51 protein-coding genes and 3 pseudogenes (1 of these 54 only partly in view) are annotated in these 57671 nt (G+C 37.8%); 21 read left to right on the top strand and 33 right to left on the bottom strand.

The features are described 5' to 3' along the window. On the bottom strand, window positions 1-407 hold the 5' portion of the coding sequence (gene purU / locus ACQ86H_RS29040) for a formyltetrahydrofolate deformylase (protein ID WP_431293314.1). Its footprint begins 403 nt before the window's first position; the window shows 407 of its 810 coding nt (coding positions 1-407); it begins with the start codon at window positions 405-407; the stop codon falls past the left edge of the window. A 117-nt stretch (window positions 408-524) separates the two neighbouring features. On the opposite strand from purU, the gene ACQ86H_RS29035 reads away from it, so the two are divergent. Then, the gene (locus ACQ86H_RS29035; protein ID WP_431293313.1) at window positions 525-1838 is read left to right on the top strand and encodes a DNA recombination protein RmuC; all 1314 of its coding nucleotides are present in this window, start codon (window positions 525-527) and stop codon (window positions 1836-1838) included. 435 nt (window positions 1839-2273) lie between these two features. Here ACQ86H_RS29035 and thiL read toward each other — a convergent pair whose 3' ends face one another. From thiL to nadA, 3 genes are all read right to left on the bottom strand, one after another. Further along, the gene (gene thiL, locus ACQ86H_RS29030) at window positions 2274-3314 is read right to left on the bottom strand and encodes a thiamine-phosphate kinase (RefSeq protein ID WP_431293312.1); all 1041 of its coding nucleotides are present in this window, start codon (window positions 3312-3314) and stop codon (window positions 2274-2276) included. A gap of 122 nt (window positions 3315-3436) precedes the next feature. Further along, on the bottom strand, window positions 3437-4675 hold the full coding sequence (locus ACQ86H_RS29025) for a dicarboxylate/amino acid:cation symporter (RefSeq protein ID WP_431293311.1): 1239 nt from the start codon (window positions 4673-4675) through the stop codon (window positions 3437-3439). A 53-nt stretch (window positions 4676-4728) separates the two neighbouring features. Next, complete coding sequence (gene nadA / locus ACQ86H_RS29020; RefSeq protein WP_138819280.1) at window positions 4729-5727, bottom strand: quinolinate synthase NadA; 999 nt, start codon at window positions 5725-5727, stop codon at window positions 4729-4731. A gap of 450 nt (window positions 5728-6177) precedes the next feature. Between nadA and nadB the strand changes: the two genes are divergently transcribed. Then, on the top strand, window positions 6178-7764 hold the full coding sequence (gene nadB, locus ACQ86H_RS29015; RefSeq protein ID WP_431293310.1) for an L-aspartate oxidase: 1587 nt from the start codon (window positions 6178-6180) through the stop codon (window positions 7762-7764). 100 nt (window positions 7765-7864) lie between these two features. Next, window positions 7865-8377, top strand: a complete 513-nt coding sequence (locus ACQ86H_RS29010; RefSeq protein ID WP_138819282.1) for a gamma carbonic anhydrase family protein — start codon at window positions 7865-7867, stop codon at window positions 8375-8377. A gap of 85 nt (window positions 8378-8462) precedes the next feature. Here ACQ86H_RS29010 and ACQ86H_RS29005 read toward each other — a convergent pair whose 3' ends face one another. From ACQ86H_RS29005 to ACQ86H_RS28980, 6 genes are all read right to left on the bottom strand, one after another. Then, window positions 8463-10103 carry an Ig-like domain-containing protein gene (locus tag ACQ86H_RS29005; RefSeq protein ID WP_431293309.1) on the bottom strand — a complete coding sequence of 547 codons (1641 nt, stop codon included), beginning with the start codon at window positions 10101-10103 and terminating at the stop codon, window positions 8463-8465. A 121-nt stretch (window positions 10104-10224) separates the two neighbouring features. After that, window positions 10225-12087 carry a tRNA uridine-5-carboxymethylaminomethyl(34) synthesis enzyme MnmG gene (gene mnmG, locus ACQ86H_RS29000; RefSeq protein ID WP_431293308.1) on the bottom strand — a complete coding sequence of 621 codons (1863 nt, stop codon included), beginning with the start codon at window positions 12085-12087 and terminating at the stop codon, window positions 10225-10227. 186 nt (window positions 12088-12273) lie between these two features. After that, a complete protein-coding gene (gene abc-f, locus ACQ86H_RS28995; protein ID WP_431293307.1) occupies window positions 12274-14136 on the bottom strand; it encodes a ribosomal protection-like ABC-F family protein in 1863 nt (620 codons plus the stop codon). 618 nt (window positions 14137-14754) lie between these two features. After that, window positions 14755-15192: an rRNA maturation RNase YbeY gene (gene ybeY, locus ACQ86H_RS28990; RefSeq protein ID WP_431293306.1), complete on the bottom strand. Its 438-nt coding sequence runs from the start codon at window positions 15190-15192 to the stop codon at window positions 14755-14757. Between the two features lie 154 nt (window positions 15193-15346). Continuing rightward, window positions 15347-16222, bottom strand: coding sequence for a hypothetical protein (locus ACQ86H_RS28985; RefSeq protein WP_431293305.1), 876 nt, complete (start codon window positions 16220-16222; stop codon window positions 15347-15349). Continuing rightward, on the bottom strand, window positions 16219-18417 hold the full coding sequence (locus tag ACQ86H_RS28980; protein ID WP_431293304.1) for a DUF4175 family protein: 2199 nt from the start codon (window positions 18415-18417) through the stop codon (window positions 16219-16221). Before ACQ86H_RS28980 ends, ACQ86H_RS28985 begins: the two co-directional genes overlap by 4 nt. A 641-nt stretch (window positions 18418-19058) precedes the next feature. Between ACQ86H_RS28980 and ACQ86H_RS28975 the strand changes: the two genes are divergently transcribed. The 3 genes and pseudogenes from ACQ86H_RS28975 (at window position 19059) to ACQ86H_RS28965 (ending at window position 23107) form a co-directional block, all read left to right on the top strand. Then, on the top strand, window positions 19059-20531 hold the full coding sequence (locus ACQ86H_RS28975) for a glycerophosphodiester phosphodiesterase family protein (RefSeq protein WP_431293303.1): 1473 nt from the start codon (window positions 19059-19061) through the stop codon (window positions 20529-20531). A 265-nt stretch (window positions 20532-20796) separates the two neighbouring features. After that, window positions 20797-22211: pseudogene (locus ACQ86H_RS28970) on the top strand (alkaline phosphatase family protein). Further along, entirely contained in the window at window positions 22184-23107 is a 924-nt protein-coding gene (locus tag ACQ86H_RS28965; RefSeq protein WP_431293302.1) for a phospholipase domain-containing protein, read from the top strand. The pseudogene ACQ86H_RS28970 and the gene ACQ86H_RS28965 overlap by 28 nt, the downstream one beginning before the upstream one ends. 83 nt (window positions 23108-23190) lie before the next feature. Here ACQ86H_RS28965 and ACQ86H_RS28960 read toward each other — a convergent pair whose 3' ends face one another. The 5 genes from ACQ86H_RS28960 to ACQ86H_RS28940 form a co-directional block, all read right to left on the bottom strand. Further along, complete coding sequence (locus tag ACQ86H_RS28960) at window positions 23191-23760, bottom strand: DUF2911 domain-containing protein (RefSeq protein WP_431293301.1); 570 nt, start codon at window positions 23758-23760, stop codon at window positions 23191-23193. 132 nt (window positions 23761-23892) lie between these two features. Continuing rightward, the gene (locus ACQ86H_RS28955; protein WP_431293300.1) at window positions 23893-24078 is read right to left on the bottom strand and encodes a hypothetical protein; all 186 of its coding nucleotides are present in this window, start codon (window positions 24076-24078) and stop codon (window positions 23893-23895) included. A gap of 315 nt (window positions 24079-24393) precedes the next feature. After that, on the bottom strand, window positions 24394-24603 hold the full coding sequence (locus tag ACQ86H_RS28950; protein WP_431293299.1) for a hypothetical protein: 210 nt from the start codon (window positions 24601-24603) through the stop codon (window positions 24394-24396). An 834-nt stretch (window positions 24604-25437) separates the two neighbouring features. Next, a complete protein-coding gene (locus tag ACQ86H_RS28945) occupies window positions 25438-26217 on the bottom strand; it encodes a hypothetical protein (protein ID WP_431293298.1) in 780 nt (259 codons plus the stop codon). 18 nt (window positions 26218-26235) lie between these two features. Further along, a complete protein-coding gene (locus tag ACQ86H_RS28940) occupies window positions 26236-27147 on the bottom strand; it encodes a hypothetical protein (protein WP_431293297.1) in 912 nt (303 codons plus the stop codon). Window positions 27148-27405: 258 nt separating this feature from the next. On the opposite strand from ACQ86H_RS28940, the gene ACQ86H_RS28935 reads away from it, so the two are divergent. From ACQ86H_RS28935 to ACQ86H_RS28900, 8 genes and pseudogenes are all read left to right on the top strand, one after another. Then, a complete protein-coding gene (locus tag ACQ86H_RS28935) occupies window positions 27406-27918 on the top strand; it encodes a TetR/AcrR family transcriptional regulator (protein WP_431293296.1) in 513 nt (170 codons plus the stop codon). A gap of 109 nt (window positions 27919-28027) precedes the next feature. After that, the gene (locus ACQ86H_RS28930) at window positions 28028-29347 is read left to right on the top strand and encodes a TolC family protein (RefSeq protein ID WP_431293295.1); all 1320 of its coding nucleotides are present in this window, start codon (window positions 28028-28030) and stop codon (window positions 29345-29347) included. 34 nt (window positions 29348-29381) lie between these two features. Next, window positions 29382-29576, top strand: a pseudogene (locus tag ACQ86H_RS28925) (HlyD family secretion protein); the annotation flags it as partial. 6 nt (window positions 29577-29582) lie between these two features. After that, complete coding sequence (locus ACQ86H_RS28920; RefSeq protein ID WP_431293294.1) at window positions 29583-30392, top strand: HlyD family secretion protein; 810 nt, start codon at window positions 29583-29585, stop codon at window positions 30390-30392. A gap of 8 nt (window positions 30393-30400) precedes the next feature. Then, on the top strand, window positions 30401-31948 hold the full coding sequence (locus ACQ86H_RS28915; protein WP_138819298.1) for a DHA2 family efflux MFS transporter permease subunit: 1548 nt from the start codon (window positions 30401-30403) through the stop codon (window positions 31946-31948). Window positions 31949-32562: 614 nt separating this feature from the next. Continuing rightward, window positions 32563-33057: a phosphoenolpyruvate carboxylase gene (locus ACQ86H_RS28910; protein WP_431293293.1), complete on the top strand. Its 495-nt coding sequence runs from the start codon at window positions 32563-32565 to the stop codon at window positions 33055-33057. After that, complete coding sequence (locus tag ACQ86H_RS28905) at window positions 33009-34793, top strand: phosphoenolpyruvate carboxylase (RefSeq protein ID WP_431293292.1); 1785 nt, start codon at window positions 33009-33011, stop codon at window positions 34791-34793. Before ACQ86H_RS28910 ends, ACQ86H_RS28905 begins: the two co-directional genes overlap by 49 nt. A gap of 329 nt (window positions 34794-35122) precedes the next feature. Next, on the top strand, window positions 35123-36376 hold the full coding sequence (locus ACQ86H_RS28900) for an IS1380 family transposase (protein WP_431293291.1): 1254 nt from the start codon (window positions 35123-35125) through the stop codon (window positions 36374-36376). 596 nt (window positions 36377-36972) lie between these two features. Here ACQ86H_RS28900 and ACQ86H_RS28895 read toward each other — a convergent pair. The 6 genes from ACQ86H_RS28895 to ACQ86H_RS28870 all read right to left on the bottom strand — a co-directional run bounded on the left by ACQ86H_RS28895 (window position 36973) and on the right by ACQ86H_RS28870 (window position 42231). After that, window positions 36973-37221 carry a DUF6952 family protein gene (locus tag ACQ86H_RS28895; RefSeq protein WP_138819300.1) on the bottom strand — a complete coding sequence of 83 codons (249 nt, stop codon included), beginning with the start codon at window positions 37219-37221 and terminating at the stop codon, window positions 36973-36975. Next, window positions 37221-37529 (bottom strand): thioredoxin family protein, encoded by a 309-nt coding sequence (locus tag ACQ86H_RS28890; protein ID WP_025141703.1) that lies wholly within the window; start codon window positions 37527-37529, stop codon window positions 37221-37223. The genes ACQ86H_RS28895 and ACQ86H_RS28890 overlap by 1 nt, the downstream gene beginning before the upstream one ends. A 14-nt stretch (window positions 37530-37543) precedes the next feature. Further along, window positions 37544-38176, bottom strand: coding sequence for a peroxiredoxin (locus tag ACQ86H_RS28885; RefSeq protein WP_039479644.1), 633 nt, complete (start codon window positions 38174-38176; stop codon window positions 37544-37546). A 328-nt stretch (window positions 38177-38504) separates the two neighbouring features. Continuing rightward, window positions 38505-40889, bottom strand: a complete 2385-nt coding sequence (locus ACQ86H_RS28880) for a prolyl oligopeptidase family serine peptidase (protein ID WP_431293290.1) — start codon at window positions 40887-40889, stop codon at window positions 38505-38507. A gap of 158 nt (window positions 40890-41047) precedes the next feature. Beyond that, window positions 41048-41923: a hypothetical protein gene (locus ACQ86H_RS28875; RefSeq protein WP_431293289.1), complete on the bottom strand. Its 876-nt coding sequence runs from the start codon at window positions 41921-41923 to the stop codon at window positions 41048-41050. Window positions 41924-41925: 2 nt separating this feature from the next. Beyond that, window positions 41926-42231 carry a hypothetical protein gene (locus ACQ86H_RS28870; RefSeq protein ID WP_431293288.1) on the bottom strand — a complete coding sequence of 102 codons (306 nt, stop codon included), beginning with the start codon at window positions 42229-42231 and terminating at the stop codon, window positions 41926-41928. Window positions 42232-42364: 133 nt separating this feature from the next. Between ACQ86H_RS28870 and ACQ86H_RS28865 the strand changes: the two genes are divergently transcribed. From ACQ86H_RS28865 to ACQ86H_RS28855, 3 genes and pseudogenes are all read left to right on the top strand, one after another. Beyond that, window positions 42365-43762, top strand: a complete 1398-nt coding sequence (locus ACQ86H_RS28865; protein WP_138819302.1) for an aldehyde dehydrogenase family protein — start codon at window positions 42365-42367, stop codon at window positions 43760-43762. A gap of 135 nt (window positions 43763-43897) precedes the next feature. Further along, entirely contained in the window at window positions 43898-44422 is a 525-nt protein-coding gene (locus tag ACQ86H_RS28860; RefSeq protein ID WP_431293287.1) for a YfiT family bacillithiol transferase, read from the top strand. Window positions 44423-44551: 129 nt separating this feature from the next. Beyond that, a pseudogene (locus ACQ86H_RS28855) lies at window positions 44552-44896 on the top strand (DUF6265 family protein); the annotation flags it as partial. Between the two features lie 102 nt (window positions 44897-44998). Here ACQ86H_RS28855 and ACQ86H_RS28850 read toward each other — a convergent pair. The 8 genes from ACQ86H_RS28850 to ACQ86H_RS28815 all read right to left on the bottom strand — a co-directional run bounded on the left by ACQ86H_RS28850 (window position 44999) and on the right by ACQ86H_RS28815 (window position 50687). Further along, window positions 44999-45685 carry a heavy-metal-associated domain-containing protein gene (locus ACQ86H_RS28850; protein WP_431293286.1) on the bottom strand — a complete coding sequence of 229 codons (687 nt, stop codon included), beginning with the start codon at window positions 45683-45685 and terminating at the stop codon, window positions 44999-45001. Window positions 45686-45994: 309 nt separating this feature from the next. Beyond that, on the bottom strand, window positions 45995-46819 hold the full coding sequence (gene ygiD, locus ACQ86H_RS28845; protein ID WP_431293285.1) for a 4,5-DOPA dioxygenase extradiol: 825 nt from the start codon (window positions 46817-46819) through the stop codon (window positions 45995-45997). 97 nt (window positions 46820-46916) lie between these two features. Beyond that, on the bottom strand, window positions 46917-47489 hold the full coding sequence (locus tag ACQ86H_RS28840; protein ID WP_025141714.1) for a YceI family protein: 573 nt from the start codon (window positions 47487-47489) through the stop codon (window positions 46917-46919). A 260-nt stretch (window positions 47490-47749) separates the two neighbouring features. Further along, on the bottom strand, window positions 47750-48310 hold the full coding sequence (locus tag ACQ86H_RS28835; RefSeq protein ID WP_138819307.1) for an AraC family transcriptional regulator: 561 nt from the start codon (window positions 48308-48310) through the stop codon (window positions 47750-47752). Continuing rightward, a complete protein-coding gene (locus tag ACQ86H_RS28830) occupies window positions 48310-48813 on the bottom strand; it encodes a DUF3347 domain-containing protein (protein WP_138819308.1) in 504 nt (167 codons plus the stop codon). The genes ACQ86H_RS28835 and ACQ86H_RS28830 overlap by 1 nt, the downstream gene beginning before the upstream one ends. 14 nt (window positions 48814-48827) lie before the next feature. After that, window positions 48828-49640: a hypothetical protein gene (locus ACQ86H_RS28825; protein ID WP_138819309.1), complete on the bottom strand. Its 813-nt coding sequence runs from the start codon at window positions 49638-49640 to the stop codon at window positions 48828-48830. A gap of 1 nt (window position 49641) precedes the next feature. Then, window positions 49642-50178 (bottom strand): heavy-metal-associated domain-containing protein, encoded by a 537-nt coding sequence (locus ACQ86H_RS28820; protein WP_138819310.1) that lies wholly within the window; start codon window positions 50176-50178, stop codon window positions 49642-49644. Window positions 50179-50285: 107 nt separating this feature from the next. After that, window positions 50286-50687, bottom strand: coding sequence for an HYC_CC_PP family protein (locus ACQ86H_RS28815; RefSeq protein ID WP_138819311.1), 402 nt, complete (start codon window positions 50685-50687; stop codon window positions 50286-50288). Between the two features lie 94 nt (window positions 50688-50781). Between ACQ86H_RS28815 and ACQ86H_RS28810 the strand changes: the two genes are divergently transcribed. From ACQ86H_RS28810 to ACQ86H_RS28795, 4 genes are all read left to right on the top strand, one after another. Then, entirely contained in the window at window positions 50782-51480 is a 699-nt protein-coding gene (locus ACQ86H_RS28810; protein WP_431293284.1) for a peptidylprolyl isomerase, read from the top strand. Window positions 51481-51693: 213 nt separating this feature from the next. Continuing rightward, on the top strand, window positions 51694-52461 hold the full coding sequence (locus ACQ86H_RS28805) for an exodeoxyribonuclease III (protein ID WP_138819313.1): 768 nt from the start codon (window positions 51694-51696) through the stop codon (window positions 52459-52461). A gap of 86 nt (window positions 52462-52547) precedes the next feature. After that, a complete protein-coding gene (gene hutI / locus ACQ86H_RS28800) occupies window positions 52548-53714 on the top strand; it encodes an imidazolonepropionase (RefSeq protein WP_431293283.1) in 1167 nt (388 codons plus the stop codon). A 66-nt stretch (window positions 53715-53780) separates the two neighbouring features. Then, a complete protein-coding gene (locus tag ACQ86H_RS28795; RefSeq protein WP_138819315.1) occupies window positions 53781-54752 on the top strand; it encodes a formimidoylglutamase in 972 nt (323 codons plus the stop codon). A 233-nt stretch (window positions 54753-54985) separates the two neighbouring features. Here the strand turns inward: ACQ86H_RS28795 and ACQ86H_RS28790 are convergent, their stop codons facing one another. The 4 genes from ACQ86H_RS28790 to efp (ACQ86H_RS28775) all read right to left on the bottom strand — a co-directional run bounded on the left by ACQ86H_RS28790 (window position 54986) and on the right by efp (ACQ86H_RS28775) (window position 57256). Then, entirely contained in the window at window positions 54986-55144 is a 159-nt protein-coding gene (locus ACQ86H_RS28790; protein WP_168202533.1) for a hypothetical protein, read from the bottom strand. A 10-nt stretch (window positions 55145-55154) separates the two neighbouring features. After that, window positions 55155-55403: a 5-formyltetrahydrofolate cyclo-ligase gene (locus ACQ86H_RS28785; RefSeq protein WP_431293282.1), complete on the bottom strand. Its 249-nt coding sequence runs from the start codon at window positions 55401-55403 to the stop codon at window positions 55155-55157. Between the two features lie 607 nt (window positions 55404-56010). Next, entirely contained in the window at window positions 56011-56571 is a 561-nt protein-coding gene (gene efp, locus ACQ86H_RS28780; protein WP_138819317.1) for an elongation factor P, read from the bottom strand. Window positions 56572-56695: 124 nt separating this feature from the next. Continuing rightward, window positions 56696-57256 (bottom strand): elongation factor P, encoded by a 561-nt coding sequence (efp, locus tag ACQ86H_RS28775; RefSeq protein WP_138819318.1) that lies wholly within the window; start codon window positions 57254-57256, stop codon window positions 56696-56698. Window positions 57257-57671 lie beyond the last annotated feature (415 nt).

Below are 57671 nucleotides of genomic sequence, written 5' to 3'. Positions count from 1 at the left end.
ACGTAAAAATAAGGGATGCCCAGTTTTTCAGTAAAATCCCTTAAACTCTCATAATTACCAATGACACATTGAACATTGGCACCTAAAGTTTTAAATTGGTTTTTGATCAGTATTTCCGCCAAACAGTGATACTCTTTAGTTACTAAAACAGCAATTTGCTTCTCCTGTTCTGCAATTAAATTTACCTCAGCGGCATTTGGAAGATTTTCTAAAAGTTTTTCCTTTAATTTTTCCACATCTTCTAAATTTCCCGTACAGGCAATTCTTGTAAAAAATGCTTTATTGGCTTCATCAACGAACTCACGCATAGCAATAATATTGAGTTGATGTGCAGCCAGCACACGGGTAATATTGGTTACCAAACCCACCTGATCGGGGCAGGAAATAAGGACTGTTAATGCGTTCATTTATAAAATACTAATGTCCAATTATAGAAAAATTTTACGTTTTTATCTTGTTCAAGATGACTAATTTTTTTGGTATATCTATTTTAAATCTCCACTTTTACTAAAATTTTTATCATTATGGAGACTATCGGCATCGCTTTACTAATTGTTATTTTAATTGTTCTGGTCATTTTATTGTTAAAGAAACCTCAAGCTGCGTTATCTATTGTATCAGTAGAAGATTTTGAGCGGATGAAAGGCGAAAATGAAACTTTAAAAATCAGTTTAGCAAAAGCCGATGAACGTGTTTCTAACTTATCGGTAGAAAAAGAACATATTACAGTACTTCTTAAACAGGAGCAGCAACGTTTGATTGATGAACTACAGGCCGAACGCGACCGCCTGGCAGATGCCAACCGTGAGCTCGAAAGCACAAGATCATTCTACCTGGCTGAAAAAGAAAAATTGGCCGAACAAAAATTAAGTTATGAGCAGTCGCAACAAAAGCTGAATAAAGATTTCGAATTGATTGCTAATAAAATCCTGGAAGAAAAATCCACCAAATTTATTGAGCAAAACCGTACCAACCTGGATATCATCCTCAATCCTCTGAAAGAAAATATCAAAGCTTTTGAAGATAAGGTAGAAAAGGTTTACAAAGCCGAATCGGACGAAAGAAATATATTGAAAGGTGTAATTTCAGAACTTCAGATTCAAAGCAAACTCATCCAGGAAGATGCCAATAATTTAACCAAAGCCTTAAAAGGCGACAGTAAAAAGCAAGGAAACTGGGGAGAGATCATTCTGGAAAAGGTACTGGAGCGCTCTGGTTTAGTTAGGGATCAGGAATACCGCATTCAAGCCTCACATACTTCAGCAGAAGGTAGCCGATACCAGCCCGATGTGGTGATCGACCTCCCGGATGATAAACACCTTGTTGTTGATGCTAAGGTAAGTTTGGTCGCTTATGAACGATCTGTATCAGCAGATACAGACGAAGAGCGTGAAGGCTATATAAAACAGCACCTGACCTCCATTAAGAATCACATTCAGGAACTATCATCAAAAAACTATCAGGATTTATATAAAATCAATTCTCCTGATTTTGTTTTATTATTTATTCCCATTGAATCTTCTTTTAGCATTGCAGTACAAAAAGATGCAGAACTCTTCAATTTTGCCTGGGACAGGAGGGTGGTTATTGTAAGTCCATCAACTTTGCTGGCTACTTTACGCACCATTGCCAGTATGTGGAAACAGGAACGTCAAAACCGCAACGTAATGGAAATTGCCCGTTTAAGCGGCAGCATGTACGATAAATTTGTGGGATTTGTTGCCGATATGGAAAATATCGGTAAATACATTAAAAACGGACAAGATGCTTACGATAAAGCCATTAATAAATTATCGGTAGGTGCCGGAAACTTGACCAATACTTCAGAAAAAGATTAAAAAACTCGGTGCAAAGGCTACTAAACAGATTGATACGAAGTACTTAGATTTAAATGAAACGCATGATTTATAGCTTTGATAGTTACAAAACGGAACTCCAGATTTTTAGGAAATTTATAGTTAAAAAAATAAAAGTCAAAACTTGCAAAGTTAGCTATTTTTTCTGAAAGCCTTAGGGCGATTTTTTCATTATTTTTTTTCAGTGAATAGAATAGGTTTTATTTTGCCTAGAAACAATATATATGGCTTTAAAACAAAAAAATCGATATCGCTGAGAACGTTTTATATTTTCTTAGCAATATCAGCTACAAAGTAAAATCGTCATTTCGACTGGAACGCAGTGGAATGGAGAGATCTATCTAGACAGATTTAGCTTCGCTGAGCACTACGTGGTTCTCTACTTCGTTGCACTCCGCTCGAAATGACGACCTATTTTTATTTCTTAAAAGCATTCCAGCCCTGGGCTTTCAGCTCGTGTACTTTTTCTGATTTAGAAACCATTTTGCAACCCGAATTTTTATCGGTAACATGACCAATTACAGTGATATCTACATCATGTTTCAGCTTTTTATAATCTTCCTGACTAATGGTAAACAACAATTCATAATCTTCGCCACCACTTAAAGCACAAACCGTAGGATCTAGACCTAATTCGCGGGCAGTTTCATAAGTCATTGGATCTAAAGGAATTTTCTCTTCATAAATCGTGATCCCTTTATCAGATTGTTCTGCCAGGTGCAAAATTTCGGAAGCTAAACCATCTGAAACATCGATCATAGAAGTTGGTTTTATATTCATTTCATCTAGAAGTGCAACAATATCCATCCTGGCTTCAGGTTTCAATTGTCTTTCGATGATATAATCTTTACCTTCTAAATCTGGTTGTATCTGTGGATTTTCCAGATAGATTAATTTCTCTCTTTCTAAAATTTGCAGCCCTAAATAAGCACCACCCAAATCACCAGAAACACAAAGCAGATCATTTTCCTGAGCACCATTTCTGTAGACCACTTTATCAGCATCAGCATAACCAATACTGGTAATACTGATCACTAAGCCCTGTTTACTTGAGGAAGTATCGCCACCGATTAAATCAATGTTATATTTATTGCAGGCCAGCTCAATGCCCTTATAAATTTCTTCTACAGCTTCAAGCGGAAATTTACTTGATAAACCCAGCGAAACCGTAATCTGACTGGCTTTTCCATTCATCGCATAAATATCACTCAGGTTCACTTGAACCGCTTTATAACCCAGATGCATTAAAGGCACATAAGCCAAATCGAAGTGGATTCCTTCCAATAATAAGTCGGTCGAAATCAAAGTCTGTTTTCCTTTTGCATCCAAAACGGCTGCATCATCGCCCACACCTTTTACCGAATAATCGTTTTTAATTTTAAAATTAGTAGTCAGGTGTTTAATTAACCCAAATTCGCCTAATTCATTAATATCTGTACGCTCTTTATTTTCAAACATATACAATAGTTAGAGGCGAAGCCTCATATTTTTATTTTTTAAAATCAATTGTCATTCTGAGCATAGCGAAGAATCTTTAGCTGCGCTAGCTGGTGTTTCATAGCTTGCAGATCCTTCCTGCGTCAGGATGACAAATCCTTACTTTCCATCCAGTTTTTACCCTCAGTAAATCTGGCAATCAACATGGCCGCAACATTATCACCGGTGGCATTTAACAAAGTTGCCATGGGATCAACTAACGTTCCGATAATCATGGCAGGTGGCAAAGCTTCTGGTGGCAATTGATAAGCCGAAATCATTAATAACTCCCCAATATATCCTCCATTCGGTATTCCACCTTCTACTATACTCACCAAAACCGTAATACCCAAGGCTAAAATAATGGTATCCACATGTACCAAATCTTTACCAAAAATGGCAAAAACAACGGCAATTTTTATAATGGAGCTAATGCTCGACCCATCCTTATGCAAAGTTGATCCCAAGGGAATCGTCACATTGGTGATGTAAGCTGGTACCCCCATTTTTGTAGTCCCCTCTAAATTTGCCGGAATAGTGGCAATGCTGCTACAGGTTCCAATAGAGGTTAAAGATGGTACTATATTATTTTTCCAAAACACTTTTATGGCTTTAAATCCGCCGGCAATGAAAGCGTATAAAGTAAAAAAAACGATAAAATAAAATGCCCCAACACCATAATACAAACCTAAAGCTTTTGCATAAGTCCCAAAAAGCTGTGGACCAAATACCCCAACCTGATAGGCAAAATAGGCACCTAAACCTATCGGACCAAGTTTCATGATCAAAATGATAAGTTTTTTCATCACTTCATTACCAGAAACAAGGAATTTTTTAAAGCCTTCACCTTCTTTTTCCGCATATAAAGTAGAAAATCCCACCAAAACTGAAAAAATAATCAGCGCCAGCATATTTTTCCTGCTTCCAATCTCAAAAAACTCACCAACCGTTAAAAGTTGAGTCATCTGTTCGCCAAATGATTGAATTTTTTCAGGTTCTGTCGGTATTGTTGCATTTCCCAATTGCTGATGGATCGGAAAAATCGAAGTAGCTGCCAATGTTAAAATTGCAGAAATCAATACCGTTGCAAGGAAAACCAAAACCATTACCGTTAATAATCTCCCCAGTTTTTTAGTCCGGTCTATATTTGCAATGGCTGATGAAACTGCAAAAAATACCAATGGAATAACCGCGGTAAACAATAAGTTCAAAAATATATCACCCAGGGGTTTAATACTTTCAACACTTTTCCCAAAAATTAAACCCACTATGCTTCCAACAGTAATGCCTGCCAAAAGCCATAATAAGCCTGAATAATTTTTAAGGATGTTGTTTTTTTCCATAAATAATTTAATAAACCTTACAAGTTTTAAAAACCTGTAAGGTTTGATAGATTTTACAATCCCAGCTCCGCAGAGATATCAAGCATCCGTTGAATAGGTTTACGCGCCTGTTCAATAATATGCTCAGGAACAGTTACTTCAGGCAGACCATTTTTAATACATAAATATAGTTTTTCTAAAGTATTTCTTTTCATATACGGACAATCGTTACAGGCACAGCTGTTATTTGGCGGTGCCGGAATAAACGTTTTTGTCGGATTTGCCTTTTCCATCTGGTGGATAATTCCACTTTCGGTAGCCACAATAAATTCTGTAGCCGGATTGGTGATGGTGTACTTTAGCAAACCGGTGGTAGAGCCAATGTAATCAGCCATTTTTAAAACCACTTCTTCACATTCCGGGTGTGCAATAAATTTGGCATTAGGGTGGCGTTCCTTCAGTTTTGTAATTTTCTCCTGAGAAAAAATTTCGTGTACCATGCATGCACCATTCCATAACACCAAATCCCTACCTGTTTTTTTCGCCACGTAAGCACCTAAGTTACGATCCGGACCAAAAATTATTTTTTGATCTTTTGGTAAACTCTCTACAATCTGCACCGCATTGGTACTTGTACAAACAATATCACTTAAAGCTTTTAATTCAGCCGTGCAGTTTACGTAGGTGATTACCAGGTGATCAGGATATTTTTCCTTAAACTTTCTAAATAAATGCGGCGGACAACTATCTGCTAATGAACATCCTGCTTTTACATCAGGCAATAAAACGGTTTTATTGGGCGATAAAATCTTTGCCGTTTCAGCCATAAAATGTACGCCGGCAAATACGATTACATCAGCATCTGTTTTTGCAGCTTCCTGTGATAAGCCTAAACTATCTCCAATATAATCTGCAATATCCTGTATGTCAGGTTCTTGGTAATAATGTGCAAGGATAATGGCATTCTTTTCCTTTTTTAATTTCTCAATCTCTGCGAAAAGATCGAGCGTAGGATCAATTTCTTCTTCTGCGAAACCTTTTTTGTTGATTTCTTCTAAGACATCTATGTTCATTTTAAAATTTTCCTTTTTTGAATTTTGACGTTGGTCAAAGATAAAGCTTTCCACGTCTCAATAATTAATAAGTTATTTTAAATAAATAAATCTTGTTTGTTTATTAGTGTGTTAATAATGTTGGCAAGTTGATAAAATTCTTTCTTTTATATAAGTTGTTAATCGTTTACTAACATTTAGATTACATTTTTATAATATCATAAGTTTGATTTTCAGGGTTATCGAAAATCAGTTCAATTTTTATCAATACTGGAATGTTAATTGTTTATAAGTGGGTAAAAAGTTAATTACTTGTACAAAGCTGCTTAAAAATTGCGCAAAAGATTGTGGCAAATTGTGTTTTTAGAGTAGCTTTAAACATTCAAATTTATTTGTTAGGGTAATTTAGACACAGAGTTAACATTTATCAACTAGTTGTTAACATCGTGGATAAAGTAAATGTTTTTATTAATGAGGAAAGTAGATTTTCTGGTAATCGGTTCAGGTATAGCGGGTTTGAGTTTTGCACTTAAAGCTGCAAAGTTTGGTAAGGTTTTAATTGTGACAAAGTCGAACGAAGACGAATCGAATACAAAATACGCTCAGGGTGGCGTTGCAGTTGTGGTGGATAAAGGTGATTCTTTTGAAAAACATATTGAAGATACGCTGATTGCGGGCGATGGATTATGCGACGAAAAAATTGTGGAAATCGTTGTAAAAGAGGGGCCTCAGCGCATCCAGGAGATCATTGACTATGGTATAAATTTCGATAAAGACAACTCCGGTTTCTATGATTTAGCAAAGGAAGGGGGACACTCCGAACACCGCGTTTTGCACTATAAAGATATCACCGGATATGAGATTGAAAGGGTATTGCTAAATGAAATTCATGAGAATAACAACATAGAGATATTAACACATTACTTTGCGTTGGAGTTAATTACCCAGCATCACCTGGGTGAATTTGTGGATAAACGTACCGAAGATATTAACTGTTATGGGGTATATGCCTTTAACACAGAGCTTAACGATGTGGAAAAGATTGTGGCAAATGTGACTGTGATGGCTTCAGGTGGTGCCGGTCACGTGTACTCGGCCACAACAAATCCGGTTATTGCAACAGGTGATGGTATGGCGATGGTTTACCGTGCTAAAGGAAAAGTAAGGAATATGGAGTTTATACAGTTCCATCCAACGGCTTTATATCATCCCGGAGAGTATCCATCGTTTTTAATTTCTGAAGCTGTGAGGGGTTTTGGTGGAGTTTTAAGGCGTAAGAATGGTGAAGAATTTATGCAGGAGTATGATGAGCGTAAATCGTTGGCACCACGTGATATTGTAGCACGTGCAGTAGATAATGAAATGAAAAAATCAGGGGATGACTTTGTGTATCTGGACATTACCATGCGTAGTAAAGCAGATATATTAAAGCATTTTCCTAATATATATGCAAAGTGTTTATCCATAGGGATTGATATGACGAAAGATTATATACCGGTTACGCCAGCATCACACTATATGTGTGGTGGTATCCTGGTTGATGAATATGGTCGTTCTTCAATCAAAAATCTATATGCCTGTGGAGAATGTTCTTCAACTGGCTTGCATGGTGCTAACCGTTTGGCTTCCAATTCTTTACTTGAAGCTACCGTTTTTGCACACCGCATTTATCAGGATGCCATTGAGAACTTCAAGAATAATGTGATTCCCGATCATATTCCGGAGTGGGACTCTAAAGGTGTTACTCAAAGCAATGAAGATGTATTGGTAACACATAACCTGAGAGAGTTACAAAAAGTTATGGGCGATTATGTAGGCATTGTACGTTCTGATTTCCGTTTGGAAAGGGCACATCGCCGTTTATTTTTAATTTACCAGGAAACAGAAGAATTTTATAAAAAGAATAAAGTTTCGGTTAAACTTTGCGAACTACGGAATGTAATTCAAACGGCTTACCTGGTAATAAAATCTGCGATGCAAAGAAAGGAGAGTAGGGGATTACACTATACTACCGATTATCCTGAACATGCTAAAGAACTGGTAGATACTGTTTTTTAGTAAAATATCGTCATGCTGAATTTAGTTCAGCATCTAACATGCTATATAAATAATACTTTAAAGACCCTGAAATAAATTCAGGGTGACGTAAAATAATATTATGCCTTTAATACTACCCGTAAAAAATAAATATCCAGAAATAGGAAAAGATAATTTCATTGCCGAAAACGCCACCATTGTTGGTGATGTAGTGATTGGTGATAAATGTTCAGTATGGTTTAATGCTGTGATTAGAGGCGATGTAAATGCCATTACGATAGGAAATGAATCAAACATCCAGGATGGAGCAGTAATTCATGCTACCTATTTAAAAGCATCAACACACATCGGTAACCGGGTGTCTGTAGGGCATAATGCCATTGTACATGGTTGCACTGTACAGGATAATGTTTTAATCGGTATGGGCGCTATAGTAATGGATCATGCCATTATAGAAGAGTATTGCATTATTGCAGCTGGTTCAGTGGTGTTGGAGAATACGATCTGCGAAACAGGTTATTTATATGCCGGTACACCTGCAAAAAAAATAAAGCCCATTACTGAAGAGCAAAGGGCTTTATTAAATAAGTTGCCTGATAATTATATTATGTATTCGGGTTGGTTCACCACTTAGGTCTTCATTTCGACTGAAGTGAAACGGAATGGAGAAATCTGTCTTGAAATAGATCTCTCCGTTCCAGTCGAGATGACGGATTTTGCTAAGGAGTTGGAGGTGGTATGACCAATGGATCTTCCCGTTCCCAGTTGGGTTTTAAATCCATTAAAGCTTTTAAATACCAAACTTTTTCGGGTTGGTAACCGCCTTTAACACTTCCTGTATCCCATATTCCGTTTTTATTATCGTCATATACTACCCTGAGCATATATTTTCCGGCAGGATATTTTGAAAATAAAATCTTTGAATTTTTGCTTACTGGGTACGATTTAATAACGTCTTTTTTCTCGTTGAGAAATTGTACAATGTAATTTTTTGCAGTATCTGGTACGGTTACATTTAAAGCCAGAGTAGTGTAGGCATCAGAACTCTCCAGTGTAAATTTCTTAGATACATCTTTATTTTTTGCATTAAATATAGCTGTAAATGCACCTGCGCCTAATTTTAGGTCGTAAGTTCTTTTATTCTTCCATGGGTATTTGAGGTAGTATTTTTGTTGATCTACACTGTCTTTTACCAGTTCGAAATTGGTCCGTTTTACAGAATCCTCCAATAGGGTGATCTTTGATGGATCAGCACCTGTTATTGGAAATGGGAAAGTCAGGGTTAATTGCTGAAACGGATTTAATTTACCTCCAGACAAGTTATCTGCTATGGTCACATCACGGGTATAAGTATCTTTTTTACCACGGGTGAAATTTAAAGTCTGTAATACTTTACCTTGATCCTGAATGGCTACTTTAACCGAATCGAAACTCAGGTCCTTTAGCCATATTTTAGCAGTATCATTATTCTTGGTAAAGTGGACATACTTTCCAATATCAACTGCCGGTGGATCCATAACTGTAATTTTAGGGCTTTTAAGCTGCTGATTGAAGATAATTGATATACTTCCATCATTATTCAGTTTTCGGTCTAAAACACGAAATTCTGGGGCTAATTCCTTAAAAATTTGAAGGTTAATGTTATCCAGATTTTTATCGATCATCACAGGTTCTTTAATAAAACCCACTTCGTCTGAAATTTGCTGATAAATTTTATCACCACCGCCACTGCTTTCCTTAATCGCGTAAACTTTATAGGTACCTTTTCGTAAGTTGTTTAATTTGTAGGTTCCGGCGCTATCAGTAGTGGTATATATAGATGGACGTCTCTTTCCAAAAATGGTATCTCTTTCTAAGGGAAGAATAAATACGGTGGCATCTTTTTCTGGTTCATCGCTCAGTGAATTTATGACCTTACCACTGATGGATAAAGAGTCGATGTCTGGACCGGTTGAAAAAACGTATGATAAATTTTTAACTACATTACCTTCATTTACATCAGCTATGGATTTGCCAAAGTTTAAAGTATAGGTTGTATTTTTTTCCAAAGAATCCTGAAGTGCAATTTCCAATCTTTTTTGACGCTTCTTTAGAACGGGAAGTTTTTCCTGATCAGGAGAAATTGAAAACTCTTTAAACTCATCTTTAATATTAAAATATTCATCAAACTCAATAATGATTTTTTTAGCATTGAAATTCCTCGTTTGATTTTTTGGCGTCATGCTTAAAACTTTTGGTGGCTTGGTATCTTTTGGTCCACCTTGCGGTGTCTGGATACTCGCACAGCCAAAAAATAGGAGGGCGGTTACCAGAACCGCGAGATTTTTAAGGTTAAAATACTGATCTTTTAAATTTGGCATATTTTAAACGTTCTGACGAATTTTTAAACTTTTTGGAACTCTAACATTAAAAAATCTTTTTATTGCTTTGTATCGATTTATTTAAAGTCTATTTTTATTTATTTAAAATACTGATAATCAATTACTTATTAATATAAACCATTAAAACTGATATATCTGAAGGTGATACACCTGAAATCCTTGATGCTTGCCCTAAGGTACGTGGTTTGATCTTAAATAATTTTTCCCGTGCCTCTTTTGAAATGGAAACAATTTTATTATAGTCGAAATCTGGTTTGATTTCTTTGTCTTCCATTTTTAGCATTTTGGCTACAATTTCATTTTCTTTCTCAAAATAGCTTTCATATTTAATTTTGATTTCAGCCTGTTCTATGGTTTCGTTATCCAAATTTTTGGTAGCCTCTGCCAATGGCTTACTTACTTTAATCAGATCCTGTAAACCAACATGAGGTCTTCCTACCAAACTATGGATTTTTACATTTTGATTTAAAGTGCTCGATCCTAAACTCTCAAGCATTGGATTTGCATCACTCATTTCTATGCCCTGGTTCCTGGTAAATTTTACCAAAGAATCAGCATTTGCTATTTTCTGATTTACTTTTTCTAAACGCTCATCTGAAATTAAGCCGAGTTCGTGGCCGATAGGAGATAGGCGAATATCTGCATTATCTTGTCTTAATAATAAACGATGTTCAGCTCTTGAAGTAAACATGCGGTAAGGTTCTTCAGTTCCTTTAGTAACCAAATCGTCAATTAAAACACCTATATAACTTTCTGATCTTTTCATGATCAATTCATGTTTATCGTGAATTTTTTGGTGGGCATTAATACCGGCCATGAAACCCTGACAAGCTGCTTCTTCGTAACCCGTAGTTCCGTTAATTTGTCCTGCCAAAAATAAATTGCTGATCAATTTAGTTTCCAGGGTTAATGATAATTGGGTAGGTGGGAAGAAATCGTATTCAATGGCATATCCTGGCCTGAACATTTTTGCCTGTTCAAAGCCTGGTATTAATCTTAATGCCTTAAATTGTACATCCTCAGGAAGCGAAGTAGAAAAACCATTTACATAAATTTCGCAAGTATTCCAGCCTTCAGGTTCGACAAAAATCTGATGGCGATCGCGTTCAGCAAAACGATTAATTTTATCCTCTATAGATGGACAATATCTAGGACCTAAACCTTTAATACGACCTGTAAACATTGGAGATTTTTCGAATCCTTCTTTTAAAGTTTCGTGTACTTCACTGTTTGTGTAGGTAATCCAGCAACAGCGTTGATCGGTGGTAACTAGGGTGTCTGTGAACGAAAATTTACTTCTATTTTCATCTCCCCACTGCTCTTCCATCTTAGAATAATCTAAACTTCTGCCATCAACACGTGGGGGAGTACCTGTTTTCATTCTGCCGGATTCCATTCCGAGCTCTACTAATTGCTCCGTAATTCCTGTAGAAGATCGCTCTGCAGTTCTGCCTCCACCGAATTTCTTTTCTCCAATATGAATAATTCCATTAAGGAAGGTTCCGTTGGTTAATACCACAGCTGTACTTTCTATCTCTATACCTAAAGATGTTTTTACGCCATACGTCGTATTGTCTTTAACCAATAATCCTACTACACTATCTTGCCAAATATCTACATTTGGGGTGTTTTCTAGGGCTAACCTCCATTCTTCAGCAAAGCGCATCCTGTCTATCTGAGCCCTGGGACTCCACATAGCAGGACCCTTTGATTTATTTAGCATCCTGAACTGGATCGTAGATTTATCTGATATAATTCCAGAATATCCACCCAAGGCATCAACCTCACGAACAATTTGTCCTTTAGCTACACCACCCATTGCAGGGTTACAACTCATTTGGGCAATAGTGCCCATGTTCATTGTGATCAGTAAAACAGATGATCCTAAGTTGGCAGCGGCAGCGGCAGCTTCGCAGCCTGCATGACCAGCACCAACAACAATCAAATCGTATTTTGAAAACATTTTATTATATATTTCTTAATGTTCCACGTGGAACAATTTTATTTATTAATTTTATAATCAATATAAACGTGTATATGTTGACTATTTAATATAATGTATCTCCCTATGCCAGGGTGACAAGTCTAATTATTTTTCAATGTTCCACGTGAAACATAACGTGGAAAATAGGATAGAATTGTTTTAAATTTATTCTGAAAGCTCTAACCAACGCATGGTGTATTCATCCAGTTCAATTTGTATATTTTCAATCTCACTTGAAATTTCCTTAATTTTAACATAGTCGCTAGCATCTATATTATTTAGGGCTTTGGTAAGATTTGCAATTTTAGTTTCTGCTTCTACCATACCTCTTTCACTATCTTCTAATTCTTTCTGTTCTTTGAAACTTAATTTTTTTGCAGCTTTAACTGGAAATTGATCCATAACAGGGGCTGAGGTTTTCTTGGTTTCTGTTTTCGCTTTTGGCTGTTCTAAACTTAGGCGGTATTCTGAATAGTTACCATTGTAAATTTTAACAACACCTTCGCCTTCCATGATAAACAGTTGATCACTCATTTTATCGAGCAAGTACCTGTCGTGAGAAACCAACATTAAAATACCGGGAAAATTTTCTAAAAATTCTTCCAGCACATTTAGCGTATCGATATCCAGATCATTTGTAGGCTCATCCAAAATCAAAAAGTTTGGATTTTGCATCAACACTTTCATCAGGTTCAAACGTTTCTTCTCACCACCACTTAATTTCTCGACCATACCATGTTGTTTTTTTGGTGGAAAGAGAAATAAGGTTAATAGGGCAGAAGCAGTAATCACAGAACCATCAGCCATTTTGATATATTCGGCATCTGACTTTACAATGTCAATTACCCTTTCTTTTGGATCGAAAGTTAAACCACCTTGTTTGTAATAACCAAAAACTGTTGTTTCACCGGTATCAACTGTTCCGGCATCTGGTTTAAGCTGACTGGTAATTATATTTAAAAGGGTAGATTTTCCGGTTCCATTTTTTCCTGCTAAACCAATTCTGTCGCCTTTTTTAAAAGTATAACTAAAATCATTAATGATAGGACGGCCATCAAATGCTTTTGCAATATGTTCTACTTCAATAATTTTCCCACCCTGGCGAGACATCTTCATTTGAAGGCTAATACTCTGATTGTCAGACTTTTTCTTTGTTTTTTCCTCTAAATCATAAAAAGCATTGATTCTGGCGTTAGATTTAGTTCCACGAGCTTGTGGCATGCGACGCATCCACTCCAATTCTTTCTTTAATAGCTGTTGGTTCTTGTGTTGAACCGTTGCATCTAAGGCTTCCCTTTCCGATTTCTTTTCTAAGTAATAAGCGTAGTTTCCATTATAATTGAAAATTTTACCTCTGTCTAGTTCTACAATCGTATTGCATACGTTATCTAAAAAGTACCTGTCGTGGGTAACCAACAGAATCGTTTTTTGTCCGGTGGTTAATAATTTTTCAAGCCACTCGATGGTGTCAATATCCAGATGGTTGGTAGGTTCATCAAGTACTAAAATTTCCGGATCTTCAATCAAAAGTTTGGCCAGGGCTAAACGTTTCTTTTGTCCGCCGGATAGAGTAGCGATTTTCTGCTGAAGATGAGTGATGCCCATTCTATTTAAAATGGTCTTGATTTCATGCTCGTATTCCCAGGCGTTATGCTCGCTTAACTCTTCATATAAACGGTTAAGTATTTTCTCATCAGGATTGGGATCTTCAATTAGTTCCTCATATTCCTTAATCAACTGTTGTTGTTTATTCTCCAAAGAAAAAATATGGTCACTAATGGAATAACCTTCGGTAAACTGGGGTTCCTGATCTAAAAAACCAATTTTAACAGATTTATTTTTTACAATTTTACCTTCAAGCGGAGGGAACCTTTCTGCCAGTAATTTCAAAAGTGTACTCTTACCCGCACCATTAATACCAACCAACGCAACGCGCTGACCAGAGTTAATACCCAAGGTTAAATTCTTAAACAGCCATTCGTCATGATAACCATGTCCTAAGCCTTCTGCCGCAATTAGTGTGCTCAATTTTTTTGTATTTCGGATTTATAAAGGGAAATTAGTGCAAAGGTAAGGATAAAATACTTGCAACGGCATATTCAAATTGCAAAGGACTTCTGTATCAGGTAAAAATGTCAGAAACTTGATTGATGATAGCCAGGGATGTGCAGATTAGCACGGAATCTTTTATTGGTTTTGTCATCCTGAGCGGAGTCGAAGGATAAAAACAAAACAGCGGTTGGACTCGCTCCACCGCTGCTTCAATCATTAACTAAAACTAAACTTTATCTTGTGTAATGTCGAGAATATAAATTCCAGGCCATTATGTATTTGTTGTTTTCTGAATATAAGACTGCGGTTGACGGAAAATGTTGCAGGGAATTCAGGTGTATTATACCAGTACAGACTAATTGTCGACGAACGCCCTTAACTGTTAGACGAACGCCAGGAAAAATAATAAGGAATGGAATATTATTTACTGGACTAGCAAAGTGGACATCCTATTATCATTCTTAATTCTTAATGCAAGAATCTGCTATCAATGGATGCAAACTCAAATAAGAAGGTATAGAATGAAATTGCTGTGATAATCATTAAAAATCTTCACTACGCTCAGAATGACATCATGGGAAGGAAAAAGGTAGACTAAACTAATCCAAATTCAGTTCTATATCGTAAATGTTCATCTTCTTTTCGAGTCATCAGGGTTTTGGCGGCTTTTCCTTTGTCTTTGTATCCTAATAGATGTAGGGTTCCGTGGATCATGATCCTGCAAACCTCATCAAATTCTGAAGTTTTAAAGGTTTTTGCATTTTCTTTAACACGTTCTATGCTGATGAAAATATCGCTTACAATTTGTTTTTCTTCCTCAGAATTATCGAAAGTAATGATATCGGTGTAAGTATCGTGATTTAAGTACTGCTGGTTAATGCCCAAGAGGTATTCGTCACTACAGAAAATGAAATTGAGTTCCTGCAATTTAAAGCCTTCTTTCTCGATGGTTGCTTTAATCCACTTTTTGATTTTTAGTTTTTGAGGAAGGTTATAGCTAACTGATTCTGTGAAAAAGGAAATTGCAGGCATTGTTTTTTGGTTTATGGCTGCAAATTTAAGAATATAATTTCGTCATTTCGAGCGAAGTGCAACGAAGTCGAGAACCACGTAGTGCTCAGCGAAGCTAAATCTGCCTGTATTAGATCTCTCCATTCGCTGCGCTCAGTCGAGATGACGAGTGGATTTATTGGCTTATATTCAACGATTTCAAATACTCAGTAATTTTATTTTTGTAATAATAATTTAAACTAGGTGGCATTTTCTGCAACATGCCATGACCGTTTTGTTGCTGTTTTTTAAACTGATCGACCATTTTTTGATAGGATGGAGGAAACTCCTTTGCGGCTTTACTTTCGCGTTTTGAATCTTCTTCCTGGTCGCGTTCTGCTTTTTCTGCTTCTAATAGTTTTGTTAATAGGTCTTTCTGTCTGTTTAAAGTTTCCTGTTGTAAACGTTTGTTAACCAAATCGCTCTCGGTTTGTTTCATTTCCTTAATGGCTTCGTTCAGGTTACCCATTTTACCGGTTCCATCCTTATTTTCTTCGCGGTTGATTTTTTCCAATGCCTGGCGGATCATTTGCTGTTGTTGTGCCATTTTACCAAATTCCTGGCTCATTTGTCCTTTACCAACTGTACCTTGATTACCTCCCGATTTTTGCATTTGCTCCTTTGCTTTCTGCATACTTTTATTCAGCTGGTCCTGCATCTGTGAAAGCTGTTTCATACCCCGCTTTTGTTTTTTTCCACTACCACCTTTACCATTTTTCTGCATGTTTTGCAGCTGACTTAAGGCTTCGCTTAACATCAGGGTGAGGTTATTGATAGAAGTCATAGTAAATTGTTGGAAGCGATTAGCCTCAGATGTTCTTCTATCACCCAAATTTTCCAAACTTTTATCCAGGTTGAAGTTAATCTTATTCATCTCCTCGTTAACTGTTGATTCTATCTGCGGAACACGTTTACTTAGGCTGTATAAGCTATCAGCGATAGTTTTAAGGTTATCTTTAATGCTGCGTTGTTTTTGAACGTTACTGGTGTATGATGGATCGGTAGCGTTCATTTTTTTAATGCCAGCATTACTTTTTCCTGATCAAATGAGGTTGTCAATAGATTTTCTAATAAACGGCGCAATTCTTTAGCATTCAGGTTGTTTTCCATTTCTTCACCCTGTTGTTGCATATCACTCATTTTTTTAGATAACTTTTCCATCTGCTCGCCTGCTTTTTGCTGTTTCTGGCTTGCGTTTTTAGAATCTTTTTTATCTAAGGCATCTTTACTATCCTGTTGCTCTTTTTGTATATCCTGAACATCTTTTTCAGCGTTTTCGAAGGGATTTGGTCTTTCTAATGACTTATTTTTTTCTTCCAGGTTTTTAAGATCGTCTTTCAGGTCTTTCATCTCTTTGTTAAGCGCATCCTGTTTTTGCTTTAGAGATTCGTTGTCCTGTTTTTTATTTTTTGTTTGTTCTGCAAGCTCTTTTTGTTCTTTGGCAAGCTCATTTAACCGATTAATGTCCGTTTGCAGATTTTGTTCAAATTCTAACTGTTTATAGAGTTCTAAAATCCTGTCGAGTTCATTTTTAAGGGTTTTATTATCCAATTGCATTTTGGAAAGCTCATTCTGTGTTTGATCTTTATTTTTCTCATTCATCAGGTTCTGTAGCTTTTGCAAAAGCTCTCTGGTTTTTTCATCCAGCACATTATCAAACAGGTCTTTGATCTGCTTTTGTTTTTCTAAAAGTTCCCCGGTTTGTTTTTGGTCTTCCTGTTGCTGGATATTTTTATCATTTTGCTCTTTAATTTCCTTTACGGCTTCATCAAGCTGTTTTTGTTTATTCAACAGGGCTTCAATCTGTTTTTTATCTTCGAAAGAGATTTGTTTTTTATCAATCAGACTTTCAGCCACCTTTTTACTCTCTTTTTCAATGGTATTGGCCAAACGGATAGCTGATTGTACCTTCTGTTTCAAAGCCTGGTTACTGGCATTTACCTGCTCGGCTGTTTCTTTTTTGGTAGGCTGTTTAAAGGTTTTAATTTCCGACCGGGTAACTTTTGCACCATTAACCCCATCATTATCGGCCACTTCGAAATAATACTCAATCTCCTGACCAGGTTTGGCAGAAGCAGTTTTTAAATCCCAGAAATAGAAGAAAGTATTCTCTGTGACATTGCTTTTAATGGCGATATTTTTGGCAAATGAACTAACAATCCGGTTGTTTTCTTTGATGTTGTATTTAAAGCTTAAACGGCTAAACCCATAATCATCGGTAACCTGCCCGCTAAAATACAGGGCTTTGTTACTTACTGAATCTGGTTTTTCTTCTACAGTAATGCCTGGAACCTGATCTTTAACCACGGTAATCTGGTGTGATAAAGAATCCCGAAGCGTAACGTATTGATTTTTAGGAGTGATGCTATATTTAGAATTGTTTTTGATGGTGGCATTAAAAGCAGATTCGTTATCCTCCACTTTTAAATTGTTTTCGATACCATTCAGGATAAACAAAATTGAACTGCTTTGTCCAGTTTTAAAGTTCCAGGTAACCCTGGTACCTTCTGGTAGGAGCATATCGCCCACATTGGCTACCTGTTCAGTTTTTTTGCCAAGGTAAGCAGGAAAATTTAATGTTGCTGTTGCATTCAACAGTTCAGGACGGGGTTTAACAGTAAGGGTAAATCCAGAAGAACTGAAGCCACCACCTTTAAAAACCAGTTTTTTATCGCTTTGAATGTTTTTTATACTGTAATTAAATTTGCTGATGTTCTCTTTTTGCAGTTTGTAAGTATTTTTTCCGTCTTCTACATAAATTTCAGCAGGAAGTTCATCACCAGATAGTTTTAGGTTTATCGTTATATCATCACCTTGTGTTACGGTTAAATTTTTATTTAAAACTGCAAAACTGAATGGTGCCTTTGGTGCAATATATTCATCGTATTTAAAAAAACTGTTGGTGCCCTCACGTAAAATTGCAGGAGCGATAATGGCGATGAATAAAATGATAGAAAGTGGGATAAAAAGATATTTTAGATACTTTTTATTGTCATTAATGCTTACCGCAGTATAAAAAGGAACGGGTTTAAGTTCCAATATTTTTTGATCGATACTGGCTATAATGAGGTGATTATTGTTGGGCTGGTTTTCTGATAGGCGGTGAAGCTGCAGGGTGTTGAGCAATTTGTCTTTAATATCGGAAAAGTGGTTTCCGATGATAACCGATGCTTCGTCAAAAGTAAGGCGTTTACCTAGTTTTAACATAGCAAGCAATGGCTTTATGATGAGAAAACCTACCAGTAATAAGCCGATGAGCAGGTAAGTAAAAAATACAAAGGTTTTAAAACCTGCGGTTGGATTGAGGTAATACAGGCTTAAAAAACAATTAAATATAGGGCGAGAAGTATAGCAGCTGCATAAATGCTGCCACGCAAAATTTTATTAAGGTAAAATTTTCGGATAAACTCATCGATCTTCCGTAATAATTCGTTGTAGTTATTGCTCACCATATCACCGTAAATGTAAAAATTGTTCCAGTCAATTGAAAGGAAAGTATATTTAGGTAACGTGTTTATTTCAAATAGTTTATCTGTTTTCCGATGATGGAGATGTTATTTTTTATTCTTTGGAAAACAGCGGGAAGTGTTTCATAGCTGTTTTCAGTCCTGCTTTTTGCTGCAACAAAAGCAGAAAAAGCTTTTGGTTTCCGCTTCAATCGGGTTTATTTAACAAATTATAAAGCCAATGGCCAGGTGCACACACCGTATTTATCTGTGTACTCTGTGGTTGAAAATATTAATTTAAAAATCTTTATCTTGTTTTTATTAATACAAAGGTTACATAGATTTTAAACGAGTGTTCTCATAAAAATCTACTTTTGATTTTTTGTATAATCATACTAAAACATGAAACGAGTACTTATTTCTGCACTGATGTTGTTCATTTTTACTGCTTCTTTTGCTCAAAAATTTAACTGGAATAAAAACCAGGTAATTGCACACCGTGGCGCCTGGAAGAAAAATAATTTTCCTCAAAATTCCATTGCTTCTTTAAACGAAGCCGTAAAACTGGGCTGTTATGGCTCAGAATTCGATGTATGGATGACGGCTGACGGTGTTTTGGTAATTAACCACGATCCGGAATTTCAGGGTTTAACCATCGAGAAAGTCAGTTATAATGAACTATTGACCAAAACCATGAGCAATGGTGAAAAAATCCCAACGCTTGAAGCTTATCTATTAGAAGGCAAAAAGCAGAAAAGCACCAAACTGATTTTGGAGATCAAACCATCGCTCATCAGCAAAGAGCGCGGTATTGATGTCACCAATAGATCTGTAGAAATGGTGCAGAAGTTAAAAGTTACCGATTGGGTTGAATACATCAGTTTTGATTACGATTACTGCAAACGCGTTTTAGCTTTGCTACCAAAAGCAAAAGTGGCGTATTTAAGGGGCGAAATCAGTGCTGAGCAGATGAAAGCCGATAAATTAACAGGTGTTGATTATCATTATAGCGTTTACCAAAAAGATAACTGGATCGAAAATGCACAAATACTGGGTTTAACCGTGAATGCATGGACTGTAAATGCAGCACCCGAGATGCAGTGGCTTTTAGCCCATAAGGTAGATTACATTACAACTAATGAGCCTGAACTGCTTTTCGAAGAGATTAAAAAAACTCCGGTTACTCAGGGCTGGAAACTAAAATGGGCAGATGAATTTGATGATGCCGGATTGCCTTTAAGCAAAAACTGGAGTTATGATGTTGGCGGAAAAGGCTGGGGAAATAACGAACTTCAATATTATACTGATGCCGATAGCGCAAATGCGGTTGTTAAAAAAGGAAACCTGAATATTATTGCAATAAAGGCAGATAAAGAGGCAAACCATTATACCTCGGCCAGGTTGGTCACCAAAAACAAATTCGATTTTAAATATGGCAGGGTAGAAGTACGTGCCATGTTACCAAAAGGAAGGGGTTTGTGGCCTGCAATATGGGCTTTGCCAACCGATTCGAAATATGGTAACTGGCCAAAAAGCGGGGAAATTGATATTATGGAACATGTAGGCTACGATCCTGATAGCGTGCATGGAACGGTACATACCGAAAAATTTAACCACGTTATCAAAACGCAGGTAGGTAAAGCTTTAAAAGTAAATAATCCTTATACCGAATACCATGTTTATGCCATAGAATGGTTTGCCGATCGCATCGACTTCTTTATCGACGATCAAAAATACCTCACTTTTAACAATACCAAAAAGGGATCAGGCGATTGGCCGTTTGATCAGAATTTCCACGTGATTTTAAATGTAGCTGTGGGTGGCGGCTGGGGCGGAAAAAAGGAGTGGATGATGCTATTTTTCCGGCAACCATGAAAGTGGATTATGTGAGGGTGTTTCAGAAGTGATGGAAGAGGTGAGATGGATGAGGGAAGATGGTTTTAGTTCAAGAATTCATTGCTGGATTGTTAAATTGTTGGCATAGTTAGCTTGGACTAATGACTTCTAACTAAAATTTAACTGTCAACTGAAAAATGGTAACTGAAAACTATAACTAGCGGTATCTAAGCTATATTGTATAATTTATGGACTCACGTAGAGAATTTTTAAAAAAGCGGCCTTGTTTGCCGGGGCCACGGGTATGGCCAACACTTTGCCCAGTTCGTTGCTAAAAGCCATGTCGATTAACCCAGAGTCGGGCAGCACCTTTTACGATGCAGAGCATATTGTTTTTTTGATGCAGGAAAACAGGTCGTTCGATCACATGTTTGGTAAAATGAAAGGCGTTCGTGGCTTTAATGATCCGCATCCGCATATCCAGACGGATGGTAACAAAGTTTGGCTGCAAAAAGATGGTCAGGGTTATACTTATGCCCCCTTTCATGTCGACATTAACAAAACCAAAATTACCTGGCAGGGTGGTTTGCCACACTCATGGAGCGATCAGGTTGCTGCGCGTAATGGTGGCCGTTATGATAAATGGCTTCCCGTAAAAACCCCGATGACTTTGGCTTATTACGATCGGAACGATATTCCTTTTTATTACGCCATGGCCGATGCTTTTACCATCTGTGATCAGCATTTTTGCTCGTCGTTAACCGGAACAACACCAAACCGACTATTCTTTTTTACCGGAACCATACGGGGAGAGAAAAGCGCAAACACTGTGGCAGTGGTGAATAACGATCAGGCCGAATCTCAGAACAATGTATTTGTAGACTGGCCAACTTTTCAGGAAACGTTGGAAGATAATGGTATCGACTGGCGCATTTACCAGAACGAACTTTGGACATCAAAACTTCCAGAAGGTGAGGTAGACGATTGGTTGGGGAATTATGGCGATAATCCTGTTGAATACATCAGCAGGCACAACGTTAAATTATCAGCTTATTTTAGAAAAAACGGCGATAATACCGTTAAACCTCCATTATCAGCTAAAGAAGTTCAGGCGAAATACGATAAATTATCGCAAAAGGAAAAAAACCTGATCGATAAAGCCTTTACCACTAATATTTCACAAAAAGATTACCTCGAACTCGAGCCTTTTACCTTTAAAAACGATCAGGGGCAATCAGAAACCATCAATATTCCAAAAGGAGATATCTTTCACCAGTTTAGAAAAGATGTAGACAGTGGAAAACTACCAACCGTTTCCTGGTTAGTGGCACCACAGCGTTTTTCAGACCATACCAGTTCGCCTTTATATGGAACTTGGTACGTAAGTGAGGCTTTGGATATCTTAACCCAAAACCCAGAGGTTTGGAAAAAACAATCTTCGTTTTAACCTACGATGAAAATGATGGTTATTTCGATCACCAGCCGCCTTTTGTAGTTCCGAATCCTGATGATCCGGGGAGTGGGAAAGTATCTGCCGGAATCAACTATGCAACAGATTTCGAGGCCAGGAAAGGGAGTCCGATTGGTTTGGGTTACCGTGTGCCTTTGATTATTGCCTCGCCATGGAGCAAAGGCGGTTTTGTAAACTCGCAGGTTTTTGATCATACCTCTTCCTTAATGTTTATGGAAAAATGGCTGGCAAAAAAACGGGTAAAGTGATTAAAAGCAATAACATCAGCGATTGGCGAAGAAATATTTCCGGCGATTTAACTTCCGTATTCAGACCCTTTAATGGTGAAGAAATTAAGTCTCCTGAGCCCTTAAAACGTGATGTAGTAGTAACCAATATCGGTAATGCCAAAAACAAACCCGCACAGGTAGGCCCAACGGCACTAAATAAAACAGAGATAGCTAAAATCAATAAATTCGAGTCCTTTTCACGTGAAACATCAATCCATGCGCCTAAACAGGAAAACGGAACCAAACCTGCCTGTGCATTGCCTTACCATTTGATGGTAGATGCACAGGTGGTAAATAACGAAATTGAACTTACTTTTCAATCGGCTAAAACCTTATTCGGCAGTAAAACCGAAAGTATTGGCGCACCGTTCAACATGAATACCATTGCCAAATTTAAAGGGGTCGCGGGTAAAACCTGGGCTTATGCGGTAAAGGCTGGCGATACCCTGAAAGATAATATCAAAATTGATGATTTCGATAACGAAGCCTACAACCTTGCCATCAGCGGGCCTAATGGTTTCTACCGGAATTTTGCCGGAAGTAAAAAGAATCCTCAGGTTGTCATAAAAGCTTATCCGGAGCAAAGTGGTTTGGTAAGTAAAAAGCTTAACGGAAACCTTGTTTTTGCCATAGAGAACAAAGGTGCTGTTTTAATTACTTTGCAGGTTATCGATAATAAATACAAAACAGGGACAAAAACGGTAAGTATAAAACCAAAATCTAGTACTACTGTAGTGTTTAATTTGGCTAAAAATTCAAATTGGTACGATTTCAGTATTGTACAAACTGGTAATCACATTTTTAAGCAGCGTTATGCAGGTAAAATAGAAACCGGAGAAATTACCCAAACCGATCCATATATGGGTAACGTGTAATAAATATCAACCTGAAAAGGGGAGGCATAAAAATATAAAGTCCCGACAATAGCCGGGACTTTATATTTTTTATTTCTTTTAACTTAAAAATTAATAGGTAATTCTACTTGCGTTCTGTCCCAGCCTATAATCAGGTTTGCACCTTCTGTAGCCGGCGTAAAGGTTAACGAGAAATATTCTATCGGTTTAGCCAAGGTTTTAACCGGAACATTTACGCGCACAATGTCTTTAGCTTTATTATAGGTAAAAGCACCCCATTTATCGGTTTCACTATTTACAATAATGGTCCAGGTATCTTGGTTAGGAATGGCGAATAGGCTATAGGTACCCGCTTTGATTTTCTTGCCGCCAATACTTACTTTTTTGAAGAAACGAACTTCTGTACTCTCGTTGGCACCAAAACGCCAAACTTTACCATACTGTTCTAAAACGCCGAAAACATCCCTTCCTTTCTTCTGTGGACGCGAATAAACAATCTTTATAGCCGGTTTTGTTGGATCTCCGGCTTTTGCCTTTGGGGCATTAAGCGGAAAATAAACAATGTCTGCAGGACTTGGGTCTGCAGCAGGAAATTTTACTTCAGCGGGAGAGGCTTGTTGAGCCTTGGCGCTAAAACAAAAAAGAGCGAAAACAACAATGAAGATATTTTTCATTTGTAGGTTTTTGTTTTCAGTCGCGATGAGCAATCATGATTTTACAGTTATCCGTAAAAGCAAAATGGTCTCATTTACTGTGGAATTAATGTTAAATCCTTAAAAGGATCTAGTGGTATAAAAGGGCTAAAACTAGTATTTCCTTCCTTTTACAAGGGCGTTTAAAAATAAGCCTGCTGTTAACAAACCTAAAACACCACCTAATAAAGCGAAAATATAGTTTTGCGTAATGATTGCTCCAGTTAAAACTCCGAAGAATAAACCTAAAGCATAATATAACCAGTTGAAATTATTGCTGCTGTTCTCTTGTACACTCATGTTTTCTGTTATTTGGAGGCAAAGTTAGTATTAATCAAGATGATTTTAAAACTAAAACAGTGTTTTCTCTAGAATATAAGAACAAATAGTGAGTATCTACATGAATCATACAAATTTAAAAGCTAAGATATGGAATTAAGATAGATAGGTATGCAGAAGAACGCCAGATTGTGCCACCAATAATTGAAAATATTAATGAAGCAATAAAAAAGATAATCCCAATTTTATACTTTACTTTTTTCGATAGTTTATAAAAAAGAAGTGACAAACATCCTCCTGTCAACGATAAAAAGTACCCAATTGTACATATTCTATTTAGTATTTCCAGATTCCTGACATACTTATTTCTGGATAATATATAGCGTTTACAGATATCACCTGAACGCCTTTTTGTGCCGTGAACATCCCAGTTTTCATTAAATAAAAGATTCCAAGAGGGCCAACAAAAGGGCTAAGTAAAAATACCAACAATTCAAGTGCACAGATTGATACTGCTATAAGGTATATAATTCTTAATGTTTTCATGTTATAATGATTAATCAGGGCATTTTCTGGATAATACACTAAGGGATTTTGATCCGATAAGTTATTATTTAACCAAAGTCCAATCTAGTTTTTGAATTGTGGCGGATACAATCGAGCTTTTTCCAATATTATTACTAACAAAAGATGCAACTTCCCTTTGGACCGATTTCCAAAGTTTTTCTTTCTGTGCGAAAGCAATCCCGGCTCCCCATTTAGTAAAAGCGACAGGAAGCTGGTGCTAATCATAAATAACTAAGGGCACCTTGTGCCTTGAAATCCAGGTTCTGAATTATCTCTTTCTTAGTTTTTAAATTCAGATGCTATTCTCTGTTCCTCTATAAGCATCATGACCGATATTATCGGCTTGAAGCCTGATGGTAATCTACATTTTGAAGATTAAAAAAAGGATATTCATAGTCAGCAGGAAATTATTAATTTTTAAAGGTTTAATTATTTCATAATCAATGACACAATTTTTTTTGGGTTTTGTGGAGGCATGAGGTGAACTAAGTAAAGTACTACTTCACTAACAACTAATTTGATGTCCAGTTTTTGATCAAAGTCAAAAATAATCTTATATAATCCATAAAATTAATATTATCTATACAACAGCAAGGCCGACATGGATGTAATAAAACCTATGATTAACACAATCTTTATAGTTTTCTTACCAAATTTTAATGGCACTAGTAATAATATTGATAGGCTTATTATTCCAAATGGATAGGAAATAAATAACGCAGAGTTGTAGACCCAAAGCCAAGAAGAGAGGGCAAACCAAAAGGCAAAAGCTATCGCCATAATATTTAAAAATCTATACATAGATACGAGTTTTTAATCAGGACAATTATTAGATAAAGTGCTCAATGGCTTTCTACCCTCAAGTACATCCAAAACTGAATCCCATTGGGGTCTTAATATCTCTTGTGGTTTTATTGTTGCAGAACCTTGATGAGATATAACAAATTCTTTAATCTTGTTTTGAAAAGAAGTCCACAATCCATCGGCTTGCCAAAAAGGGATACCTTTCGCAAAGCCTAAAAATTGAGGAATTGTATTAGCAAAATCTCCATCAACAGATGTTAATCTGTCAACGCCTCTAGTATAGAAAGTAAATGAACCATTAGAGTCAATATGATAACCAAAATCTCGGTTGCCACTTACAGGATGTTCACCATACATTGGTTCGTATATAGTTGTAAAGGTCCATCCATTCGATGTTGATTTTGAGGTTATTACAGAAGCGTTGTCTGGGCCTTTAATGTCTAAAGCAAGTATGCTACCCGTTGGGTCATTAGAGTTCCATTTTGCGGTGTCATCAATTCCATAGTTATTATATGGTGTAAATATTTTAGTTCCATCAGTGAAAGAATCTAGATTTGTCCTCAAGTAGTGTATAAATTGATCGGGACTTAAACGCTGTCCATTAACTATAGGCATCTGATTAATATTAATAGGAAAATAATCCATATTAACAACAGGACTACTAGCGTCATCTATACTTTGAATTCTAGCAATTTTTTCTCCAAAAAGAAAAGCATCTAATCCAGAATTTTTCAACGTATTCAACTTGTCAATTATTGATGCGTTCGGAGTAAATTTTGCCGTAGCCAACCAAGCTTTTAAAGTCTCTCAAGGCACATCTTTTAATAAAGCAAAGGGTTTGTTTTTTATGGCATCCTCCAATTGTTGTTTTGTTGGTCGAGTCGTTCCATTTCCACCACCATTCCCATTATTACCGGCATATGTAGGGTAGTAATTGCCATCTTCAGGATTAATAGGTACCCCATCCTCACAAACAAAGCCCATAAATACATAAGTACATTCCATGTAACCATCTACACCTACACAAACCTCCCGATAAACCGGTGATGGAAGGGGGCAGGAAGGCGGCATAGCTACCATTAACCTATTGCGCCCCGAATTTTCACTTAGGGTGGGGTTTTTCAGGTCAGACAATGTAGTGCCATTTGTTCCATAATAGCCTTCTATGGTGCCGTTAATCCGCTTTATAATCTTTCCTGCACTATACTCCCAGCCATTTTCAGGTTTTCCGCCCATGCTAAAAAACATTACTGTGCCATTAAGTCTTTTAACATCCTTATAATGGATTTTATTTGGTTCTTGAAGCTCTGGTTCCTCAGCTAAAACCGACATGTAACAACCCGCTATAATCTGGCCGTTAGCTTTATCCTTAAAGATAAGTAAACGGATATTGTTCTTTTTGTGTGCATCGCCAGCGCTTCCACTTAATCTCAAGTATACTTTTTTGGGGTTGGAAAGCTTTATTTCATACACATCCAAATCGTTTGGCTGTTCATTTAGGTAAACCGCATTCCATAAAGGCTGCAGATCATTAAATGCTACCCGTGTGGTGGCCTTGTTTTGGTTGTACCAGGACTGTATTTCTTTTAAATCCTTTTGGTCGAATTTTTTAGCATCAATTCCTAAATCCTTTTTACAAGAGTAAACAATAATCGTTGTTGCAATCAATAGGATAAAAGCTAGCGCATGAGCGTTAAATAAAGGTATAAGTCTTTTCATTTGTTAATTTAGATTGGTATAATAACAATTTTGAGAGATGATGCTGTAAAGATGGGTATTTCCATAAACAAAAAAGAATTAATTACATGTAATATGTGGTTATTAAATACTTATTGCGTGGTTTGATATGGCATCCTTTGAAATTAAATAATACACAGAAAAGTCAATCAGAATATGTTTTATCAGGAAAATGTAAAACAAATAACAAATCTTATTTATTAATCAATCGTTTGATTAATTTTGTGCTGTCAAAAAGAAATGAAAACAGAAAAAGTAGATAAAAAACAAGCCATTCTCGACGCAGCTGAAAAGCTGTTTTGCGAAACGGGTTATGAGGGAACTTCTACCCGCCAGATTGCCAAAGAGTCTGGAGCGAACATGGCGATGATAAATTATTATTTCGGTTCGAAAGAAGGTGTTTTTGTAGAGATCATGAACGAGCGTATCGCAGGGTTCGCATCTCAGTTAAAAATCATTAATGAAGATAAGATTTCAGCATTGGAAAAATTGCACAGGGTTATAGAAGGCTATGTAAACAGGATATTAAGTAACACTGCATTTCATAAAATGATGCACAGAGAACTGTCTTTAACGCAAAGGCCAGAAATGTACGATAAGATTAAAGATGCCATGAGCCATAACATGCAACTTATTGATCGCATTATTAGCGATGGGATAGAAGATGGCAGCTTTAACAAGGTAGATGTACGGATGGTAATCGCTACCATTATGGGCACCATTACCAATATTGTTATTGCCCCCATAAGGTAATATCATGTTCAAACTTCGACCTTAACAACCCGAAAGACAAAAAAATTATCAAAGACAGGGCGGTGGCCCACTTACAAGATCTAACAACAGTTTATTTAACAACAAAAAGATGATACCCAGATCAATTAAATTAATGCTTGTGGCATCATTAATTCCGTCAGCTTTATTTGCACAGAGCAGCAAGGAATTAAATATCAACCAGGCAATAGAACTTGGCATAGCCAATAGTAAAAACTTAAAACTTTCTCAGAACAAAATTGATCAGGCTGTTGCACAGCTGGAGGTTGTAAAAGACAATGCCTTGCCAACCGGAAATGCAAGTTTTATGTACAACCACGCTGAAATTCCAACCAGTACATTTTCGCTGCCTGGAGGAGGATCAACCTTACAGTTGCCAAAAAGAGCAGATGCTTTTGTGGGTACAGCAGCAGTACAAGAACTGGTATACGGCGGCGGTAAATTAAAATATGCAAAAGAATCGACCAAATTATTAGCCGAGGTTGCACGTTTAGATGCTGATAAAAGCAAAGAAGAAATTACTTATGCAGTAATCAATACCTATTATTCCCTATATAAGGTTTTACAGAGCAGAAAAGTGGTTGATCAGAATTTAGAATCGATCGCCGCTCAGATTAAACAGGCACAACGTTTCTTCGAGCAGGGCATTGTAACCAAAAACGATGTACTGCGTTTCCAACTGCAACAGGCAAACGTGACGTTAACGCAGATGGATATCGAAAGCAACCGCAAAGTAATCAACTATAACTTAGACATTCTTTTAGGTTTACCTGAGGATACTGAAGTTAAAATTGTTGACCCAACCCTTGGCTTAAAAACGCCAGGTTCATTAAACGAATATATCGGTCAGGCCTTTGCTAACCGACAGGAGCTGAAACAACTTGATATACAGAACAAAGTGGCCGATTTTAACGTCAAAACCATTAAGGCAAATACTTTGCCTACCGTTGGCGTTGGTGCAAACCTTTATTACATTAACCCAAGCGGTAACTTTATTCCGCCAACAAACCAGTATTTAATGCCCGTTACAATAGGCGCAACTGTTTCATGGAATTTCGGAAACCTTTGGACCAATAAAAACAAAGTAAGCCAGGCAAAAATTGAACAGAGCGAAATTACCCTTCAGAAAGATATTTTATCTGATCAGGTAAAAACCGACATCAACAAAAACTTTCAAAATTACCAGGTGGCGATGAACAAAATCCAGGTTTTGGAAACTTCAATCGCACAGGCAACAGAGAACGATAAATTATTGGCATCGAAATATAAAAACAATGTGGCTTCGGTTACTGATCGAATCGATGCAGAAACTTTATTATACCAGGCAAAAATAAACTTAGAGATAGCGAAGGCAGATGCAGGTTTGGCTTACTATACATTATTAAAATCAACAGGAAAAATAACGCAATAAATACAGCAATGACAACTGAAAAGAAAAAAAGAACATAGTAGTACCCATCATTTTAGGTGTTTTACTAGTAATAGGTGTAATCTTCGGGATTATAGAATGGAATTATTATAGCAAACACGTAGATACGGATGATGCTCAGATTGATGGCGATATCAGTCCTGTTGTTGCCCGTGTTGGCGGTTATGTTAAAGACATTAATTTTGAAGAAAATACACATGTAACCGAAGGTCAGGTTTTGGTTAAACTTGATGATAACGATTACAAAGTGAAATTAGAGCAGGCACAATCTGGCCAGAAAGGCGCTACTGCCAGTGTAGGTGTTGCCCAATCTCAAATTATCGCAACTGAAGCAAATACAAGTACAGCGAAAGCAAACGTAGCTGCTGCCAGGGTTAAATTAAACTTAGCGCAAAAAGATTACGACCGTTATGCAAACCTTGTGAAAGACGGATCGATTACCCAACAGGCATTTGATCAGGCTAAAGCTTCTAAAGAATCAGCTCAGGCGGCTTACCAGGCAGCAACCGATCAATATAATGCTGCGGTTAAACAAGTGGGTACTACACAATCGCAATTGGCAGTAAGCAGCAATGTAATCAGCCAACGTCAGAGTGATATCGATTTTGCAAAACTTCAGTTATCCTATACTGATATCAAAGCACCGGCTACCGGCATTGTTTCTAAAAAGAATGTGCAAAAAGGACAATTGGTTCAGGCAGGTCAGTCTTTATTCTCTATCGTAAACGACGGAAGCATTTATGTAACGGCGAACTTTAAAGAAACCCAGTTAGAAAAAATCAAAGAAGGTTCTAAAGTAGAAATCGAAGTTGATGCTTATCCTAATGAAAAAATTGAAGGTGAAGTGTATAATTTCTCCCCAATTACTGGTGCAAAAGGATCTTTATTGCCTCCTGATAATGCTACTGGTAATTTCGTTAAAGTTGTTCAACGTGTTCCGGTAAAAATCAAAATCCATCCATCAAAAGAACTGTTGGCTAAATTACGTCCAGGAATGAGCGTTAAAGCTTCAGTATCTACTAAATAATATTAAAAATGGCCGAAGTAGGTTTAAAAAAGTGGATTATTACATTTACGGTAATCACGGCTTCTTTGTTGGAGCTAATTGATACAACTATCGTAAACGTGGCAATTCCACAGATACAGGGAAACCTGGGCGCCACCCTGGAGGATGTGGCCTGGCTTTCCACCGGCTATGCGGTAGCAAACGTTATCGTATTGCCAATGTCCGGCTGGCTGGGTAACCGGTTCGGCAGGAAAAATTATTTTCTTACCTCCATCATCGTTTTTACACTCGTTTCCTTTTTATGCGGAAACGCCACTTCCTTAAACGAACTTATTTTATTCAGGATTATTCAGGGATTGGCCGGTGGTGGTTTAATATCAACAGCACAAGCTATTCTTATCGAAACCTGGCCACGTGAAGATGTAGGTATCGCAACAGCCTTATTTGGTTTGGGTGCGGTAGTTGGACCAACCGTTGGACCAACCATTGGTGGATATATCCTGGATATTAGTTCATGGCCGTGGATTTTTTATGTGAATATTCCGGTTGGAATACTCGCGGCCTACTGTACATATTCCTTTGTGCGGGCCACCCCGAAAGAAGGGCAGGGTCAACCTGTCGATTGGTGGGGTATCGCATTATTGGCTATTGCAGTAGGTAGTTTGCAAACATTATTGGAAAAAGGAGAAAGCGAAGATTGGTTCGCTACACCTTATATTACAGCTTTGGCCGCGGCATCGGTATTTGGTTTACTGCTTTTCATCTGGAGGGAAATGAGTACTGACCATCCAATTGTGAACTTTAAGATTATGCGGCACAGAAGTTTTTCCGTGGGTATGTTTACCTCCTTTATTTTAGGGTTTGGTTTGTATGGCTCTGTATTTATCTTTCCGGTATTCTGTCAGAATTTACTGGGCTTTTCGGCCCTGCAAACGGGAGAATTGTTATTCCCTGGTGGTTTATGTACCATTGTAATGATGCCTTTTATCGGTATTATGCTTAAAAAAGGTATCCCTGCACAGTTTATGGCTACTTTTGGTATGCTGGCATTCTTTATTTTCTGTTGGATGTTGAGCAAATCAACACTTCAATCAGGTACCGGCGATTTCTTTTTACCATTGGTAATCAGGGGTGTGGGTATGGCTTTATTGTTCGTGCCGTTAACCACGCTGGCTATCCAGGATTTAAAAGGACCGGAAATCGGCCAGGGTTCGGGTTTAAACAACATGATGCGCCAGTTGGGCGGATCATTTGGTATCGCGGCTTTAACTACGCTGATCCACATCCGTTCAGGTTTCCACAGAAGTAACCTGTTAACCAACCTTAACGATTATAACCAACCATTTGTTGATCGATTCAATGGTTTGATCAAGGGTTTCATGGCTAAGGGTCAGACCTTGTTCGACGCGAAAATTATGGCAGCAAAGGCGATGGAAGGAATCGTAACAAGGCAAACGATGTTACTTACTTACGACGATGCCTATTGGGTAGCTGGGTTAATCATGTTATTCTCCATCCCATTACTGTATCTTCAAAAGTTTAAGAAAAATGCAAATATTCCTGCCGATGTGCACTAAAATTTGCAAAGAATTGCCATAAATAATGGCAAAAACCAAAAACAGCCGGTGTATTTTATTACATCGGCTGTTTTAACCCAAAAATTAACAATCAATGCAATGCCCTTAAACATTGCAAATGTTCTTACTTAACCACATAGTAGCCAAATAAGATTTTAAAATTAAAATTTATTCTACAATTTTCCAAATTGTAAGCCTTAGAATTTTAATACCTTATGCATTTTTTGTAGTATTACGGTATACAAAACTATTGCCTAAGCTATGCCCAAACTTCGTTTAACAACGCAACGTGAATCTATTTTTAACAATGAGGTCATCTCAAAATTCGAACTGTTTAACAGTTTATTTCTCACCTTGCCTTTTTACAAAATTAAGGATACCGGAACACTGCTTCCCTTTTCTTTAAAAGCTGTGAAGAAGGCATTGCAAACGGAGAAAAACCTGCGCAGATTATTGAAGAATTTTTTGCCAAATATACCAGTTATACCGAGCGCAAAGATATTGTTGACCTTCTTTTCAGGTTTATCCAATATATCGAGCGTCAGGTAGTACTTTTTGATGCGGTTGAAGATGCTTCTTTTACTAAGTTAAATACCACTGATGAGCAAAGTACATTGGCCTTTATTTTAAAGAAGAATGCAGATAATAAACCTGTACTGGCCAAAATTGAAAAACTGATTGATGAGCTTTCGCTCCGTTTGGTTTTAACCGCACACCCAACCCAGTTTTATCCGGGGAGTGTTTTGGCCATTATTACCGATTTAACCAAAGCGATTAGGGATAACGACATCACCTCAATGAACTCGCTTTTACAGCAATTGGGGAAAACGCCGTTTTTTAATAAAAAATCGCCAACACCTGTTGATGAGGCTTTAAACCTGGCCTGGTTCCTCGAAAACACTTTTTATTTTGCTGCCGCAAATATTCAGGAAGAAATAGACCAAAATCTGGACGAGTACAACCTTGAAACCAAGAAAATTTTAGAACTCGGTTTCTGGCCGGGGGTGACAGGGATGGAAATCCGAATATCCATGCCGATACCACCTTGGAGGTTTCTAAAATGTTGCGGCAGATCCTTTTCCGCTGTTACTACCGTGATTTCAGGGTAATTAAACGTCGCATTACCTTCAGGGGAGTTGAAGAAAATATTGCAAAACTGCATGATGTGCTGTATAAAAATGCCTTCGATCAAACCTGCGAGCTTCATGATATTTCTGATGAATTAAGGGATAACCTGAATAAAATTAAAGAAACCTTATTAGCAGAACACGAAGGTTTATTTGTTGACCTGGTTAACGACCTGATCCGTAAGATAGATTTATACGGTAACTATTTTGCTTCGTTGGATATTCGTCAGGATAGCCGCGTGTTGAGAAGTGTGCATGCGTATTGCCGTGAAAATAAACCGATTTCTTCACTATATCCTGCCGATTACGATAAATTATCAGAAGCTGAAAAACTAAACCTGATTTCGTTTAAAGAGGCAACCATTGTTTATGCAAGCGAGCCGGATGCCTTAATTGAAGATACCATTGAGGTTATTAAAGAAATAAAGGGTATTCAAAAACGCAATGGCGAAAAAGCCTGTCACCGTTTTATTATCAGCAATTGCCAGCAAGCCAGTGATATTTTACAGTTGATTGAACTTTTCCTTTGGAACGGCTGGAGCAAAGAATCATTGACGATTGATTTTGTACCGCTTTTTGAAACGGTAAACGATTTAAAAGGCGCTGCTGCCATTATGGATACTTTGTATAGTAATCCTTTTTATAAAGCACATTTGGCCAGCCGCGGCAATAAACAGGATATTATGCTGGGTTATTCTGACAGTACCAAAGATGGCGGATATTTAATGGCCAATTGGTCTATTTTTAACGGAAAGACCTCATTGTCTGCTATTTCTGCCAAACATAACATTCAACTGGCATTTTTCGATGGCCGTGGCGGACCTCCTGCACGTGGTGGTGGTAAGACACACCGTTTTTATGCCTCAATGGGTAAAGAAATTGCCAACAAAAACATGCAATTAACCGTTCAGGGCCAAACCATCAGTTCGCAATACGGTTCGGTAGAAAGTGCTGAATTTAATATTGAGCAATTGATCAACGCGGGATTAACCTCCGGACTAAAGGAAAAACACAACATTCTTTTAGATCCTGAGAATAAAGCCCTGCTTGATGAAATGGCTGAAGAAAGTTATAAAGCTTTTGTGGATTTGCGTGAGCACCCATTATTTGTAAGTTATTTAGAGAAATTATCTCCTTTAAAACTTTTATCCCAGGCCAATATCAGCAGTCGTCCGGTAAAAAGAAACGGAGGTGGCGAAATGAAACTCGAAGATTTAAGGGCCATTAGTTTTGTAACGGCCTGGAGTATGCTGAAACAAAACGTTCCGGGTTTTTATGGAATGGGAACAGCTTTGAGAAGTCAGGAAAAAGCTGGTAACTGGGATAAAGTAGTTAAAGTTTATCAGGATTCTGACTACCTTAAAACCATTGTAGATAACTGTATGATGAGCATGAGTAAATCAGACTTTGTAATTACGGCCCATTTAGCCAACGACAAAGAGTTTGGTGCCTTTTGGACTCAATTACATGAAGAGTTTAAATTAACCAAAGAGATGCTCTTAAAACTCTCAGGACAGCCAACTTTAATGGCTAATTATCCTGTGGATAAAAAATCGATCGCCACACGCGAAAAGATTATTTTGCCATTGGTGTTGATCCAGCATTTTGCTTTAGAGAAACTGCAGCACGATCAGAACGAGAAAGATCAGCATGCTTTAGAAAAACTTGCGGTAAGAACAGTATTTGGTATCGTAAATGCCGGTAGGAATTTGGCTTAGTTAAGCTAAACCTTACAGGTTTATAACATCTCCAAGGTCTGTGTCCTCACAGGCCTTTTTTATTGCCTGCTGTCATTCTGAGGAATAATTTATTATATAAAAATCAATATGATTGACAGATAAAATTAATTAGGTAATATCCTTCGAGAAATCGTCATTCCCAACTTGATTGGGAATCTTAAAACGCTTGCATTAAGATTCCCGCATGCGCGAGATCCGATAGCTCCTAATGTCCGCAGGTTAAAAAAAAGATGCTGCAAAACCTTGATAAATAATGTTTTGCAGCAATGTAATATTCACTTAAATTAGTGTTGACCAATATTACTGCTGTGAAAATAAGAAATTCAAATCCAATATCCTCTTTCGGAGGCATAAATTTTGTTTTTGACTACTTAAACAAATTAGAAATCGATAAACTTTGCCATGCCCATCTGCCCTGCGTTGCTGCCCAAAGCAAGTATTCCTGGAAGGATGTTTTCTACTCACTTAAATCTGTTTTTCTCTGTGGCGGCGATAGTGTTGAAGATCTTCATACCCACTTAAAAAGTCATTTTCTCGACAATCCTTATCTTAGACTGGCAAGCCCCGATACTGTTTTGAGAAGACTCTCCGGGCTTACCGAAGAAACAAAAACCTGTGTAACCAAGCGGGGTGTGGTTACACATCAATATTGTACCAACCAGACCCTTGAGAACTTTAATCTGGAAGTCCTCAAAAAAATCGGGGTTCTTGATTCCCAGGAACTTACCCTTGATTATGATAACACGATCATTTTCAATGAAAAACAGGACAGTAAAATGACCTACAAAAGGGATTATGGCTATCAGCCAGGTGTTTGTACCGTCAATGAGCAGTTTGTACTTTATATCGAAAATAGAAACGGAAATTCTGACGCAAAGTCATTTCAAAGGGATACGCTGGAAAGAATTTTTAATCTGCTTGAAACAAAGAAGGTAAAAAAGATTAAAAACTTTCGGGCAGATGCGGCATCCTACCAGTATGAGGTAGTTACTTTGCTGCAACAAAAGGTAGAACACTTTTACATAGGATGCAGAAACAGCTATGTCGAGAAATATTTTCCTCAAATTTGCAACTGGAAAGTGATGGAGGACAAAAATGGCCTGCTGGAAGTAGGGTACACGGACATCATTCCCTTTATAAACCAGGCCAGGGAACAAAATCAACAGCCACAGACATATCGACTGATTGCTAAACGAAGATTGAAAAAAGATGGCCAGGTAGATTTGATTACCCAGGATGCCTATGAATACAGGGGAATTCTAACCAACAACTTTGAAATGGATGTTGTTGACCTTGTCCATTTTTATAATCAGAGAGGGAGGATGGAGCGGCAATTTGATATCCTTAAAAATGATTTTGGATGGAATAACATGCCTTTCTCTACATTAAACAAAAACCTGGTTTTCCTTTATCTTACAGCGATCTGCAGAAACATATATAATAAAATCATTGATTATTTTTCACAAAAGGTAAAAACGCTGAAGCCATGTTTCAGACTAAAAAGTTTCTTTTTAGATTCATTATCCGGCCAGCCAAATGGGTTAGGCAAGGCAGAAAGCTGAAATTAAGAATTTACTCAATAGATCATAGCTACCCATAGGGCCAGGATCACTAAAAGAAATAATAGCGCTAATATTGTTACCTGAAATACAGCCAGGAGGGGACCTCTATTTCATTTTTATGCCTAAAATAAAATTTAGATCCCAAATCTGTTCAGAAATGCCAATCAAAAATGAACTTCCGCCTGTAAATATAATTATCGTGGAATAAAATCAGGTGATATTCATTTTTAGAACTTAGTAATATTCAGATTAAGACAGACATGCGGATTTTAGGAGCTATCGGATGACGACCGAACTAGTGGATTCTGTCATTGATAGGCACGAAGAATCTTTTGCATAGTAGCAGGCATTGAAATTGACTGCTTATCATTGATCCTTTAGTTCTTCGGCTGCAGATTATTCATTTTGTGTTTAAGGTTTTAACGGCATTCATGCTTGCTTCGCAGGTCTTCACTGCGTTCAGAATGACAAAACTATAAAGATTGCTTCGTCGTTCCTCCTCGCAATGACGGATACAATTAAACAAAAATCCCTCGTAGATGTAAATCTGCGAGGGATTTTATATTTTGAAAAAGCCAGATTAAGCTTTAAGACGATTATCGATCAATCGAACCCATCACTTTTTGGCCGAAAGCATTTAGCGCATCTTTTTCGGCGGCACCCTCACTTACCATCTGGTGTACTTCTAGCGCACCGCAAATGTTGGTAATCATTTCGCCAGCAACATCAACCTCATGCTCACTAACGCCTCTAAATTCGCAGAAAGCCTCTAAAACCGCTAAAGTGGTCTCCAGTTGTGCCGGAGTGGTGTTTTGAAATAACTGTCTTATAACTGGGATCTTCATTACTTTATCTTATTAAATAGTTCAATTAAACCTTCTGCTTTGTTGGTCTGCACCTGATCTACCAAACTACCGCCTTCAAAAGCTGCAAAAGTTGGTAAATTATCAACATTAGCAAATTTGCGTGAGTTTGGAAGTTTTTCGGCATCAACAATCAGGAAAGCTACATCTTCATTTTCTGAAGCCAGTTTTTTAAACTTAGGTTTCATAATCCTGCAGTTTCCGCACCACGATGCAGCATACTGAACCATCACCTTTGAGTTATCGGCTAAATATTGTTGAAGATTATCTTCTGTTAATTCTAAAAACATAACGTTTTGTTTAATTAGTTAGCGGCTAAATATTCAGCTACGCCAGTTCTGTTTGCGTTCATTGCTTCTTTTCCTTCTTCCCAGTTTGCAGGACAAACTTCGCCATGTTTTTGAACGTGAGCGTAAGCATCAATTAAACGTAAATATTCTTTAACGTTCCTACCTAGTGGCATATCGTTAACGCTTTCGTGGAAAACCTTACCGGTTTCGTCGATTAGGTAAGTCGCTCTGAAAGTTACGTTAGAACCAGAGAACGATTCATTTCCTTCTTCATCGTAGTTAACTTCCTGATCTAAAATATCTAAGATGCCAGATAATTGTCTGTGGGTATCCGCTAAAATCGGATAAGTAACACCTTCAATACCACCATTATCTTTTGGCGTATTTAACCAGGCGAAGTGAACTTCGTTGGTATCGCAAGATGCACCGATTACAATTGTATTTCTTTTTTCAAACTCAGGTAATGCAGCCTGGAAAGCGTGTAATTCTGTAGGGCAAACGAAAGTAAAATCTTTTGGATACCAGAATAATAATACTTTGCTATTTTTGTTTACAGCTTCTTCAAATACGTTGATTTTCAAGTCATCACCCATGTCTGACATTGCATCAATACTAACACTCGGGAATTTTTTACCTACTATTGCCATAATTTTTTGTCTTTAATTTTGTTGGCACAAAGTTAAGGCTAAAAGCGGAGTCAATCAACCCCGATCTACTAATAGTTAATTGTATTTATTGATAACGATATAGACGAAAACTATATTGTTTATGTGAAGTATAGCGGAGGTCTATTTCAGTTCTTTGCTGTCATGCTGAGTCACGAAGCTATCTGCGTTTATTTATTAAAAGTGGCCGTCATCTCGACTGAAGCGTAGCGAAATGGAGAGATCTAAGGAGATAGATTTAGCTTCGCTGAGCACTACGTGGTTCTCGACTGCGTTACACTTCGCTCGAAATGACGGCCGGAATGGAAGGTTACTTCTTCAACGTATTCTCATACAGTTTAAATATCCTTTTATACTCATCCGTCCAGCTGCTTGGCTCAATAAAACCATGGTCTTCTACCGGATAAACGGCAAGTTCCCAATTATTTTTGCCCAGCTCTATAAAACGCTGCGTAATGCGTACAATATCCTGAAAATGAACATTCACATCCACCATGCCGTGTGCCATTAACAGGTTCCCTTTTAATTTATCGGCAAAGTAAATCGGCGAACTCCTTTTATAGGCAATCGGGTCGTTATAAGGCTCGTTTAGAATATTCGAAGTATAGCCATGGTTATAATGTGCCCAATCGGTAACCGAACGCAAAGCAGCGCCGCTGGTAAAAACATCCGACTCGTTGAACATGGCCATCAAGGTAATAAAACCACCATAAGAGCCGCCGTATAAACCTACATGCTGAGGGTTAACGCCATATTTCTCTACCAAAAACTTGACACCATCGGCCTGGTCGGTTAAATCTTTTCCACCCATGTGGCGATAAATACCCGTACGGTGATCGCGGCCATAACCAGAACTCCCGGTATAATCGATATCGATTACTGTGTAACCATTGTCGGCCAGTAAATTATTGAACATAAATTCGCGGAAGTAAGTGCTCCAGCCAAAGTGTACATTCTGTAAATAACCCGCACCATGCACAAAAACTACTGCAGGGTGGTTTGGATGTGGATTTTCTGCTTTATAAACCCTTGCATAAACATCCGCACCGTAGCGGTTTTTAAAAGTAACCATATCGGGTTGACGCCATTTATAAGAATTAAATTCGGCAGAAGTAGATTGTGTAACCTGTACAGCTTTAGCCCCGGCTTTATTTGGCTGGAGATATAGTTCTCCTGGTTTGTCCAGGTAAGAATAATTAATGGCAAGGTATTTCTCATCGGGGGATAAGGTAATGTCATTTAAACCCTTCATGGTGGTAATCTGAGTAAGTTCACCGCCATTTACCCCAACCTTAAAGAAATTGGTAATCCCGGGATGTTCCTTATTCGCTTTGATATAAAATGTACTCGTATCTTTTGATAACTGTACCGATTGTACTTCCCATTTGCCTGTAGTAAGCTGTTTTTTATCCCCTGTTGCTACATTAACCACATAAAGGTGCGAATATCCGGTCGCTTCGCTTTGATAATAAAAGCGGTTATTATCGATCCACCCTGTGCTGCCCTGGTAAAAACCGCTAATGCCGGGACCGCCGATCCAGGCTTCATCGCGCTGGCGGTCGATCAAAGTAAATCTACCTGTTAAAGCATCTAGTTTTAAAATCCAGCGGTCTTTATTATCGGAAGAAGTAGCCACAACAATTGCAGAACTTCCATTATCATTCCAGAGCGGACCAAAGAAGTTTACTGGGCGATCCGCATTTTTCTTTTTCAAGGTATCCAGTTCTTTTGGATAATCTTTCAGGTAATCAGGCAGCTCTTTTATGCCCGTAATGGTCGAAGTCTGGATGGCATAAACCGTATCCCGTTGTGTATCATAAATAAAACCCTGGGAGGTATTTTCATTTTCGCCAACTTTTGTTCTACCCGGAATATCTTCGGTATAACCTGAGGAAGTAACATAGTTGGGAACAATGGTGTTGTGGTTGTTCTGTGCCGGCGTAGTTAATTTATAAGTAATAAAATGTCCGTCAGGGCTAATGATTACGCCATTTAAGAACTTGTCTTCAGTGTATAGTTCTTTTAAAGGTTTTGTGTCTGCCGAGCTATTCCCAAGGCGGCCTCTTCCACCGCGGGAACCGTTTTTGGCTTCCGCATTTCGTTTTTTAATAATATCGAAGAGTTCGGTTTGTTGTGCTTTTAACCATTTATCCTGTTCGGTAGCCGGTTTGCTTTCTGCTCTTCCTGGTTTTTTACCTTTAACAAAATTGGTAAGCTGTCTGGTTTCTGCTGATTTTAAATCAATCCCGAAAAGATTATCGCCCAATTGGTAAACAACGTTTCCATTAGTTAAAAAAACCGGACTGCTTTCCCTCTCCTGCGTGCTGGTTAAGCGCGTTTCCTTATTCGTTTTGAAGTTCTGTAAATAAATATCACCGCTTTTTTCTACCAAACCAAGGGAGCGGTCGGCATTGTAGGTGTAATTTAAACTCAATAGTTTTTCATCTTCCTTTTCCGCTGCTTTAAGAGGTTTAGAAGAAGTTGCCGAAACTTTGAATAATTCTTCTTTGACTTTATTTTCAGGGTTCCAGTTAAAATACAGTGTTTTGCTATCTGCCGTCCAGCGGAAATTAGTTGGCGAAATACCCATCCATTTTGGATCGCGCATAATTTTTTCGACAGTTAAAGGAGCCAGTTGTTGCGCAAAAGCATATTCGCCTGTGCAAAGCAAAAGGAAAAGTAAATATTTCTTCATGAATTTTAGGTTTGGATGCAATTTAGGCAAAGCACAAACTAATTTTAGAAGGAAATGGAAATGTTACAACCTTTGCCTAATGAATTAACCACAGATAAAAGGATGAACACAGATATTTTTTTGCAATTATGTTTATGTGTGCAAATCTGTGGCAAAAATTAGCGGATTACCCTTCCGGTTTTATCTACATTCACATCATCGAAAGGCTTTAAATATTCGTTTATGATGACTGCAAATTCGCGCCTGGTCAATACTTTTTTAAGATCGTAATTGCCGCTAAACCTATAGTTTTTGTTCCATTTTTTCTGCAGTTCTTCTTTAGTGGCTTCAATTGATTTATTGCCCACATAACAAACCATAGAAATCGTATTTTCCAGATTAATGGGAATATTCTGATGATCATCGAACCAGATCTGCGCTTTGTAATAATACGCTTTGATCGGTTCTTTAATTTCTCTATAAGTAACTTCTTTTTCGGGATTGAAATACGCTTTTCCCTGTGTAATTTCCGCTTTGATAATCCCCGTGATACCCACTTTTTGAATGGCTAACCAGTTCGAATCCGTCATTTTAACATCTTCAAAGGGCATTAATGCATGTTTACAGGCCAATAACTCGCCCTGGATCCTTTTTAAATTTGACAAACTGGTTTTGGTGTCAAAAAATGCGGCATAAGCTGCGGTTGCCCCAGCTGCTTGTCCAATTTCAAGTTGTTCTTTAGAGATATAAAGCAAATTTTCCTGATCCGGGATCAATAGGCTGTACAGGGATAAAAAGCTGGCTTCTGAAGAAATCCTGGATACTGTTGTCCGGTAAGTATTTTCGTTATAGTTTAATGGACTTGAAGACGCAGGATTTAAGGTGGATATTTTTAGTTCCGAAAGCAATTTTTCAGGGTTATCGGCCAGCACAAGAATTTTAGCCTTAATGCTTTTATCTTTGGTCAATTTCGCCTCCCAACCACTACCAGAACGTTTAATCTCTGTGTAAGGAGTGTTGTTGATGACGTTTAAAAGTAAGGTACTATCTATCACAATTACTTTCGCCCGGCTTTTTTGTCCGGCTTAGGTTTTGGGTTTTCTAAGCTTTTTGCATTTTCCGTTTCCCGTTTTAAAAAACTTTGGTAAAAAGGCAGTAGGCCCCGTTTAGTTTCAGCAATTTTATTTAAATCCAACTGTTCTTTTTGGGTAAGCAGGATGGTTTTTACGCCAGATTTAAAAGACTGAAAAGATGCTGCATAAGCAGCATCGCCGTTTCCGATAACCAGTACATCTGTTTTTATGATTTGGGCATGGATAACCAGTGGAATTATGAATGCGAAAACAAAAAACAATCTTTTCATCTTTTATTATTAAAATTTGCTGCAATATGCTTTAAATGAATGAATTTTTAATGAAAAGGCCGCATTTTAACTAAATTTAACTTGTATTTTCAGGGGAATCGATTAGCGTAATGGCAGGTAATAATAAGTGATTATGGAACAACAGATAAAGTCGGTTTTCGATTTACAGCAAAAATATAAATTCGATTTACGCAAAACAGATGTTAAAACCCGTATCGGGAAGTTAAAATTACTTAAGCAGGCTTTAGAAAAGGCCGAAGAGGAAATATTTGCCGCTTTAGAAAAGGATCTGCGTAAAAACCGTTTTGAAAGTGCGGTAACTGAACTATATTTTACCTACGCTGAAATCGACTTTGCTATCAAAAAGTTGAAAGGGTGGATGAGACCCAAATCGGCAGGCAGAACCATGAGTAATTTTTTTGCGAGTAATAAAATTTATTATGAACCCAAAGGCATTTGCCTGATTATTGCTCCATGGAATTATCCTTTACAATTGATGATGAGTCCTTTGGTTTCGGCAATTGCAGCTGGAAATTGTGCGATCCTTAAACCATCTGAATTAAGCGAAGCTACTGCTGGCGTGATCAATAAATTAATTGCAACCACTTTTGATCCGAAAGAAATTGCCTGTTTTGAAGGTGATGCCAATGTTTCTACCGAACTGCTAAAACTTCCATTTGACCATATCTTTTTCACGGGAAGCACCACAATTGGCAAAGTGGTGATGGAGGCAGCCGCAAAAAACCTGACCTCGGTAACCTTAGAGCTTGGCGGAAAATCGCCAGCTATTGTAGACGGAACCTGTGATATTAAAAAAGCTGCCGAAAAAATCGCCTGGGGCAAATTGGTTAATGCAGGGCAGACCTGTATTGCACCGGATTATGTCCTGATCGAAGAAAATAAGCGGAATGACTTTATCGAACATTACAAAATTGCAGTCGGAAAAATGTTTGGTGAAGGCGCTGGAATTAATAAAAACGACTATGCTAAAATCATTAACGATAAACAGTTTAAGCGGTTAAATAAATTAAAAGAAGATGCGATTGCAGATGGAGCGGTATTGGCTGTTGGTGGTGAAACAGATGAGCAAAATTTAACCCTAATGCCCACACTTTTAACTTCTGTAAAGGAAAAAAGCGCCATCATGCAGGAGGAAATATTTGGACCGATTTTGCCTGTCATTACCTTTAAAAATTTACAGGAGGCCATTGACATAATGAATAGCAAAAATAAACCTTTGGCACTTTACATCTTTTCAGATAACAAACAACATCAACATAAAATCATTAACGAAACCAGTGCTGGCGGAACCTGCGTAAATGATGTACTGGTTCACATCAGTAATCCTAATTTGCCTTTTGGTGGTGTTAACAGTAGTGGGACGGGAAGCTGCCACGGTGTTTTTGGCTTTAAAACCTTTTCGCACGAGAGGGCTGTGGTTTTTCAATCAAAACTAGGTTTAACCAAGATAATTTACCCACCTTATGAAGCAAAAATGGGTTTATTGAAATGGTTGAAGAAATTGATGTAGATTTTATATCCCGCAGACCTAAGGAGATGGACGCAGATTTTGTTTTTATTACGTCACCCAACTTCGCGTACTTTGTGTTTTCTTCTCTGTTATCTTTGCGGTTAAAAGCTCGATAATTCTCCTTATTTTGGTTCCATGGATTTGGAACAGTTTAAATACCCGATCGGTCAATTTGTTGTGCCTGATATTTTCGATCAAAAACAGGTTGATACCTGGATTTCTGAAATAGAGGCATTACCTGGCCAAATTAAGAAAGCTACAGAAAATCTGACAGATGAAGAACTGAATCAAACCTATCGTCCCGGAGGCTGGACATTGCGGCAGGTTGTTCATCATGTTCCGGATAGCCATATCAATGCCTATATCCGTTTTAAGCAAGCCATTACTGAGGATATTCCGGTAATCAGGCCATATTATGAGGAACGATGGGCAGAAACGGAAGAAGCAAAAAATGGTGAAATCAAATTGTCGATTGAGCTGTTAACAGGTTTACATCAGCGCTGGGTTGTTTTTTTAAAAACATTAAAAGTAGAAGATTACCAAAGAAAATATATTCATCCGGCCCACAATAAAGAACTCACTTTGGCCAATATGCTGGGCATGTACGCGTGGCACGGAAAACACCACCTGGCACACATCACCAATACCATAACAAAATGAAAAGAATCTATTTATACGCCTTGATTTTATTTCTTGTTGGTTTTTACAGCAATGTTAAAGCGCAAAAAGATTCATCAAAAACCTTTTCTTTTGTGCTAGGCTCATGGGGAATGCAAACGCCAAAAAGGAAAAATTGTTGAGCAGTGGAAGCAAAATCCAGATAAAACCCTGAGTGGAAAAAGCTACAGAATAAATGCCAAGGGCGATAGTTTGCTTACCGAAACATTACAGATCAGAAAAATAGGAAAAGATGTTTTCTATTGTTCAACGGTTGCTCATCAGAATGAAGGGAAAGAAGTATGTTTTAAACTTATCTCCACAAAAGATCAGATTTATATTTTCGAAAATGTGGCACATGATTTTCCCCAAAGAATAGTTTACCAAAACCAGGGAAAAAATGAAATGCTCGCCTGGATTGAAGGCGAGCTTAAAGGGAAAAGCCGGAAATCGGAATTTAGGTATAAGCGGCAATAGACGATTCGTCATGCTGAATTTATTTCAGCATCTTTTTAGCATGAAAGGCCCTGAAATAAATTCAGGGTGACGATCACGTTAAAAAAGAGAATAATATACTAACTACATCAAAACCAACATGGCTGCGCTCATGGCAATCATAATGGCATCTTCAACAATAGTCAAGGTACTCATGGGTAGGTTAAATACCGCGCCCAGGCACGCGCATTGAATTTTCTTTTTATTTAAAACGCTTTCTAAAACCCCAAGGATACTGATGGTCATTACAATCAGGGTGACCCAATTCACAATAGCGGGCGATAGGTTTAATGCAAAGGACAAGCCTAAACCTAATTCGATAAAAGCATAGATATATCCCCATGTGCTGAATTTTTTAGCTACGATGTCGTACATGGCATAACTCTCCGCAAATGCTTTTAAGTTGAGCATTTTAAAGAAAGAAAAGGTTAGGAAGAAACCCGCCATAAAAATGCGCATAAACACCATAAAATTAATGGCATTATCCTGCCACGAAACGACTAACGATATTGCGGTTACATATCCAAAGATTAACAGAATGGGCTTGTATGTTTCGGCCCACGATTTTGCTTCTTCAAGCGTTTCATTGTGGTGCGCCGCAGAAATTTGATATTTGCTGTCGGCACCGCCCAAAGCTTGTTGCAGGCTATCTAAACCGATATGTTTATCCATGCTAATGGTAGCAGTATTGGCTTCTTTAGAAACCTCAACAGTGGTTACATCTGGTAAAATAAGCAGGCTACTTTTAACTTTATTTTTCGCAACCGCCACAGGTCATGCCTGTGAGTTGATAGGTATGTTTCATGATTAAATTCTTTTAAGCAAATTTACCAACTTAAGGGGCCATAAGCGTTACAGAATAATCATAAATTTTTATAGAATTTTAGCTTTTGTCATTGTGAAATGGATCGTCATTTCGACCGTTGTGGAGAAATCTGTTGTGTAGGATATTTTCTTCATGACCTTAATTTCTTAATGGTATATTCCCAAAATATACTTTTGAACATTAAGAAGTGAGAAAATGCAAGGTTCAAGCTCCGTTTAAACAACTAAAACAAGTTTTTTGGTGATTCTTAACCCTTACCCCACCAACACGGAAGTCATGGTTAACGAACCGCCCACTGCTTTATCATTAAAAAACGAAACCTCTTCCTTATCGTTTTTCATTCCAAGAGTATAAATAAGCGGCAAATAATGTTCCGGAGTAGGGATGGCCAGCATGGCATCAGTACTAAGGTTGCGGTAATTGATTAAAGGTTGATAATCGCCATTTACAATTAAATTTTTGAATTTATCGTTCATTTCAATTGCCCAATCGTAACCGCCTCCGTTAATCATTTCCCAGCTTAACATACGCAGGTTGTGCACCATATTGCCGCTGCCGATAACTAGTATACCTTTTTTGCGGAGCGCATAAATTTCTTTGGCAATTTCATAATGTTGCACCGGCGATTTGGTATAATCGATACTCAGTTGCAGAACAGGAATATCTGCATTTGGATACATGTGCCTTACCACTGTCCAGGTGCCATGATCCAGGCCCCAATCGTGGTCTAAGCCAACAGGGGTTGAGTGGATTAAACCAGGTATTTCTGCTGCCAGCTTCGGATCGCCTGGAGCAGGATATTGAACATCGAAAAGTGCCTGAGGGAAACCACCAAAATCGTGGATCGTACCTGGGAAATCCATTGCAGTTACAAAAGTACCGTGGGTGTACCAATGTGCCGATACCACCAGAACTGCTTTTGGAACCGGAATATGTCTGGCCAGATCTACCCAACTTTCACTAAACTCATTGTTTTCAATCCCGTTCATAGGAGAGCCGTGGCCAATGAAAAGGGTTGGCATTAAATCCGTTTGAGGCAAGCGTTGAGTAAAGTTTCTGAATTGGGATAGTGCAGACATGCCATTTTAATTTATATCAACCATCATCCTGAACTTGTTTCAGGATCTACTTAAAATGAAAGATTCCGGGACAAGCCCGGAATGACGATCTAATGTTTTATTTTCCCTGAACAAATTCCAGGTTTAATTTGATCGCAACATCTTTTGCAACACCTGCACCGGTTGGATCATATTTAATATTATAATCTAAACGGTTAATGGTTGTAGTCGCGCCGAAACCTGCTTTAGTATTACCTTGTTGATCTTTAGCTGTACCGCCATAAACAACTGCAAATTTTACATCTTTAGTTACATCGCGGATGGTTAATTTACCACTTAACTCATAATTGTTACCGCTTAATTTTTTGAAAGAAGTACTTTCGAATTTCATTGTTGGAAATTTCTCAGCGTTAAAGAAATCATCTGTTTTTAAGTGACCATCTCTCATATCAACACCTGTAGTAATGCTGTTTACATCAACGGTAAAGGCAATTTTAGCATCAGTTAAATCTGGTTTAGAAGCGGTAACTGTTCCATCGAATTTTTTGAATGAACCATCAACAAAAGAAATGCCCATGTGTTTAACCGAAAAGTTTACAAACGAGTGCATTGGATCTATCTTCCAGCTTGTTTGTGCAAATGATGCCACACTGATTGAGGTAGCGATCAGAAATAAAAATAATTTTTTCATATCTAGTGATTTTATTTAAGTGCAAAAATAGCTGATTATCAGTCGATCAATCTTGACGTATGATAAGAAATTGTTTATAGAATAGGTTAGCTGTTCAAATCGGTTAATTGATGACTAGCTAAATGGCTAGAATTAATAAGAGGTTAATGCTTTTTGGTTCATAGCCGATAGGCCCATTGGCCATCAACCATGATCTATCTAACCATTGAGCATAAACTTTACGCCCATCTTTCATCTTACCTCTTCCATTTTACATCCTCTCAAACCTCATCTAGCGTTTTTCTGCTATCTGTTGATGCCATTTTATAAACGGAAGGTGTAATTCCGGTTACTTTTTTAAATTGTGCCGATAAGTGTGCTACGCTGCTGTAATTCAGTTGGTAGGCAATTTCGCTAAGGGTGAGTTCGCCGTAGGTAAGCATTTCTTTTGCTTTTTCTATTTTTTGAGCAATGAAATACTTCTCAATCGTTTGGTTTTCGACCTCTGAAAAAATGCTGCTTAAATTCGTATATTCCTGTTTTAACTGCTCACTGAGGTAGGCAGAAAGATTGATTTTTAAAGGTTCTTTTGTGTAATGTACCAGGTTAATGATGGCAGTTTTAACCTGTTCTGCAATCTGGGTTTTTTTATCCTCCAACAGTTCGAAACCAAAATGGGTCAGTTGCTCCGCAATTTTAGCTTTATCCTCTGCTGTAATGTTTTCGGCAAAGGTAACTTCACCAAGCTCAACCAATAGCGGTTTAAAGCCAAGCTTTTCCAGCTCGGCCTTAACCACCATTTTACAACGGTTGCATACCATATTTTTGATATGCAGTTTCATTATTTCGATTTTATGGTTTCAGAAACGTCGCCGCAATCAAACATCATGCTTCCATAATATGGATTTTCGATGTTTTCTTTTTCATTTAACCAGCTTGCCTTCGCCATCGGACAGTGCTGAACGTAAACGGTTTGGCTGTTAAATTTCAAGCCTTTCAACGTTTTGATCATGGCATAAGAAATCCCTTCAAAGGCTTTTCTCTGTGTTTTGATGTCGTTTGAACCCGCAAGCAGCGCCGATTTGCTTTTTATAATCGAAGCTTGTTCCATAAATATTTTATGTTGATCGGCCGGTAAATCTTTGTGGTTAACGGCATTTACTTTTGCCGATAAAACTTTTACTTTTTCAATAGCCAGGTCTTTTTTGTCGGTTGCCAGTGCATTTTTTACATCGTAATATGCCATTAATACCTGATTTAAGGCTACGTCTGTTTTGCTCTGTGCATAAGTAAAAGCTGTTGTTGCGATCGTCATAATGGCAACTAATCCGAATATTTTTTTCATTTGTTATGTGTTTTTTATTTTAAAACGTTAAAGAAGTTAAATTCTGCCCTAAGCAAGTACATGTTTTTGGTGTATCGGTTATCCATATTTCCTGCTGCCTGAAAGCGGTAACCAAGATCGATGCGGGTTGTACTGTTTAAAATCATTTGTATTGCCGGAGCGATATCCAAATAAGACTGACCACTGCCTGGGTCGGTTTTGCCCAGCAATTCTAAATATACATTAAAGTTGGGTTGTTTGTAATCCTTATAAATCACTGGTAAAACCAAATAACCCGACGATAAACTATATGACAACATGTTTTTTGGCTGCGGCATTCCCGCAATCTGCCTGTTGCTGTTTTCGAAGACATGCGCATAACCCAATGTTGATGATAGCGCCAGTTTATGCAGCAGTTGCGTAAAAATTAAGCCTCCCTGTACGCCACTATTATCTCCTTCGAGGTTGATATCACTGGTATATGTTGGCCTTTTGCTGGTGCTTACCCTTCCAAATGCCGATGCCCTGAAATGGCTATGTGCTTCATCCAACGATAAAAACCGGTACTTGGCGTATAAACTTCCGCCTTCTAAACGGTATTTTCCATCCATATCCGAGAGAAAAGCCTGTGCATGCATCATCAGATTTTTGTTGAAACCGATCATTACCTCTGGGATAGTCCGGCTTACATAACCCGGGTAGTTGAACATACCCTCGTTGGTAATTCTTACGCCGATTGATTTGGTGGGCATATTACTTGCAGGCTCTGTAAATACATATAGTTCTTGTGCCGAAACACTGGTATAAGCGCCGATAATCATCAGCGCCAATACGAATATCCGTCTCATCTTAAGAAAGAACTAAATGATAAATACGCGTTTTTTTGCCGTTTACAACACCTGTGCCACTTGCATAAGCATCAGAATTAGCCGTTGCGGCCTGTTTTTTAAATGCAGAACCAGATATGAAATCTTTATCTACTACGCTGGCCTTAACCATACCAGTAAGGGTTTTACCTTTTACATTTACAAAACGGTATACATTGCCGTTAACAACAGCCTGACCCTTATCGTCTACTTTAACATCGCTAAAATTGAAGTTAGCCATTAGGCCGCCTACTGAAAAACCTGCATCCTGAACTTTTTTACGAACCAGATCAAGATTAACATTCGCGTCTTTTTTAAAGGTTAAAACAAATATGTTTTTATTTAAATCAGGTTTAACGCTACTGATAAAGCCCAGGGTTTCTAAAGATTTTTGTGTTGCGTTTGAGCACATAGAACAGGTTAAACCAGTTACCTGTAAATCGGCTGTAGAGATTTGTTGTGCCGAAACATTAACGACGAAAAATAGCATAACGATGCTGAATATTTTTATTGCTTTCATGATTTTTTGAATTAGAATATAAGAAAATGTCACATTGAGCTTCCCGATAAAAACCAGGAAAATTGTCGAAATGCGAAACAACGCATTAACGAGTCAATGTTTAAATTCTAATTCCTAAAAATGCAATTGAAAACGTGCAAAGCAATTCGCGAGGATAATGGCGGTGCTTTGTTCGAAATTTTACTAAAAAACTTCGGGCTGATGTTGCTTAAAAATTCTAAAACCGGAGGATGCAGGAAAAGCTGGATAGAAAACAGTTTCGGTATTTGTAATTGAGCTTCTGCATGGTGACTATCTTTTAATTTAACCGTTACCTGAGTATTTTTGCAACAACCATCATCTTTCTTTTCGGCAGGAATATCTTTGCAGAATTTGCATGAAACCTCGTTGCTAAAAAGTTTAACGTTTTCTAGTTTGCCTCCACAAAAATGGAGACTTAAAGCCAAACCCATAACACTAACTGCATAGAATACAGCTAAAGAAAGTGCTATTTTTTGTTTTAACTTCATTTATACAAAGGTAAAGCAAAAATTATCGAATAATGCGCGGATTTATTTATTGAATTTCATTTTTTAGTTTATTTTAGCCTCAAACACCAGTTAAATGAAGAAAATATTATTGTTCCTTTGCGCTTTTTCAGTGCTTTCTGCCTTTGCTGCAAAGCCTAAAAATCAATATGTACGTATTAAAACAGAATATGGGGAATGTATCGTTAAGCTGTACAATCAAACCCCATTACATCGTGATAACTTTTTGAAATTGGTTAAAAAAGGGTATTATAATGATATTTTATTCCACAGGGTGATTAAAGATTTTATGATCCAGGGCGGCGATCCGGATTCGAGAAATGCCAAACCAGATTCTTTACTCGGTGAGGGCGGACCTAAATATACTATCCCGGCAGAGTTTAATGATAGTTTATTTCATAAAAAAGGCGTTTTAGCAGCGGCCAGAGAAGGTGATGATGTTAATCCGGCCAAAGCATCGAGTGGTAGTCAGTTTTACCTGGTTCAGGGAAAAGTTTTTACCGATCAGCAATTGGACAATGTAGAAGAAAAACGCCTGAAATTCAAAATTCCTGAGTGGCAGCGTGAGGTATATAAAAAAATAGGGGGCACCCCACATTTAGATCGGAACTACACTGTTTATGGCGAAATTGTAGTTGGCTTGGATATGATAGATAAAATTGCCGCATTGGAAACGGATAAAAACAACCGACCAAAAAAAGATGTGAAAATGGAAGTTACCGTGCTAAAAAGGAGAGCTGCAAAAAAATTGGAGAAAAAGTTGTTGATGGGTTAATCAAAGATAATGGTCATTTAGATGGTAATTTCCCTGGTTGGCGTCATCTCGAGCGCAGTGCAACGTAGCCGAGAGATCTATTGAAGCAGATCTCTCCATTCCACTGCGTTCCAGTCGAGATGACGGTCGCTCGCGCACATCATTAATTGAATTACTAAGCATTTATTCAATTAATTTCTAAATTTACCGTCCACAACAATTGAAATTTACTGAATGAAGATTATTTCCTATAACGTAAACGGGATTAGGGCGGCAAGTACCAAAAACTTTTTTGGCTGGTTACAAGCTACAGATGCTGATATGGTCTGTTTGCAGGAAGTAAAGGCCTTGCCTTCACAAATCCCTGAAATTATTGCACTGATTGAGCAGTTGGGTTATCACCATTATTGGTTCCCGGCAGAGAAAAAAGGATATAGCGGCGTAGCCATTTTATCTAAAATTAAACCTAAACATGTAGAATTTGGCTGCGGTGAAGAATGGATCGATAAAGAAGGACGGATTTTAAGGGCTGATTTTGATAATTTCTCCTTAATGAGCTTATATATGCCGTCTGGATCAAGCGGCGATGAAAGGCAGGTTAAAAAGTATGAATTTATGCGGTTTTTTGATCGGTATATCGGCGAATTGCGTAAAGAGATTCCAAATTTGATTGTAAGTGGTGATTATAACATCTGCCACACCGCTATTGACATTCATAATCCAAAATCAAACGCCAATTCATCAGGTTTTTTACCGGAAGAAAGGCAGTGGATGCAGTTATTTTTGGATAATGGTTTTATTGATACTTTCCGTCATTTTAACAAAGACCCACATCATTATACCTGGTGGAGTTATCGCGCCGGTTCTAGGGGAAAGAACCTGGGCTGGCGCATCGATTACCATCTGGCTACGAGACCAATGGAAAGTCGCTTAAAAAATGTAAGGATTTTACCCGATGCCATACATTCAGATCATTGTCCGGTTCTATTGGAAATGGAATAATGTAAGATGTAAAATGGATCAGGGGTTTAGAAACTCAGATCCTTATGTTACCCAATACTTTTACTCATACTCAATAAACGAACCAAATGCTAATCACCAATATAAAAGGCCTAGTAGGCATTCACCCTAAAGATAAATTGGTGCTTCGCGGCAGCGAACTGGATGATTTACCTGTTATTGAAAATGCCTGGCTTTTGATAGAGGATGACTTGATCAAAGATTTTGGTGAGATGGGCTCAATCCCTTCTCAAATCTCAAATCTGCCGTCTCAAATCTCGGCCAAAGGCAGATACGTTTTTCCTTCCTGGTGCGATAGCCATACCCATATTGTTTTTGCAGCCACGCGGGAAGAGGAGTTTGCGATGAAAATACAGGGTAAAAGTTATGAAGAAATTGCCGCGGCAGGTGGTGGGATTTTAAATTCAGCCAATAAACTTCAAAAAGCAACAGAAGATGAATTGTTTGAAAGTGCTTCAATTAGGTTAAAACAGATGATTCTCCAGGGAACAGGAGCTGTTGAAATAAAAAGTGGTTATGGCTTAACCACTGCAAGTGAAATCAAAATGCTCCGGGTAATCAGCAGGTTGAAAAATCATTTTCCAATCCCTATCAAGGCAACTTTTCTGGCTGCACATGCCTTTCCGGCTGAATTTAAAAATGATCATCATGGTTACATCAATTTGATTATTAATGAAATGTTGCCCCGGATAGCAGAAGAAAACCTGGCCGATTATATAGATGCTTTTTGTGAAAAAGGTTTTTTCTCTGTAGGAGAAACCGATCAGATACTCAAAGCAGGGGCAAAATATGGTTTAAAACCTAAAATACATGCCAACCAGCTTTCTGTTTCAGGCGCTATTGAAGTGGCTGTTAAAAATAATGCCATTTCAGTCGATCATTTGGAAGAAAGTAACAAGGAAACCATCGATACGTTAAGAAATGCGGATACCATTGTAACATTACTGCCTTCGTGCTCGTTTTACTTAGGTATTCCATTTGCAGATGCTAAAAGCTTTATTAAAGCCGATTTGCCTGTGGCTTTGGCAACCGATTACAATCCGGGATCAACGCCTTCAGGGAATATGAATTTTGTGGTGTCGCTGGGCTGTATTAAAATGAAAATGTTTCCAGAGCAGGCCATCAATGCAGCTACTTTAAACGGTGCGGCAGCAATGGAGATCAGCGAAAGTTATGGAAGCGTTGCCCTTGGAAAAAAGCAAATTTATTTATCACAAAACCAATGCCATCAATAGCCTATTTGCCGTACAGTTTTGGTGAAAGCCAGGTTGATACGGTGATTTTAAATGGTGAGATTTATCATGGATAACCTTAAAATATATTCGCAAAGCGACATTGAGCACTTGATTATTCATCGTGATGGCGAAACCAAGCTTGGCGAAAGGGTTAATACTTATCGACATAAAGTAATCTCGGTAGAAGGATTAACAGCAAACAATTCTAAATTTGTATTGCTGGGTATCCCTGAAGATATAGGAGTAAGGGCAAATGCTGGTATTGCCGGAGCCGCATCGGCATGGCGTACCAGTTTAACAGCTTTTCTGAATATCCAAAGTAACCGCTTTTTAAATGGTGAAGAAATTTTGGTTTTGGGACACTTCGAAATTATTGAACCTGAGGATTCTTCTGTTGAAACTTTAAGAAATAAAGTAGCCGAAATTGATGAAATGGTCTATCCGGTCATAGCAAAAATTGTAGCTGCAGGCAAAATTCCTATTGTAATTGGTGGTGGTCATAATAATGCTTATGGCATAATTAAGGGTACTTCTTTAGCCTGTAAATGCCCAATTGATATATTAAATGTTGATGCGCATGCCGATTTAAGGGAATTAGAAGGCAGACATAGTGGAAATGGGTTTTCTTACGCTTTAAAAGAAAATTACCTCAACCATTATCTGATGTATGGCCTGCATCAAAATTATAATAATGAGGCGATTTTAAGCCAGATCGAAAACAATCCTAAATTAAAGGCTGTATTTTTTGATGATATTTTAATGGATGCCGATGCTAATGGCTTCTTTGATGAAATAGGGCAAGCTGCGGGTTTAGAGATCGACTTAGATTGTATCCAAAATGTACTTTCAAGTGCCGAAACGCCATCTGGGTTTGAGGTTAACGATATTCGAAAACTGATCTTAACCCGCGCGAAGCAATTTTCTTACCTGCATGTATGCGAAGGTGCCACCAGGATGCTTGATGGGAGGGTAAGTAAGCTCACTTCTAAATTAATTGCTTATTTGGTGAGTGATTTTGTGAAAGCGCATATTTCTTAGGTTTAGGTACAGATGCACAGAAAACACGGAGTGTTTCCGAGTTGATTTATCCGCCAAATCCGTCATTTCGAGTAGAGTGTAACGCAGTCGAGAAATCTACCTCGAGCGTAATTTGACTTAGATCTCCACATTCCACTACGTTCCAGTCGAGATGACGAAAAATCGGGGAAGGGTATAGGCTTTTTTGTTAAGCACCCAGACCAACAAACCAATGGCAACTGAACTAATGAACCTTACAAGTGCTCTGCTTCATATTGCTCTCCGGCCTTTAACATCAATTCAATCTGTTTAAGGTCTTCGGCGGTTAATTCTTCTTTTTCCTGTAATTCGAATACCGCAATCATGTTGTCTTCGTATTGTTTTTCGGTTTTGATAACGATTTCTTGTGGCATGCCGGTAAGCTTAAAATTTTATAATTTCTGTTGGTGTTATGCAAAAATCTAATTTGATGTCGTATTCATTTACATCATCGATTTTTTCAATTGCAGGATGCAAAGATAAACCTATTTTCTGAGCATTTATATCCCGCAGAAAACGATCATAAAAACCTTTGCCATAACCTACTCGGTAACCTTGTTTATCAAAGGCTAACAGTGGGATAACGACCATGTCTATTTCTCCTTCGTGCAGATTTCCTTTTTGTGGCTCCAATATGTTGTAAAGGTTTTTTTCAGGTCTTTTTCGCCCAAGTATTCGTGGTGGGTCATCAGCGCTGTTTCAAAATCAGCCTTAGGGGTAATGATTTTAACTTCAGGATAGGTTTTGCTTAGCCATTCGATCAATAAAAAAGTATTCGGCTCTTTTTTTCTGTAATGGGTAAAAAGATATGAAGGGTTTTAATTCGGCTAAAATCGATTTTTTTAAACTGTTTTAAAAGTGATTCGTTCAACGTATAATAGGTTGGGTCGTTTAGTAGCAACCTGTCTTTTAACGCTAGTTTTCTGATTTCGGCCTTTAGCATAAACAAAGATAATATTTTTTAAACCTCGCAGGTTTTGAAAACTTGCGAGGCTTTGTGGCCTAAGACCTAAATGCTTTGGTTAAATAAACCCGATAGCAGCGTAAAACCCGGAAGGTGAGGCATGAGCCAAGGTTTTGAAGCGAATAGCGGGACTGTTATAGCCCAAGCGCAATGAACCTTGCTTTTCAAAATGACCACCTAAGTCACCTTAATACATCTAAGAGATAGGTTATTAAGCTAAAAAACAAAAAGCCCCTGAAAAATTAAGTTCAGAGGCTTTCAAATATGAGTTTAAAATTATTTTACACGCTCCACGTAATCACCGGTACGGGTATCAATTTTAATTTTATCGCCCTGGTTTACGAACATTGGTACTTTAACCTCAACACCGTTTTCTAATGTTGCTGCTTTTAATGCATTGGTAGAAGTATCGCCTTTAACAGCAGGTTCTGAATAAGTAATTTCGAATTCTGCAAAGTTTGGCAATTGGGCCATAATGGCTTCATCGCTTTCCATAGAAACGATGATGTTCATGCCTTCTTTCAAAAACTTGATCGCCGAACCGAATAAAGATTTCTCTACATTAAACTGTTCGTAACTATTGTTATCCATTACGACTAAATAATCACCTTCTTCGTATAAATATTGGTAATCATTTGTTTCTACACGGCATATTTCTACCGCCTCGTCGGTATTCATACGTGCCTCAACAATTCTGCCCGATTTAATGTTACGGAATTTGCCCGTATAAAATGCGCCACCTTTTCCTGGCGTACGGTGATTCCATTCGTCAACAGTAACCAGTTCATTGTTTATACGAAGAATGTTACCTGTTTTAATTTCTGATGCTTTTGCCATATTGTGTTATCCCAAATTTTGGGGTTATTTTAGTTTTTCGTGACGGCAAAGGTAAAATTATTTTAATAAAAACCTATAAAGGTTTAAGGCTTAGGGTTTGCGCAAATTTAAGCCTTAAATTATACTATTTTACCCGCTCCATATATTCACCGGTTTTGGTATCAATCTTTACCTTATCTCCCTGGTTAATAAACAAAGGAACCCTAATTTCTGCACCAGTTTCTACCGTGGCATATTTTTGCGCGCTGGTTGAGGTATCGCCTTTTACAGCGGGTTCAGAGTAAGTGATTTCCAACTCTACACTATTAGGAAGTTGGGCAACGATCGGTTCGTCGCTCTCGAAAGCGATGGTTACATTCATACCTTCTTTTAAAAACTTAATAGAAGAGCCAAAAAGTAGTTTTGGAATGTTGTATTGCTCAAAAGTTTCGTTGTCCATCACCACCAAATAGTCGCCGTCTTCATAAAGGTATTGATAGTCGTTGGTCTCCACACGGCAAATCGTTACCTCTTCATCGGTGCGGAAACGGTATTCTACAATTTTGCCGGTTTTTACATTGCGCATACGTGCCTGATAAAAAGCCCTTAAATTTCCTGGAGTACGGTGGATATACTCTTCTACACTTACCAACTCTCCGTTAAAACGAAGCACATTTCCGCTTTTTACTTCTGATGCCTTTGCCATTAATAATGAAATATTGTTTTGTCAATTATTTTGAATACCAAAGTTAAAAAAAGGAATGATGATTTGAAAAGCAAAATCTGTGGTTCATTGGTTCACTAGTCATTAGTTCATTGGGTTCGAAACATAGATAAGATAATTCAGTTTTGTTTTTGCCTTTTTTATGGAGCCTTAACTAAAAAAATCCCCGTATAAAAGAAATGCCTTTGGGAACCACTCCAAAGGCATAATCAACCTAAACCTCAAACTAAACTATGAAAAAATCTTTGCCTTTTAAGGGCTATATTTTGATTCCGCAATGCGGAAAATATGAACATTTCCTGTAGGAGACAAATTAAATAATTGTTTCTCTTTTTGGTGGTGCAAAGGTAAGAACAATTTATCAATTACAAAATATTTTGTGAAAAAATTATTTTTA

The organism is Pedobacter sp. P26, from assembly GCF_050632135.1.
In the GTDB taxonomy this organism is placed as follows: Bacteria; Bacteroidota; Bacteroidia; order Sphingobacteriales; family Sphingobacteriaceae; genus Pedobacter.
Note: the sequence above shows the minus strand (reverse complement) of the source record. Positions and strands in the feature narration are given on the sequence as shown.

Bases quoted from the DNA above. Each gene is read 5' to 3' on its own strand.
- ACQ86H_RS29025 (WP_431293311.1), bottom strand. From the start codon at position 4,675: ATGGAAAAAAACAACATCCTTAAAAATTATTCAGGCTTATTATGGCTT.
- ACQ86H_RS28830 (WP_138819308.1), bottom strand. From the start codon at position 48,813: ATGAAAAAAATATTCGGATTAGTTGCCATTATGACGATCGCAACAACA.
- ACQ86H_RS28870 (WP_431293288.1), bottom strand. From the start codon at position 42,231: ATGAAAAGATTGTTTTTTGTTTTCGCATTCATAATTCCACTGGTTATC.
- nadA (WP_138819280.1), bottom strand. From the start codon at position 5,727: ATGAACATAGATGTCTTAGAAGAAATCAACAAAAAAGGTTTCGCAGAA.
- ACQ86H_RS28905 (WP_431293292.1), top strand. From the start codon at position 33,009: ATGTTGCGGCAGATCCTTTTCCGCTGTTACTACCGTGATTTCAGGGTA.
- ACQ86H_RS28940 (WP_431293297.1), bottom strand. From the start codon at position 27,147: ATGAAAAGACTTATACCTTTATTTAACGCTCATGCGCTAGCTTTTATC.
- ACQ86H_RS28915 (WP_138819298.1), top strand. From the start codon at position 30,401: ATGGCCGAAGTAGGTTTAAAAAAGTGGATTATTACATTTACGGTAATC.
- efp (WP_138819318.1), bottom strand. From the start codon at position 57,256: ATGGCAAAGGCATCAGAAGTAAAAAGCGGAAATGTGCTTCGTTTTAAC.
- ybeY (WP_431293306.1), bottom strand. From the start codon at position 15,192: ATGCCTGCAATTTCCTTTTTCACAGAATCAGTTAGCTATAACCTTCCT.
- mnmG (WP_431293308.1), bottom strand. From the start codon at position 12,087: ATGTTTTCAAAATACGATTTGATTGTTGTTGGTGCTGGTCATGCAGGC.
- efp (WP_138819317.1), bottom strand. From the start codon at position 56,571: ATGGCAAAAGCATCAGAAATTAAAACAGGTAACATTCTTCGTATAAAC.
- ACQ86H_RS28820 (WP_138819310.1), bottom strand. From the start codon at position 50,178: ATGAAAGCAATAAAAATATTCAGCATCGTTATGCTATTTTTCGTCGTT.
- ygiD (WP_431293285.1), bottom strand. From the start codon at position 46,819: ATGTCTGCACTATCCCAATTCAGAAACTTTACTCAACGCTTGCCTCAA.
- ACQ86H_RS28810 (WP_431293284.1), top strand. From the start codon at position 50,782: ATGAAGAAAATATTATTGTTCCTTTGCGCTTTTTCAGTGCTTTCTGCC.
- ACQ86H_RS28960 (WP_431293301.1), bottom strand. From the start codon at position 23,760: ATGAAAAATATCTTCATTGTTGTTTTCGCTCTTTTTTGTTTTAGCGCC.
- ACQ86H_RS29005 (WP_431293309.1), bottom strand. From the start codon at position 10,103: ATGCCAAATTTAAAAGATCAGTATTTTAACCTTAAAAATCTCGCGGTT.
- ACQ86H_RS28955 (WP_431293300.1), bottom strand. From the start codon at position 24,078: ATGAGTGTACAAGAGAACAGCAGCAATAATTTCAACTGGTTATATTAT.
- ACQ86H_RS28895 (WP_138819300.1), bottom strand. From the start codon at position 37,221: ATGAAGATCCCAGTTATAAGACAGTTATTTCAAAACACCACTCCGGCA.
- ACQ86H_RS28880 (WP_431293290.1), bottom strand. From the start codon at position 40,889: ATGAAGAAATATTTACTTTTCCTTTTGCTTTGCACAGGCGAATATGCT.
- ACQ86H_RS29010 (WP_138819282.1), top strand. From the start codon at position 7,865: ATGCCTTTAATACTACCCGTAAAAAATAAATATCCAGAAATAGGAAAA.
- ACQ86H_RS28885 (WP_039479644.1), bottom strand. From the start codon at position 38,176: ATGGCAATAGTAGGTAAAAAATTCCCGAGTGTTAGTATTGATGCAATG.
- thiL (WP_431293312.1), bottom strand. From the start codon at position 3,314: ATGTTTGAAAATAAAGAGCGTACAGATATTAATGAATTAGGCGAATTT.
- ACQ86H_RS28975 (WP_431293303.1), top strand. From the start codon at position 19,059: ATGAAACGAGTACTTATTTCTGCACTGATGTTGTTCATTTTTACTGCT.
- ACQ86H_RS28795 (WP_138819315.1), top strand. From the start codon at position 53,781: ATGGATAACCTTAAAATATATTCGCAAAGCGACATTGAGCACTTGATT.
- ACQ86H_RS28965 (WP_431293302.1), top strand. From the start codon at position 22,184: ATGGCTGGCAAAAAAACGGGTAAAGTGATTAAAAGCAATAACATCAGC.
- ACQ86H_RS28840 (WP_025141714.1), bottom strand. From the start codon at position 47,489: ATGAAAAAATTATTTTTATTTCTGATCGCTACCTCAATCAGTGTGGCA.
- ACQ86H_RS28815 (WP_138819311.1), bottom strand. From the start codon at position 50,687: ATGAAGTTAAAACAAAAAATAGCACTTTCTTTAGCTGTATTCTATGCA.
- nadB (WP_431293310.1), top strand. From the start codon at position 6,178: ATGAGGAAAGTAGATTTTCTGGTAATCGGTTCAGGTATAGCGGGTTTG.
- ACQ86H_RS28980 (WP_431293304.1), bottom strand. From the start codon at position 18,417: ATGTTAAAACTAGGTAAACGCCTTACTTTTGACGAAGCATCGGTTATC.
- ACQ86H_RS28825 (WP_138819309.1), bottom strand. From the start codon at position 49,640: ATGAGACGGATATTCGTATTGGCGCTGATGATTATCGGCGCTTATACC.
- ACQ86H_RS28805 (WP_138819313.1), top strand. From the start codon at position 51,694: ATGAAGATTATTTCCTATAACGTAAACGGGATTAGGGCGGCAAGTACC.
- hutI (WP_431293283.1), top strand. From the start codon at position 52,548: ATGCTAATCACCAATATAAAAGGCCTAGTAGGCATTCACCCTAAAGAT.
- ACQ86H_RS28890 (WP_025141703.1), bottom strand. From the start codon at position 37,529: ATGTTTTTAGAATTAACAGAAGATAATCTTCAACAATATTTAGCCGAT.
- ACQ86H_RS28865 (WP_138819302.1), top strand. From the start codon at position 42,365: ATGGAACAACAGATAAAGTCGGTTTTCGATTTACAGCAAAAATATAAA.
- ACQ86H_RS28930 (WP_431293295.1), top strand. From the start codon at position 28,028: ATGATACCCAGATCAATTAAATTAATGCTTGTGGCATCATTAATTCCG.
- ACQ86H_RS28935 (WP_431293296.1), top strand. From the start codon at position 27,406: ATGAAAACAGAAAAAGTAGATAAAAAACAAGCCATTCTCGACGCAGCT.
- ACQ86H_RS28790 (WP_168202533.1), bottom strand. From the start codon at position 55,144: ATGCCACAAGAAATCGTTATCAAAACCGAAAAACAATACGAAGACAAC.
- ACQ86H_RS28860 (WP_431293287.1), top strand. From the start codon at position 43,898: ATGGATTTGGAACAGTTTAAATACCCGATCGGTCAATTTGTTGTGCCT.
- ACQ86H_RS28950 (WP_431293299.1), bottom strand. From the start codon at position 24,603: ATGAAAACATTAAGAATTATATACCTTATAGCAGTATCAATCTGTGCA.
- ACQ86H_RS29035 (WP_431293313.1), top strand. From the start codon at position 525: ATGGAGACTATCGGCATCGCTTTACTAATTGTTATTTTAATTGTTCTG.
- ACQ86H_RS28835 (WP_138819307.1), bottom strand. From the start codon at position 48,310: ATGAAACTGCATATCAAAAATATGGTATGCAACCGTTGTAAAATGGTG.
- ACQ86H_RS28985 (WP_431293305.1), bottom strand. From the start codon at position 16,222: ATGAACGCTACCGATCCATCATACACCAGTAACGTTCAAAAACAACGC.